The sequence below is a fragment of the uncultured Anaerobiospirillum sp. genome (assembly GCF_902485895.1).
Classification (GTDB): domain Bacteria; phylum Pseudomonadota; class Gammaproteobacteria; order Enterobacterales; family Succinivibrionaceae; genus Anaerobiospirillum; species Anaerobiospirillum succiniciproducens.
The window spans coordinates 57,672-115,342 of record NZ_CABTML010000027.1 but is presented as its reverse complement, the minus strand read 5'-3'; the positions used below and the strand labels follow the sequence as shown (position 1 = coordinate 115,342).

The following is a 57,671-nucleotide window of genomic DNA, read 5'->3' as shown; positions in this document are numbered from 1 at the left end:
AATGCATCGACATCACCAACGTCGTTACCTGCTTTTTTTATATCTAAAACGATGTTGCGTGAGGAAAAACCACCACGTTCGTAGATAAAGTCTGCGCTGATCTCATAGCCATGTTCTCGGCAGACCTGTTGCCATGCGCTAATGTGATAAGGCATAGAATCAATTAAGGTTCCATCTAAGTCGAAGATGAATCCAGAGTACTTAGAAAAATCTACAAACATCCTTGCTCCTTGAGCACATCGAACAAACCTAGCCTAAGCAAGACAGTCTCAGGCTACTTCATAATAGCTATTTAATTATGAGTGCTGTAAACCGCTGTGACTCTATAAACCAAAGCTTAGGCTCCAAACCTTAAAATCCTAGCACAGTTAGATATTATCAAACGCGATTTGGATCCCCATTTAGAGCCACGTCGGTCTTACATCTGTGCCCCATTGCTATTTCAATTTGGCTCTCCATGGGTATCCACATTTGGGGCCCATTGCTCTTCTCATTTAGATCTAAAAAGTGGATATAGCCTTTATCTTATTTAGATGTGGTAATTGCCGCAGTTTATGCGGGTGGATGCGCGGCTTTTATCTTCACATGTGCAATGTAATTGGGGCAATTAGCTATAGTTTTGCGCTGTGCACTGTCTTTATCGCGATGAAATATGGCAAAATCTAAGCAATATTAGGGTCAATAACTAAGATGGAGCAGGGCATGGTAAGGCAGTATATGCTTATCCATGAGCTGAGTGATTATGAGCGAGATTGTTCTTGAGTGCGATACCGTTATCATCGGAGCGGGAACAGCAGGAATTGAAGCTTATAAAGCCGCAACAGAGGCGGGAGCTAACTGTATCTTAGTGGAGTCAGGTCCATTAGGAACATCATCACGTCGTACCGGCGATACCCCTGTGTCTTTCTTAATGGAAGCGGGTAAGAAGTGTCATGCGTTAATGGAGCTCGACACTTACGGTATATCTCCTAAATCTAAGGTCGATATTTCCTTAAATACTGACCATGTGCTCAATAACTTAAGAGCCGCACGCTCTAAAGAGACAGGCGATGTGCTGTCTTTTATCTACCGTATTCCAGAGACTAACCGACTCATTGGCAAGGCTCGTTTTGTCGATGAGCATACCATTATGGTCAATGAGAACTTCCAAGTGAGGTTCAAAAGTGCGGTCATTTCTACAGGTAGTGCTCCAGTAATTCCTTTTGAGTTATCGCGTTATGGTGCCGATAGCGGCGTGTACACCACTAACGACTTTTTTGATATGGACCATCTGCCAAATTCCATTGCGGTCTTTGGCTCTAATCGCGAAGGTTTGCAGATAGGTCAGGCTTTGTCTTATTTAGGTGTTAAGACTGTAGTCTTTGGCTCTAATCGTATTTGGGACTTAACTGATGAGTCAGTAATGCACACTACCATCGATGAGTTTAATGATCGCTTTGATCTCGTGCTAAATACTTACACTACCGCCATTGAAAAGACCTCACGTGGTTTTAGTATTTACTATCTTGACCACACGAACTATGAGAATCATCTGTCAGTTGAAACCATCCTCAGTGCGAGCATTCGTTGCCCAAAGCTTGAGGGCTTAAATATTCGCTCTTTAGGCATCAAGGTAGATCGTTTTGGCTGTATTGATATTAAGCAAAATACCTTGCAAACTTCAGTAGATCACATCTTTGCTGCAGGCGAGGTTACTGATCTTAATATGACGGTCGACTTTGCTCGTTATCAAGGTAAGCTTGCTGGTTTTAATGCTGCTAATTATCCAAATATGAGCACTGCTAAAAAGCCAATCAAGGTTAACATCATGAACACCGATCCTGAGGTGGCGATGGTGGGTATGAGCTATGAGGAAGTTGTTGCTCGCGCTAAGACCGGTCGTCATTTTATAGCTGGTGAAGTACGTGCCTCTGAGGGTATGTATCGTATTACTAAAAATGATGGTGGCATGATGCGCATTTACTGCGATGAGGAGACTAAGCAAATCCTTGGTGCCGAAATGTGTCTGCACAATGCAGGTCATATTGCCCATGAGCTTGCTATTGCCATGGCAGGTAATCTTACTATTGATGAGATCTCAAGATTGCCTCTGTTCAAGCCATCTTATGAAGAAATCATTCGCAGCGCCTGCCAGTCTGTATCACGTAACTTTATACGCAAAAATGCAGGCAGCTAAATACAGACGGAGCTACAAGTAAAGCCTTACCCGCACTTGCATAATAGCGCTGCAAGCTAAAGCCTATGTCTTAATTAACCTAAGCGCCAAGTGGATATGAGTCAATGTGCCAAGTGGATATGAGTCAATGAGCCGAGCAGGCATGAAGCCATACAGCATAAGGTCATGCAGCAGGCAGCAGATGACAAGTACAGACAAGATGGGGGTAGTCATTTGGCTATAGCTTTAGGCTATGGGGGTAGCAATGCCTTGGGGGCGATAGCATTGAGCACATCAACGCGATTTTATGCGTGCTAAAGTACGTACAAAGCTGATAAGTACAGTACAATATGAGATTCACTGACATAGAACTTGCCCACGAAAAACTACTTAGGTAACGATGTTACTTAGCTTTCGGTGCATTGGTATTGCTGTCTAATGTTTTAACTAAAAATGCAGAGCTCAGCTATGGTTACAGATATTGTTCTTTCCTCAAACAACATGGGAAAGGCCCGTGAATTTGGTGAAATGTTAAGCCCTATGGGTATCGTGCTCCATCTTCAAAAGGAGTTCAAAATTCCAGATGCTGATGAAACTGGTAAAAGCTTCATTGAAAACGCGCTGATTAAGGCTCGTCATGCTTCTGCTATTGCCAAGATGCCAGCCTTAGCCGATGACTCTGGTTTATGCGTAGATGCATTAGGCGGTGCTCCAGGTATTAACTCTGCTCGTTTTTGTGGTGAGCATGGTAACGACAAAGCCAATAACGATAAGTTACTTGAACTTATGAAGGATGTGCCAGTAGAGCAGCGTACTGCTCGCTTCTATGCGGCTTTAGCCTTTGTGATGAATGCTGATGATCCTGTACCAATTGTGGTAGGCGCAGCGTGGGAAGGTTCGATTGGCTTAAAGCCTATGGGTCAAAACGGCTTTGGTTACGATCCTCTCTTTGTGGTGACTGGTCGTAACGGTTGCACTGCAGCACAAATACCACCTCAAATTAAGCATGCCATCTCTCACCGTGCTCGTGCTGTAGCTTTATTGCTCGCTGAGATGCGTCGCAATCACTACATCAAGTAATTACTTTGTTACATAAGGCTTTAGCTAAGGTGAGCGCTCACTTTGCTAAGGTCTTAGTATCATGCATAGGCAAGCTTAAGCGCTTGCCTTTTGTATTTAGTGGCACTCCTTAATTATCTTGGCTTGAGAACTTCATATGTTTGCAACAGCAAATGAACTTTTAAACGAGCAGGGCACTACGCTTTTTAATCACTTAAAGGCTGCAGTGGAGCGCTCAAACAAAATTGCTTTGCCATTAGCAATGGACTATAAGCAAAGACAGGAGTTCTTGTTCTCAAGACATGATGTTTCTTTATATGTGCACTATCCATTTTGTGTACATAAGTGCCCATACTGTGACTTTGCCTCCATCACCTCTTGCAATGATGATGAGCGCGACCGTAAATACACCGACATGCTCATTAAGGAGTTTAAGAGCAAGGTGCATCTTCTAGGCGGACGTAAGCTTATCTCGCTGTATATCGGCGGCGGTACTCCAAGCTTGTGTGAGCCTAAAGACTTTGCTCGTTTACTTGAAGAGGTAGGGCCTTATTTACAAGATGGAGCGGAGATTTCTTTAGAGGCAAATCCAGGCACCATTGATCTTAAGCGTCTTTGTGATCTTAAAGCTGCTGGCTTTAATCGCATTAGCATTGGTGTACAAAGCTTTGATGAGGCTATGCTCAAGCGCCTTGGTCGTATTCATAACAAACAAGAGGCCATTGATGCGTGCAAGAATGCCATTAAGGCAGGTTTTGAAAACTACAATCTTGATTTAATGCATGGCTTGCCTAGGCAAGATGCAGCTCAATCTTTAGATGATCTTAAGATTGCTCTAGAGCTTGAGAGCACTCATTTATCTTGGTATGAGCTCACCATTGAAGAAGATACCGCCTTTGGTAAGAAGCCTCCAATCTTGCCTGATGAGGACGTGCTCTATGCAATTGAGCAAGAGGGCTTTGAGCTTTTAGATAAGGCTGGCTTTGAGCATTATGAGGTGTCAGGCTACAATCTTGGCGGCAAGTGGCGCTGCCTGCATAATCAAAACTATTGGCTCTATGGTGATTATTTAGGTATTGGTGCTGCAGCGCATCAAAAGATTACCGTGCTTAAAGATGAGTATGCTCAAGGTAAGTCACAAAGTGTATTTAGTTCAGTAAGTGAGCTTAGCAAAATAGTAACTGCACTTAACTGCAAGAATCTTAATTCCATTAATCCATACGAGATTAGACGATCTGCTAACTCAGAAAATTATCTTGAGTACTTTGATGCATGCGTCAAAGCAGATATGGGGCCTAATTTAGGCACTAACGAATACACGGTTGTATCTGATGAGGAAGTTCCTTTTGAGTTTATGCTCAATCGCTTAAGAATGTGCATTGAGCCTGTTAGTGCAGATGAGTATTTACTGCATACTGGGCAGTCTTTAACTACGCTTAGACCACAGCTTGAATCTATGGCTAAAAAGGGACTGATTAAGCTTGAATCTGACTTAAGTTTTGCCTTAACTGATGAAGGCAAGATCATGGTCAATGAAGCTATTGCAGAATTTCTATAAAAGTTTTTGCCTAAAGTAGCGCAAAAGCGGTGTGCGAGCGTGTTTTGGTGCTATGCTAAGAACTATCTCATTAGTGCTTGAGTGCGCTTGCATAACCAAGCACAGCCACTGTACTTTCTTGTGCTAAAAAGCCTTAGGTAGCAAGTTTATATTCTTAGTGTTTATCAGCGCATTAGTGCTTAACTTGACTTTATTCTAGTGAGCTTTTTGTTGCATATTTAGGTATCTACGATTGATCATGTGGTATGTTAGCTTAATAGGCTCTACTACACCAAGATACTTATTGGTGTGATGGTTTGAAGCAAAAACACGGTTTGACGACTGCATTTTCTGCTTTGCGAATTGAGGATAATCTTATGGCAAAAAACTACGGTAAAAGCGAGCTGCAAACTGCAGCAGCTGCAATTGCTCATGAAGTGAAGCGCCCGCAGGCAGTTCAAGTGTTTTCTGAGCTTTTAAACTTTGATCGTGCACCAAAGGGCGATATCAAGACTGATTTCAAAACTGCGCTTTACGTGTGCGCTGCGACCAAACATGGCCGTATTGAAGACTTTGTCTCTAACGGCAACCTCATCATGCTTGGTTTCTCGCTCTCTTCTGTAGGCTTTGAAGGCCCAACTCAGGATTTCACCGTTCAAGACTACATCGATACCTTACAAGAGCTCATTGATGAGGGTGCCCTTGAGTATGTAGGTGAGGGTGCAGGCTTTGTCTCAGCAGGCTTTAAGCGAGTAGCTGAGGGCATGGTTAGCTGCGCTCCTTCACAACAGCCATCCAACCTCACCACTAGCGAATTACGTTTCACCGATGAGGGCGGCGTTTACCCACTCTTTAGTAAGTTTGTGGTGATTCCAGGCGATAAAGTACGTGTTGTAATCAACACTTTCTTAAACACAGCCTACGTACAATCTATTGTTACCATGCGTAAGATGCTCATTGGCGAAGCATCTGAAAACAATATGATCTACTTTAGAGAGCGTGGTATCGCTAACGCCTATCATATTGATACAACTAAAGATGGCGTGCCATTTAGTATTGGTGACTTAGTAATTACTGAGATCGTGGCACGTAAGAGCCCAAATGTCTTAATAATTCGTCCACGCGAAGTCGTGCATGGAACTGGCTCTTTACATACTTTCATCTGCAAGGCTGTGCTTGACCACAATATTCCAAGCACTTGGCCAGATACCGTTAAGCACTCTATTAAGAATATTCCTGAGGTAGTGCAAAAGAACGATATCAAAGGTCGTGTTGATTTAAGAGATTTACCTTTAGTCACCATTGATAGTGAAGATGCTCGTGACTTTGATGATGCTGTGTACTGTAAGAAAGAGGGCGATAAGTTCCGCCTATACGTAGCTATTGCTGACGTGTCTTACTATGTACGTACCGGATCTGCTATCGATGCCGAGGCGTTAGAGCGTACTACTTCTGTCTATTTCCCATTCTATGTAATTCCAATGCTGCCTAAGGAGCTTTCCAATGGCATCTGTTCTTTAAATCCAAACGTTGACCGTCTGTGTATGGTGTGCGAAATGGTGGTTGATAAGGACGGTAAGATTGGTGATTACGAGTTCTATCCAGCGGTAATGAACTCTCATGCTCGACTGACTTATACCGAGGCTCATGCCATGATCACCGAAGATCGTGCCATTGATCCAGAGCACGAGAAGTGTATTCCATGGATTAAAGATCTTTATGAGCTGTATCAGGCCTTTGATAGGGCTCGTGATAAGCGCGGTGTATTCGAGTTTGAAAGCACTGAGGTGCATTTCCTGTTCAACGAGCGTTGGAAGGTTAAGGGCATAGAGCCTGATTATCGCAATGAAGCTCATAAGCTCATCGAAGAGTGCATGATCGCTGCTAATATCTGCGCAGCTAGCTTCGTTGGTAAGTATAAGTATGAGACCTTATACCGTATCCACGAGAAACCAACTCCAGAGAAGCTCGATAAGCTTAGAACTATTCTTTCTCGCTATGGTATTGATCTTCGTCATCAGTATGAGCCAACTCCATTAGACTTTAGAGATGTCTCTAATCAAGTGATGAAGTTATCTGATGGTATTCATCAGGTGATCTCGCTGCAGCTTCTGCGTGCTATGTCTAAGGCCAAGTACTCACCAGAAAACGTGGGTCACTTTGGTTTGGCATTAGAGAACTACGCTCACTTTACCTCTCCAATTCGTCGCTATCCTGATCTGCAGATCCACCGTGTAATTAAGTACATCTTAGAAAAGCAGCAGAAGCGCGAGTGGGGCAAGATTGGTTCACAACGTTACACTCACGATGCCTTAGTTAACTTAGGTATGCGTTGTTCAGAGCGCGAGATTGCATCTTCTGATGCTGAGTATGATGTAGATAACTCACTTAAGTGCGAGTACGTAAAGAACTTCATTGGTGAAGTTGTCGACGGTACCATATCTACAGTGATGAGCAATGGTGCATTTGTTACCTTAAATGACTTCTTCATTGACGGTATGCTCTCTTCTCGCAGCTTAATGAGAATCGATGCAAATACTCAGACCATCTTCGTTGATCAGAAATCTAAGTATTCTGTCGGTGATCAGATTAAGGTTCGCGTTGCTGAGGTTAACTCACTGTATCGCTTCATCACCTTAGTACCTGTTACTCAGATGCGTAAGAGTGATGCTCGTTTTGATCTTAAGGAGCAACAAGAACGTCTTAAGGCAACCGCCTCTAAGAAGCTTGAGATCAACAATGACTCTAAGGATGAACTCTTTGGTCGCCTTGGTGATATCTCTCGTGGTGTTCAAGCTAAAGAGGGTGATGGTGTAGTTCGTGAACACATCACTTATTCACTGGCAAATAACTTAGACTTAAGCAAGTCTGTAGAGGCGATCTTAGGTGAGGACACTCATCTTTTAGATGCAGCAGCAGAAGCAGCTGAAATTGCTGGTGAAGAGGAAAAGAAGGCACGTGCTGCTAAGGCAAAAGCTGCTCCTAAGGCAACAGCTAAAGCTAAGAGCAAAACTACTAAGAGTGAAGATGACTCCACCGCTGTTATCAAGGTAAAGCGCAAGAGCAAGAGCGCTCAATCTACTGAGGTGATTGAACTCGAGTCCAAGAGTGCATCTAAGGCCAAAAAGAAAGCTAAGGATGATATCGATGAGCTCTTAGTCGATACTGCCTCTCGTATTGATGCGGATATTGCTCCATCTCCAAAGACTGCAAAGTCTACCAAGAAGAGCACTAAGTCTACTGAGACCAAAGAAAGTGCCAAGACCACTAAGTCTACTGCTAGCAAGTCACGCTCTAATGCTAAGGCTAAAGAGGCTATCCCAGAGGCCGTCTTAGAACACGAGATCGAGGGTGAAACCAAGGTCACTGTTAAGGTTAAGACTCGCCCAAGTGCCAAGAAAGTCGACAAGGCTCTCCAGGAAATGGTTGATGCCGTCAAGCCTGAAAAGAAGCAGACAGTCTCAAAGTCCTCAGCTGCTAAAGCAACAGCTAAGGTAGAAGCAGCCAAGAGCAAGGCCACCGCCTCAAAGGCCAAGGCCACCACTGCAACTAAGGCAACTACAACCAAGGCCACAGCAGCAAAGACCACCGCCACAAAGGCAAAAGTTACTACTGCAACCAAGGCAACTGCAGCTAAGAGCACCGCCTCAAAGGCAAAGGCTACTACTGCAAGCAAGGCTACTGCAGCTAAGAGCACCGCTACTAAGGCAAAGGCTACTACTGCAACCAAGGCCACAGCAGCAAAGACCACCGCTACTAAGGCAAAGGCTACTACTGCAACCAAGGCCACTGCAGCTAAGAGCACCGCCACTAAGGCAAAGGCTACTACTGCAAATAAGGCAACTGCATCAAAGACCACCGCTACTAAGGCAAAGGCTACTACTGCAAATAAGGCAACTGCAGCTAAGAGCACCGCTACTAAGGCAAAGGCTACTACTGCAACTAAGGCAACTGCAGCAAAGACCACTGCCACTAAGGCAAAGGCTACTACTGCAACTAAGGCCAGTGCAGCAAAGACCACTGCCACCAAGGCAAAGGCTACTGCAAGCAAGGACACTGCAGCAAAGACCACTGCCACTAAGGCAAAGGCTACTGCAAGCAAGGCCACTGCAGCAAAGACCACTGCCACTAAGGCAAAGGCTACTGCAAGCAAGGCCACTGCAAGCAAAGCCACTGCAAGCAAGGCCACTGCAGCAAAGGCTAAGACCACAGCCGCTAAGACAAAGACTACTGCAAAAACCAAGAAGTAGTCTTGTAATAGAGCTTGAGCGGGCGATGGATTGATGCGCTGCCTTGAGCAAACTGTTTTTAAAAGGGGCTAAGTAGTGCTTGGCCCCTTCATGCGTTTTGTTAGGAATGTAATTAATGCAACTGCAAAAGAAGAGTCGCAATCGTGAGCTTGTTTATGGCATCAGCGCTGTAGAGCAGGCTATCGAAACCTCTCCAGATATGATCCTTTCTGCATGGGTAGTAAAGGGACGTGAAGATGACAAGCGTATTAGTAAGCTGATCCGCGATCTGTCCATCTATGGTATCGTGCCTCAGACTGCTATGCGCCACTTCATTGATGAGAAGGCCGAAGGCGGTGTGCATCAGGGCATCATCATTGAGATGAAGGCTACTCCTCCTAAGAATGAGCAAGATCTTTTAGATTACTTAGATGAGCTTGAGCAAAAGCAAGAAGTTCCATTCTTCGTGATCTTAGATGGCGTTACTGATCCTAGAAACTTAGGTGCCGTAATGCGTTCTGCTTGGGCTGGTGGTTGCCATGGTGTTATCGTGCCAAAGGACAAGTCAGCAAGCTTAAACCCTGCTGCACGTAAGGCTGCTGCAGGTGCTGCTAGTGCTGTACCTTTCTTTGCTATCACCAACTTAGCTCGCGTAATGGACGATCTTGAAGAGCGCTCAATCCGCTGCATTGGTATGGATGGTAGCGCTGAGCAGACTATTTATGAGACCGACTTTAACGGTGGCCTTGCTATAGTTATGGGCTCAGAAGATAGCGGCATGCGTCGTTTAACTCGTGAAAAGTGCGCCGCTTTAACCAAGATTCCTATGGCAGATGGTGTAGATTCACTCAACGTATCTGTAGCAGCTGGTATTGCTGTCTTTGAGGCAGTACGTCAGCGTTCTGCTAAATAATTAAATCAAGCTAAACTAAGGTCACTATGCCTGTATTAGGCGAGGTGTAAGTTTAGATTGTTATTTGCTTAAGCCGTCTTAGTCACATAAGGCGGCTTTGTCATTTTTAGGTACTGTTTTTGTGGAAGGCTTAGAGTTAAATCCTGTCAAACGAGGTCGGAGCAATTAACAGATTTAAGATCTTATGATCTTGTAAGCCCTTTGGACTTGCCTACAGCTGTTAGCTTGCGGTGATCTTGGTGAGTTTTTAAGATCTTTTTGGGGTAAGTGCCAAGATCTTGTGGCGATCTTAAGGCTGTGATCTTTTTTTTAAATGGCTTGTATATGATGGTTTTTGCGCATCGGGGCTGTTGTAGGCTGAAACTTGCTAAAAAATGTGATTTATATCTTGCATTACGGCCAAATTCAGGTAGAATACAACGCACTTCAGTCATGTAAGCATACCCATGAAGGGATGCTACATCAGCTTCCTTGTCTAAAATACGACTGAAAATTTTAGACTTTTACCGTAAGGGGCATTTCATGCGTCACTACGAAATCATTTTCTTGGTTCACCCAGATCAGTCAGATCAGGTACCAGGCATGATCGAGCGTTACAAGGGCGAGATCGAGAAGACTGGCGGCAAGATTCACCGTCTTGAGGATTGGGGCCGTCGTCAGCTTGCTTACCCTATCTTAAAGCTTCACAAGGCACACTACGTTTTAATGAACGTAGAGGCTGAGCAAGAGGCTATTGACAGCATTGAGAACAACTTCCGTTTCAACGACGCTGTAATCCGTAACTTAGTCATCCGCACTTCAGGCCCAGTTACCGAGCCATCTCCAATGATGAAGGCTCGCGAGGACCGTCGTGCAGCTCGTGAGGACAACGACACCCGTCGCCGTGGCGACCGTGACGAGTCTTCTGATGCTGAAGTTTCAGCTGTAGAAGCTTAATTTGGAGGACTAGTAAATGGCCCGTTATTTCCATCGTCGTAAGTTCTGCCGTTTCACCGCTGAGGGTGTTTCTGAGATCGATTACAAGGACGTAGCTTTATTACGTAACTACGTAACCGAGTCTGGCAAGATCGTTCCAAGCCGCATTACTGGCACCAGCGCCAAGTACCAGCGTCAGCTTGCTACTGCTATCAAGCGTGCTCGCTTCTTAGCTCTGTTACCTTACACCGATCTTCACAGCCGTTAATTCACTCTTTGTTTTAATTGGCTTCAAAGATTAAAAGGAATTTTCTAAATGGAAGTTATTCTGCTCGATAAGATCGCCCACTTAGGCGGTCTCGGTGACAAGGTTAAGGTACGCAACGGTTACGCTCGTAACTTCCTGTTACCACAAAAGAAGGCTGTTTTAGCTAACGAAGAGAACTTAAAGAAGTTCGAAGAGGATCGCGTTAAGTACGCTGCTAAGATCGCTGAAGAGTTAGCTGCAGCTCAGGCTCGTGCTACTAAGCTCGAAGAGCTCGGTTCTGTTACCATCGGTTCTAACGCTGGTGACGAGGGCAAGTTATTCGGTTCTATCGGTACTCGTGACATCGCTGAGGCATTAACTGCTGCTGGCGTTGAGGCTCACAAGTCTGAGATCCGTATGCCAGAGGGCGTTATCCGCTCAATCGGCGAGTACGAGATTGCTGTACAGTTCCACGCTGACGTTAAGACTGTTGTTAAGGTTAACATCGTTCCTGCTAAGTAATAGCTCTTACGTAAAAGCGAACTAAAGAATTATAGATAAGGCAGAACCTGCAAAGGCTCTGCCTTATTTTTTGCCTGCAATAAATAGTGTAATGATAGTTGTGTAATCTTTATTTATGATTGCATCGCTATGCTGGTTTTGAAAATACAGCTTATAAAGACTCTACTTTGTCATGCATTTATGGAGAGTCGCAAAACATGCTTTAGTTAATTTTGTGGAGGGTAGTTTTTTGTGAAGCTAATTTTGCAAAGTGTGACAAACATTCAAGTTTTAGGCTATTATTATTGAGCCTTGGGGCAGGATCATTTCCAGCCTTATCAGGTTTAGAGCACTTTGTGCATGATTATTTATTTTGAAGCTGAAACCTATGTCATTAGAACACCTTGATAGCAAGACTCAAGAAGAGCTCGAAACTAAGTACATGACAGTTGAGGTTAGTGAAGAGGCTAAGAACTCTGACATGACCTTACCAAACCTCGAGACTATGCCGCCTGTAAAGCTGGTTGCTTTAGATATGGACGGCACTACCTTAAGAGAGGATAAGACTTTCTCTGAGCGTCTCATTAAGGTTGTTCATAAGATTCAAGAAATGGGTGTTACTGTAGCCATTTGTACTGGTCGTGCACCTGAAAGTATTCAAGGCTTTGCTAAAACCTTGGGTCTTGATAAAGGTCATGGCTACTGTGTCTGCTTTAATGGCGGTTCCTTAATTAATCTTGATGACATCAATCAAGATCTCGAAGTTAGCTATCTTGCAGCTCAGGACATTATTGATCTTGAAGCTGCTGCTCGCCGCGCTGATTGCGTTATCCACGCATACTCTACTCGTCGCTACCTCTTAACCGAGAGCAATATCATCTTTACCGAGATGGAGATTGCCTCCTCCATGCAACCTTTTGAGTTCATTGATTTCCCTGATGGCCTTAATAAGGAAGAAAAGGCTTACAAGGTCATTGCTGTAGGCGATGAGGATAAGCTTGATCGCATGAGAGAGTCACTCCCTGCAGACTTTGGAGAGCGTTTTACTATTGCCCGCACTCATCCAAACTTCCTCGAGTTTATGATCAAGGGCTGCAACAAGGGCACTACCTTAGCTAAGCTGTGTAAGATTCTTAATATCACCCTAGATAATGTAGCCGCCTTTGGTGATGCTGAGAATGATATTGAGATGGTGGCTGAGGCTGGTGTTGGTGTAGCAGTAAGTAACGCTATGCCTAAGCTTAAGGCAGTGGCTAAGTATCATACCTTCAACTACTTAGATGATGGTGTTGCTTGCTACTTAGAAAAGCTCTTTAAACTGCCACCACAGATTTAATCATAACGTTCGATTGGTTATTTAGGTGAGCCTTTCTCACCTTACATGCCGCGCCGTTGAGCGCGGCTTTTTTCTATGTCGTACTAAAAAACTGGGCATTTTGCCGTGTAGTGCGAAAGAACAGGGCATTTTGCTGTGTAGTGCGAAAGAACTGGGCATTCTGCTGTGTACTGCGAAAGAACTGGTTTTTTGAGGGCACATCTAAGGTGTAACTATCTTTGTTGTGGCACAATAGATTTCCTCAAACAGAACATATCCGTTTTTATGGACCATTCGCTGGTCTTGTAACCTTCTTAGTTGGAGAGAGTCTCGATGGGTGAGTCTCCTGAAAAGCTAGATTCAAAAGTAAGTGCTAGTGCCAATAGCGAAGCAAATACTGCAAGTGCTGCTCAAAAGAGCCAAGGCTATGGTACTGATAGTTTGCCACTGAAGATAACTTTAATAGCTTTCTGGCGTATGTTAGTGAGCTATTGGGGTTGCCGTGACTCTATGAAGTCATGGTTCTACTTAGTGTGTATCATTTCGCTCACAGGTGGCTCTGTCTATATCGCTACCTCTATCAACACTTGGTACAAAGACTTCTGGGATACCATTCAAAACTACGATATCGACGGCTTTAAGCAAAAGCTTGTAGTCTTTGCTACCTTGGCATCGATTCACGTGTTGGTTACAGTCTATAACGCTTATTTAAAGTCGTGTCTTTCGATCAATTGGCGTAAGTGGCTTACCGGTAAGACTATGGATCGTTGGCTGAGCAATGATAATTACTACAAGCTGCAGTTAACTGACAAAAAGACTGATAACCCTGATCAGCGTATCGCTGAAGATCTCAATCTCTTTGTTTCTTCAACTATTGGTTTGATCTTAGGTACTGCAACTGATTTAGCCATGATGGTTACTTTCGGTATTGTGCTGTGGAATTTATCCTCAGCTGTAGATATCACCGTCTTAGGCTATGAGCTCTCTTTGCCTGATGGCTATATGTGCTATTTAGCCTTGCTCTATGCCGTCATCGGTACTGCCTTAACCTTCTATTTAGGTAAGCCATTAGTTAAGCTCAACTTCAGACAACAGCGTTATGAAGCTGATTTCCGTTTCTCTTTGATTCGTGTACGTGAGAATAGCGAGTCTATCTCTATGTACAAGGGTGAAGAGGAAGAGAATAAGTACTTACGTCACAGCTTTGGTGATTTAGTTACTAACTATATCAAGCTGATTGTCTGCACCAAGCGCTTAGGCTTCTTAACCTTAGGTTATGCTCAGACTGCGGTGATCTTCCCAATGCTGATCTCTGCACCGCTCTACTTTGCCAAGATCATTACCATGGGTTCGATTATGCAGATTAGTTCTGCTTTTGGTCGGGTTCAGGATTCGCTATCTACCTTAGTTTCTAACTTCACTGCATGGGCCTCATGGAAGTCTGTTGTTGACCGTTTATCCTTGTTCTACATCTCTATTGAAGAGGCTGAAAAGCTTAAGTGCTTAAAGGTTGAGCGTGATAGCGACAAGATCGAGATTAAGAACTTAACCGTTAATAGCCCACGTCATGTGCTTCTGCTCGATAAGCTCAACTTAAGCTTAAGCTCAGGTGAGTCACTGTTAATTCGTGGTCCATCAGGCTGCGGTAAGTCCACATTATTAAAGGCTGTGGCTGGTATTTGGCCTTATGCTGATGGTGAAGTGCATTACATTAAAGACTCAAGTTGCTTATTCTTAAGCCAAAAGCCTTATTTACCTCAAGGCTCCTTGCGTCTTGCTGCGTCCTACCCAAGTGTTCCTGAGACAGAAGGTAAGACCGAAATGTACTTCAAGCTCTTAGGTTTAGAGCATCTGATTGCGCACTTAGATGAGGTGGATACATGGAATCATATCCTCTCTTTAGGCGAGCAGCAGCGAGTTGCTATCGTGCGTGCCTTGCTCAATAAGCCAGACATTCTTTTCTTAGATGAGGCAAGCTCGGCTATGGATGAAAAGAGTGAGTCACTTGTTTATGACGTCTTAAAGCAAGAGCTCAAAGATACAGTGATTGTGTCAGTAGGCCACCGCTCTACACTCATCGACAAGCACGATCGAGTTTTAACCTACACTAAAAACTCATCGTTTGAGCTCCAAAACAGCTCTGAGGCTGTAGCCCAATCCTTCTAGGCGCAAGCTGCAAGGCAGCGCTAAGGCCGTAGCCGAGGCTTTCTCGTATAAAGCTCTAAAACAGCACCGATGCCGTAGCCTAGTTTTTCTAGGCTAAAGCTATAGAACAGCACCGATGCGGTGGCTCAGTCCTTCTAAGATAAAGCTCTAAAAGGCCGTCTGAGATCTTATGATCTGAGGCGGTCTTTTTGTTTTCAAAGCTATAATCTTAGCGATGCGCGTTTGCTGCGCTTGATATCAAACGTAGTGTTCTTGTATTCAAGCAAAATAGCCGTGATCTCACTAGCCTTATTAGATGTGGATAGATCGATGTAACGCTCAAGTGATGCCTTAGTTTTAATCTTGCCACGCTTAATGAACTCAATTAATAATGATCCTAAGTTTTTGGTAATACATTTAGAAATAAGAGAGGACATCACTGCTGGGGCTATTTCTAAACAGTCAAAGATCTCAAACAAAAGATCAGAGTGCTCAGTAAGTAAGTTAGTAAGAATACGCTCAGAGAGGCGAATCTTGGCATTATCCTCGCGTAAGTAGCCTACTAATTGAGAAAGGCCATTATTTTGGGTCTGTATGCTGTATTTGACGGCTTTTTCATAATCGTAATAAGGAAGATGCCCATCCACATAGCTGTAGAAATCAGTAAATACAGCTCCTTTAGTGCGCATGAAAGACGCGATCTTTTGCTCTCCTTCCATCAAGGCAAAGAAACACAGTATGCTTAGTTTTGCCTTATCGAGTATGAATCTTTGAATCAGCAGTTGTATACAGTCAATACGCTGCTCCTCGCTTAAAGGATGGCGATCTCTAAGCTCGTCCTTCTCTGTTACTGCGAGATCTTTAGACACGTCATATGAGCAAAAATGTGGATAGCCAGAGCAAAATAAATACAGCCTCGTATTGAGAAAATATTCGATGCTCGTAACCGGAGCTTCTTTGGTTTTAGCACTACAAAACTTCTGCGTATCAAGCAGGGCTTTTAGCTTATTGACGCCACCGTAACGACAGGCTACAGCTAAGATCTGTGCTCCGTTATAGTTTGCTCTGTGGCCATATTCCTTGTGTCGGCCCCAAAAGTCGTAATCTAAGGTATCAAGGGTAGTACGAACTTGCTCGTCAGTTCCATATATAACTGCATCGAACAGATATCTACATGCATCCTCTTCGCAACTTAATGGGCGGTCTTTTAAGAGCCATTTGTCCCATATGCTTTTGTATGCATCCACAACATTAGATAGCTTATGGCCAAGAGCGTATTTGTGCAGAAAAACCTCTTCTTCTGCTAAGACTTCTTGGCACTTGTGAGCTTGGACCTCATCAAAGAGTTGAGGCTCAAGGCAATAGCCTAAGGCTACTTGTCTTGAAACATAATTCTTAACCTCATCTAAGTTAAGCTTTGGCGCGATCAGTATGGCAGGAGGGGCGTCCTCATAGACTTCTTTTTCTCTAAGGTATTTATCGACGCGTGTGACATTAGGAAGATAAAGAGCCACAGTTTTGTTCTGAAGCTCCTTGGCGCAATAAACAGTTTTAGTAGAAAGAAAATCGCCATGAAACTCAGCTTTGATAACCTTAGTCTTAAGGTATTGAACTGCAGCGTAGCTGATATTGCATTCTGCATCTTCAAAAACAATATTGGCTGTACTCTTAGATGGAACGCCTAACAAGTAGCGCTTATCTTTAGAATACAAAAGTCCATCACGCACCGAGTAAACTACGTTATCCTCATGGACTTTGTAGCTTATAAGATAGGGCAATTGCATGTGGCACAGGTAGGCATAAAGATTATTATGCTGCGCACTTAGATCGGTTCGGCCTTCATCATAATATCTTTTTACGACCTTTTGCTCTTTTTCAGACCATTCAAAGACATAGCGATAATAATACGGACTGTAGTGATGGCCAATGAAGCTTTTAGGCAGAAAGATGCTCTTAATTCTAGTTTTGGAGCTAAAGACATCACGCTTAGCTAAAAACTTAACGCCCTCGGGGATTACAACATCACCACCTTTGCCATGATATTTGATGAGCTCACCTTCACTAGTAATTTCAAAATCCATGATGCCCTCCGCGATGCCTAACGCAAGATGTAGATAGCGCCCGAAAAGAACCTAATCGTTACCGTCCAAAAAAACAGAGTTACTGCCAAGCTAAAAGGTCAGGGTTGCTGTTGCAAAAGAACTAAACCACTGCAGCATACTTCCATACTATAGCTGCAGTTGCTTAACAAATGGTCTAGCTTCATTGTACAAATACAAAAGCCGCTATAAAAGCGGCTTTTGTATGCGCAGTGATTGCGCTTATGAATGAGAGAGTACTTAATTAGTCGTTGCGATCGTTCTTCTCTTCGATGTAGTCTTTTGACATAGCACGACGCATTACAGCCTGCAGGTTGGCAAAGCGGTTAGTGAGTACTTCAGATGGACCAAATAATGGACGTACACCCTTTAAGTACTTATCGTCGTAGTCAGAGACCGCACGAGTTACTAACTTATAAAGACCGATAACAGCCAGAATGTTAGGGATTACCATGAGGCCGTTAAACATGTCGGCAAGCTCCCACACTAAGTCTACTTCTAAGAATGAGCCCATTAATAAGAAGCACAGTACTAGAACTGAGAACATATTGAGGTTGCGATAGCCGAAGATGTATTTGAAGTTTTGGGCTGCAAAGAAGTACCATCCAATAATGGTGGTAAAGGCCGCAAAGAACAGACACACGGCCACAAAGCCTGCACCTGCCTCACCCATGCCTTTAATGAAGGCAGTCTGGGTTAACACGATACCAGTGGTAGTGCCATCAAGAGAGCCAGTAACTAAGATTACTAAGGCAGTAGCGTTGAGCACGATGAAGGTATCAATGGTAAGGCCGATAATAGCGGCTAAGCCCTGCTCAGCTGGGTGCTTTACACGAGCAACTGCGTGAGCGTGAGGGGTAGAACCCATACCAGCTTCGTTAGAGAACAGACCACGAGCTACACCATAGCGGATAGCTTCTTTAATCGAAGCACCGATAACACCACCAGTTGCTGCCTCAGGATTAAATGCACCAATGATAATGGCCTTAAATGCAGGCAGCACCATGTCATAGTTTATGAGCATGATGTAAACAGCGCCAAGAACGTATACACCTGCCATGAAAGGAACAATCTTCTCGGCAAAGGAAGCAATACGCTTAATACCGCCGATGAAGATAAAACCAGCAAGACAGATTAAGATCATGCCGGAGAACCAGTTTGGTACGTTAAATGCGCTAGAGAAAGCTGTAGTAATGGAGTTTGCCTGCACCATGTTGCCGATAAAGCCTAAAGCAACAATGATGAGGATGGCGAAGATGATGGATAAGGACTTTAAGCCTAAGCCTTTATAGATGTAGTAAGAAGGACCGCCGGTGATATGACCTTGACCGTCACGAGTACGGTAAACCTGTGCTAGTACAGCCTCAGCAAAGATAGTAGCCATACCAAAGAATGCAGCAACCCACATCCAGAAGATAGCGCCTGGGCCGCCCATCACCATAGCAGTAGCCACACCAGCTAGGTTACCAGTACCAACTTGTGCAGCAATAGAGGTAGCTAAAGACTGGAATGAGGTCATACCATGTTGACCGGCCTTCTCTCCACTAAAGGAGAAGTTGCCAAACACGTGTCTAAAGGCACGACCAAATTGTCTTACTTGAACAAAGCGGGTCTTAAAAGTAAAGAAGATACCGGTACCAACTAAGATAGGAATAAGGCACCAAGGTCCCCATAAGATAGAGTTAATATCACGGACTATTTCAGTAATCTGATCCATTGTCATAAGTAAGCTTTCCTAGATTTGTTAGGCGATCTTCTCTATTTCACAATTTTTAGGTAGTAAAAAGTCTATCGAGCAGGTGACATAAACAGTGCTACGTTTGGTTTAAACGTAACTTAATTCATGTACGCAAAGACTACGTATTGAAGAGAAACGTAGAAGGCTCTTTGATAGGAGTTTTTACAAAGATGAAGATACAACCATGTCACAAACAGGAACAAGACCTCATGCACTATCCATCGACTCGATGGCATTAGTGCCCCTTATGCTGCGCCTTTCACCCGCATCAGTTAAGTACTGATTGCAAAAGGTATGGGTAGTTCCGAAATTTAGCGAAGTTTAGACGCTTAAGGTAAACAAGATGCTTAACACTGATGCGTCTTAGAAGTTCTTACATAAGCCATCAAAGAGGCTTAAGAAGCGGGGCTAATGATACCACATGATCAAAAAGTATCACCAAGATGGTGCGGATTTGACTCGTAAATGCTAGCTCTTTTGTTTTGTGATCAAAAAAGGTGCTAATAGCCAAAATAAGCGAAAAGTTCGCTTGAGACCTGTTAAAGATAGTGTGTATGCGGCCTAGATGAAATTTGTAAACCTTAACGTTAATTGTTGAGTGCAGTTTGGGTGAAACGAGCTAAGCACTTCTGTGGCGCGAGATTAAGTGCTGCTGATGGCATTGGATTGGGCGTGAGATTAACAGCAGCCGATACCAATGGATAGGTATATGCGGCTGATGACAACGGATGTGGGCCTGAGATTAAGTGCTGCGGATGGCAAGGGATGGGGGCTTTTGATTTGTAGTTGAGGTAGATATGAAAAAGCCGGCATGAGCCGGCTTTTTCAATGTTCACGTTAGTGCGTAAACTTAGTTAGGCTTTTTGTTTAGCTGCACTTTCTTAGGAGTGCCAATTGAGGCAAAGTTCTTTTCTACTTTGTCTGCCTCTTTATGCTCAAGCTCGTCTTCAGCTGCAGCGCTTTTAGCTGCACTTTGTGTTGAAGTTGTAGAGTCTTGCTTGGCAGCTTGCTTAGCAGCCTCTTGTCCAGTGCACTCGCATAAAGACTCGCCTTTTACAATCTTTGCAGCCTGCTCACGGGTAATTGGAGTAGTAGGCTCGCAATTGCAGTTAGAGTCATCAGAAAACTTTGACATCTTAGAGTGGAAACGCTTCTTTAAGTAAATGATGAGAACTACAGCAAATACTAAGAAGAGAGCTGCATAGATCATAGTCTGTACGTCTTTTACGTACTGCATTAACAGATCTAAGTTATCAGCAAAGAAGTAACCAAGATAGACCCATACTGGTACAGAGATTATTGCGGCAAAGCCGTCAATTAATAGAAAGGTAAGATATGGGATACGGCGGCTCATACCGGCAACGAGGAAGATTGGGGATCTTAAGCCAGGTAAGAAACGGGCAATGAATAATAAGGAAAGGCCGTATTGTTTAAACTTTCTTTGAATATGGGAGAAGCGGCGTGGGGATAAGATCTTTCTAAAGGTGCGAATACGTTGGATACGATAACCAAACACTCGTCCGGCAATAAACATAGTGCTATCGCCAATTAACACACCGGCAAGACCAACAATCACCATGGTATGAGGATTTGCTAAATCCAGACCTGCAATAACACCACCAGATACTAAGGTAATATCTTCAGGGACAGGGAGACCAAAGCCACAAAGAATTAAGATGCCAAATACGGCCATGTAGCCATAGTCAGTAAAGAAGGAGATTAAAAAGTCTAACACTTCAGATCCCTTTGAGCGAAACAGTAATCTACCCAATAGCAGCATGTAAGAGCGGGTATCGCATGAGTGTGAACAAGCGATAGCAACTCTACTTACTGCACTGTATACCTAAGCTACATCAACAAACTATCAAGGCTAAGCTTGCGATAGGCATGATTAAAGTCATCATTAAAGCTGACCTTAATGAGCCGTGTGTTGAGTAAATGCTTAGCTTTATACAAAGCTAAACCTCGGATACAGCATGCAAGCGGTCATTAGCAAACGCAATGATCAGGTTGCCACTCTAGCTTTTGTACCAGTGCTTAAGTTTTAGAATTAAAACCACATTGGTATCTAACTAGTTTGAAAAAGCATATCAACCTTAATAGTTTAGCGCACATTTGCCTAAGCTGTTAAATATTTGATGCAAAGCTACAGCGCTTTGCAGCTAAAAGTTGATATACAAGCGCATAACGACTCTTAAGTAGATGCCGTGATTCGAAGATGCAAAACAAACATAGGCATTAAAGCAATCATTAGAGCAAGTTATCTAAATAAATGCTCTTTTCAAACTGTAGCTTGAAAATAAGCTTGCCTTACAAGAGGACTGCAGTTTGATGCTTAATGCAAGCACAGTGCAGCTATGAACATTAGAGCGTCAAAGCTTAGTGTTACGCAATTAATAAAAAGGTAACTTTCTGAGTTTATCAAGATTCGACACTAAAAACAGATTTTTCGTAAGTTTTTCATAAAAATCGACGTGTTCTAATGTGTTTTTACCAAAAATTTTTAAAAATTACACAACTTTTCATATTTCCATCAGGGCATGTAGCGTCATTTCTTTACTAAGAGTAAACATTCCTTTAACCACGCATCACTATATCTTGTGGGTAACTTTTGCCTTTAGCACTTGAAAGGCAAATTCATGTTTATTAAGCCATCAGAAAAGACTTATGAGCACGAAAGTTTAAGTAAGTTCACTACTGCTATCCGTGAGTGCAAATTGAGATGTGTAGGTTGCTTTCTACATGTAGTGTTACGGGCGTTGTTTATGTTGCAAGATTAAAAGCCATGTCGCTTGATAAGTGACTTTTTACATAATCTTGAAATTTGTTTGCAAAGTTGTGGGCGGATGCTGACTTTTACGGTGTCTTTGTTCTTTCTAAAGAGTCTAGGATGCCGTATACTTTTCAGTTTCAGAAAAAGCTTTAGGGCATTACTTTGCCTAAAGTTTTTTTTCATGGATTTTTGTTAAAAGGTTTAGGCATGCGTCTTATGCAATAAAGCGCATGCCTAAGCGTTTTGTATCTTAGTGGTGATGCCAAGTCTAAGAAATACAAGCTACTTTTCTGGCTCTAAAGTACAGTGCTTTTTAGTTGCAGCTTGTAAAGCTTAGATAACGGTATGACAAAGGTATCGGATAGGAGATTGAAGTATGGCTGCTTCACAAGGGGCGCATGAGAAGGGTGCTCAGCGTAGTCCACTACGCAAAGTGCTGTTCATGTTAAGTGTTGGACTGAGCTTATTATGTGTCTATTTCTGTTTAGACTTCCAAAGTGGCTCTTCTGCTCGTTTGAGTGGTGAGCTCATTGTAGGCAAGGTAGACACTGCAGGTTATGGCGATTCCGACTCCTCAGTAGCCAGCTTTTTCTTCGAGCATTTTGGCGCTCTTAGCTATCTGTTTTGTTTTGCTATTGTCTATGTGGGCTATTTCATTTTATTAAAGCCTGTAGACATATGGCGTGCTGATTTTTACAAAGCAGGTCTACGTATCTTAGGTTTTAACTGCGTGTTAATTGGCGCTGCAGGTATTCTCTCTCGCTTTGCCGATTTAGGCTCCACCGGTGCAGGTGGCTTGCTTGGCGACATGCTCAATATCTTCTTTGACCTCTTTGTTCCAAATATCCTCACTGTTTTAACTTTTGGTTTAGTGATGATAAGCGGTATTGCCTTTATGTCAGGTAGTACTCCGTTTGCTTTGTTTGAGCGCATTGGTGAGTTGTTCTTCAAGGTGGTGCCATCTGGCAGCGAAAAGACCAAGAAGCGTACTGAGATTACCGATACCGACAATGTTTCTTTAGATCCTGCCTTAACTGGTGCAGGTACTGTTGCAGCCCTTTCTGTAGGCGCAGCCATGGCAACAGATGCACATGCTAGCGACGAGTTATCCGATATTGTTGCTGACGGCGAGCTTGAGGATATTTATACCGATACCAACGAAGAGCAGCCTCTTACTGAGCAAGAGCTCATGGAGCAACCAAACGCCTTTACTAGCGAGTACGACTCAGATCCTGATGAGATTGATACCTCTAAGTATGACTTTAGCAACAGCATGCAAGAAGGTGCTCAGGGCGGCATTGAGCCAGTCTTTGGCGATGATATGGCAGCTCAAGGTGCACAGGGCGGCGCTCCTGACTTCTTTGCTGGTGTAATGTCTAGCATCAATAATGAGCAGACATCCGACGATACAATGGGCGATGGTGCCCTTCAAGCAGATGGTTCTTACCAGGCACAAGATGGTGAGTTCCACTCTGAGGACAATTACCTCGGTGATGATGCTGCTTACCAAGCTCAAGACAGCGCTTATCAGTCTGAGGACAATTACCCAGGTAATGATGCTGCTTACCCAGCTCAAAACTCTATGCCTTATCAGAATGATGCTCAGCAAGGATATGACCAAGAGGGCAATGCTCAAAGCGATGCTTACTATGAGGCACAAGCTAGTGACTCACAACAGTATGCTCAGGAGCAGGGAGCTCAGGGTTACGAGCAAGCTTTGCATGGTTACGAGCAGGGTGAGTCAGCTGCAGCTGATGAAAATGTAGGTAGCACTAGATCTAATCTGCGTTCACAAGATGATGCTTTTATGGAGCAGTCTTATGAGCAAGAAGATCTCGTACCTCCAATGCCAATTCCTGGTGAAACTGATAGTGAAGCCATGCTTGATCAGGGCAGTGAGGTTGCTGATGTAAATAATGAGGCCGCCCCTGCCGTTGATATTAGAAATAACATGTTATCTTCAGATGAGAGTGAGCAAGGTGCTGCTTTAGCTGCAGCTGTACGCTCTGTTGCATCTGATGAAGGCTCAGACCTCTCTGCTGCTGATGATATTGCAAGTTCAGTATCCCAAGTAGCTACTAGTGCTGCTTTAGCTTCTAGTGATGCTATTCCTGCAGCTGCCAGTGTTGGTGCTCCTGCCGCAGCAGCAGGCGCAGCTATTCCAGCTGCTGCAGCAGCCACTGGCGCAGCTTTAGCTGCTTCTTCTGCAGCTACTGCAGCTATTGATAATGCTATGAGCGGTTTAAGCTCTGCTCTTAAGGGTGCTTTAGCAGCTGGTAATCAGTCTGCAACAGCTCAGCTCAAAGCTGCCGATGGTAAGGCAGAAGCAGCTGATGAGCAGGAACTGAGCAATGAAGAGCGCGAGGCGATTAACGAGAATCTGCGTAAGGTAGTTTTAGCTGATGTATCCAAGGTAAAGTCATCTGGCGATCCATACGCAATTGCCCAAGAGCGCTTAAAAGCAAAAGACCAAGAGCAATCTCAAGAACAAGCTGCTTCACCAAAGAGCGAAGCTGACAAGGGCGATGCACAAGATAGCTCTGCTCAAAGTGACATTAGTGAAGACCGCCCATATGGTTATGGCACTTATGCCGCTAAGCACTTTGATGAGGATCCAGCTAAGGAAAGTGCTAAGTCTCAGGATGATAAAGAAGAGGCCAAGGATAACGCGGAGAAAGAAGAGGGTGTGGTTCATACCATCGTTCAGCGTACCGATCCTAAGGTCTTTGCTGCTCAATTAGAGGCTCAGAAGAAGGCTCGTGAAGAAAAAGAGCGTGCTGAGCGTGAAGAGGCTGAAGCAAAGGCTAAGGCTGAGCAAGAAGCGGCCGAGGCTCAGGCTGCTCAAGAGGCTAGTGCTGATCTTAAGAGTGAGGAAGATGACGGCCCTCACTATATTGGCACTTACGCCGATGGTATCGAGAAGGCTAAGGGCGAAGCTCCTAAGTACATCACTCCAGGTGTTGTTGATGAAGACAGCAAACCTGAGGAGAAAGATGATGAGGAGGATAAGGGCCCTGGCACTATCATTCGTGATACTCGTAAAGAATTTGCTGCAGCTCAGGCTGCACGTGCCGCAGCCAAGGCTGAGCAAGAGCGTTTAGAAAAAGAGCGTTTAGCTAAGCAGTCTCAAGAAGAAGAGGCCAAGGCTCAAGAGAAGCATGCCCAAGAAGAGATAGAGCAAGCAGCCGATTCAGACAAGAGTGTAGCTGAGGATAAGGCCGAAGATGAGCAGTCAAGCTCAAAAGATGAGGCCAAGGCTAAGGATGAGGATAAGAGTGAAGAAGATGATGGCCGTGTCTCCACTGTCATTACTCGTACTGTAATCACTCGTCAGATAGCTCCAGCTCCAGTTGAAGCCCCAAGCACCTCTAGCGACGAGGCTAATGCTGATGCAAATAAGGATGAAGGAGTAAGCGTTGATGCCGCTCCGGTTGCCGATAGCGCTGCTTCAAGTGCAGCTACCGCAGCCGTATCTTTAGATGCAAAGAGTGCCAATGATGCTGCTCTTGCTGCAAGTGCAGCCGCCGCTCCAGATAAGGCTGATGTATTAAAGGCTTTAAGTTCTTTAGCTAGCGAGATTGACAGCGCTGCTGCAGGTGTAAAGCTCGCTCATGAAAGTGATAGTGCTTTAGATTTAGATAAGCAAGAGAACTCTGATACCGATAGCTTTGAGCCAGAGCATGCTTATGACTTCTCTGATGGCCACAAGGCAGGTGCTGTTAATGTTGATTTAAGTCAGACTAGCGACTCTGATGAGGATGACTTTAGCGAGTTTGTCTCTGGTCATGTTCAAAAGAAGGCCAGCTCAAGCTTTGACTTTAGCCGCTTTAATAAGTCTGACAAGGGCTCATCTGATCACATCTTTAGTGAAGAGAGTAAGTTAGACGAACAGCCAACAGCTCCAGTCGATAACAGCGAGCACAATGACAACATTATCTCCTTTGATAATGTGAAGAGCTTTGAGGTTGGTGGTTTAAGCTCAGCCTTTATTCCAATGCCAGGCGAGGAAAGTGCCAAGGTACGTCACTCATTGCGTGATGATGATGCACAGCAAGCAGCTGCTAAGGCTGAACGCGAGGCTGCCGAACAAGCCGCACGCGAGGCAGCAGAGATGGCAGCACGTGAAGCAGCCGAGCAAGCCGAACGCGAGGCAGCAGAGCAGGCGGCACGCGAAGCTGCCGAACAAGCTGCACGTGAAGCAGCAGAGCAGGCAGAACGTGAGGCGGCTGAGATCGCCGCACGTGAAGCAGCTGAGATCGCCGCACGTGAAGCTGCAGCTCAGGCTGAGGCTCAACGATTAGCCCAAGAGCAAGCTGCTCGTGAGGCCGCTCTGCACAATGATTTACCAGCTTTTGGCCAAGAAGAGCCAATTGATGATCAAGCCTTTGGTGGCAGTGCAAACAATCATCGTGCCGACATTACTCGTGGCTTTAACTTCAGCCAGTTTGATAATGCTGAGGATGATGTTGAGATTGAAGACTCTTTTGGCAGCTCCGATAGCTCTAATGTCTTCAATAGCGCCCACGACGACTCTCTATTTGGCAAGTTCGATATTGATGATGAGTTTGGCTCCGATATTGTCTCAGGCAAGTCACAGCGTCAAGCTGGCTTTGGACCAAGAGAGCAACAAGAGTCAGACAATCATGTAGCTGCAGGCTTTGGCGCAAGTCAGTCAAATGGCAAGCAAGAGCTTGCTGACCTCAACTCATTTATTTCCTCAGAAGATGATGAGGATGTTTATGACAATGAGTCTGAGTCCGATGACAATAGCGCTGATGAGAGCTATGAGAACAATGCCACTTCTGTAAATGAGCAGCAACAGGCTGATAATAGCTCCATGACAAATATGATGGGTCAGGGCTATCAGGGTATGCCTAACATGCCAATGCAGCAGATGCAGGGTATGAATCAAAATGGTATGCCAATGCAATCCATGCCTGGTATGGCTCCAAACGGTCAAATCATGCAGCTGCCAAATGGTCAGTATGTACAGGTAATGCCAAATGGCATGATGTACCCTGCTAATGGCCAGGGCATGATGCCAAATATGGCTGCTATGGGCCAAATGGGTGTAGGCCCAATGGGTCAGTACATGCAGCTACCAAATGGTCAATTTGTCCCAATGATGCCTAATGGCATGCCGATGATGAATCAGATGGGCATGATGGCAAACAATGCTATGCAGCAAGGTATGCAGCAGGGCATGATGTATGGTAATAACATGGCTATGAACCCTCAAGCTAATGCTATGGCTCCATTTGCCCAGGGCGATGCTCAGGCAATGGATAACCATCAAGCTGAGGATGTAGCTCAAGAGAGTTATGACCAGCATAACTATGAGAGCGCTCAGGAGAATGCTTTAAATAACTATGAGCAGCCTCAGCAGTTTGCTAGCCAAGAGCATACACAGAGCGTAGATCATGCAGGCCATGAGCAGCATGCTGACAATGCCGGTCATTTAAATCAGAACGTTGGGGTAAATGGCTACCAGGGCAATAATATGTCCGAGGCTGGCAATGCCTTTATGGGTGCTCACAATAGCTCGAGCTCTAATCTGCCATCTTATATGGCAGGTGTAACCCAAGCTCCAGTTGCAAGCTTTGAAGATACAGGCTCTAAGGCTTTATGCACTGTGCCACGTCGTCGCTATGACTCTTGGCGTCCATCTTTAGATTTACTGGCTCGTTCTGGCAGCAAGGTAGAGATTCCACCTGAGGAACTTGAAAAGACTGCAGAGCGTATTAATGAGGTCTTAGCCTCTTACGGCGTTAAGGCACAAGTTGCTGACTACTTAACTGGCCCGGTTATTACTCGCTTTGATTTAGAGCTGTCACCAGGTGTTAAGAGTAGCGCCATTTCATCAATTGAAACTGAGCTGTGCCGTAATCTTTTAGTGCCTAATGTACGTGTGGTGCCAATTATTGATGGCTCTTCATACGTAGGTCTTGAGGTACCAAACCATCAAAGACAGTTTATTACCTTAGCTGATATGGCCTCTTCTCGTGAGTTTGAAGAGACAAAGGCAGTACTGCCAATGTGCTTAGGCGCATCGGTAGTGGGTAATCCTGTGGTTAAGGATATGGCTGAAAGCCCTCACTTACTCGTGGCTGGTACCACTGGCTCTGGTAAGTCAGCAGGTCTTAACACCATGCTCATTTCCATGTTGCTCAAGAGATCCCCAGCTGAGTTAAGACTCATATTAGTGGATCCTAAGCAGCTTGAGTTCTCCATTTACAAGGATCTGCCACACTTAATTACTCCTGTAATTACTGATGTAGCTGAGAAGACTCCAATTGCGCTGAATTGGTGTGTTGATGAAATGGAGCGCCGCTTCAAGTTAATGAGCTTATTAGGCGTAAGAAAGCTTGCTGAGTACAACGATCTGATTCGTGATGAGGCTGCCAAGGGTCGCTCCGTTCCTGATCCTTTATGGACTGCTGAAATGGGTGGTCACCCAACTGCTCTTGAGCCGCTGCCATGGATTGTAGTTGTGGTTGAAGAGTTTGCTGACCTGATGGCACAAAGCGGTCGCAAGAAGGATAAGGATGGTACTCCAGAAAGCCTGATTGCACGTTTAAGTGCCAAGTCTCGTGCTGCAGGTATTCACTTAGTACTCGTAACCCAGACTCCTCGCTCAGAGGTTGTTACCGGCATGATTAAGGCTAACTTCCCATCACGTGTGGCCTTTACCGTGCAAAACCGTATCGACTCAACTATTGTGCTCGATGAGAAGGGTGCTGAGTGTCTGCTTGGTAACGGCGATATGCTCTACAAGTTCACCGGCTCAAGTACTGCAACACGTGCTCACGGTGCCTTCACTAGCAACGACGACGTTAAGGCTGTGGTTGATGCTTGGCGCGAGTATGCTGGTGCTCCAGAGTATCTTGAGGATGTTATTGCAGTACCTGAAGAGCCTGTTGAGGAAAGCGCTGATGAGAAGCCTCAGAAGCTCGATGAGAAGTTTGATAAGGCTGTAGAGTTAGTCCGTGAGTTAGGTAAAGCTCCAACTGTTTCAGACTTACAAAGCTGTCTGTCAATTGGTTACCCACGCGCTAAGAAGCTCTTACGTCAATTAGTGCTTGAGGGCATTATCGACTAATTCAAGAGTGAACTAGCGCATTACATCAGTAGTGCTATTTTTTATAAAACCCGGATTAGAGGTGTACATCCTTGTCCGGGTTTTTTGTTATGAGGCTAAAGTGAATGTGCTAAGCTTTTGCTAGGTATATCTTGTGTACAATGGCATCTTAAGCACTTGGTGATTATCTTTTATGATGGGGTCTTAGCATATGAACGCTATGGACTACCCATGTGATAGCAAGTATTAGCTGCAAAAGACCAAAGCTAATAAAAACACTTAATTTTTCTTAAGCGAACTAAATGAGGTAGGCGCTGTCTGTCATATCAATGCTAGGACGTGCGCTAATTATGATTATGACATCGATTCGTACTATGGCTTTAGCCGCTGTTGTTGGTGCTGCAGTTTGTCTTGCAGCTCCTGTATCCATTCAAAACGCATATGCTGCCAAGGCAGCTGCCGCAGTAAATGCTGAGCAAGCTAAGCAAGATCTTAAAGATATGCTCTCAAAGTTAAGTGCATTTTCAGCCAAGTTTCGACAAGAGCTTAGCGATGGTAATGGTGGTTTAATTGCTGATGGTAGTGGTGAGCTGTACTTAAAACGCCCACATAGCTTCATCATGTACACCGACTCACCTGATGTCACCGTACTCTACACTAAGGATAAGGATATCTACTTTTACGATGAGGTCGTAAATCAGGTATCTATCTTCTCTACAACTGCCATTAGCTCCAATCCAATGATGCTCCTTTCTGGCAACGATGAGAGTGTTTGGAACGATTACAATGTCACCCGCGATGGCGATCGTTTTACCTTAACTCCTGTTTCAGGTAGTGATATTCAAAGTCTGACCATCTCTTTTGTTCCTGAGGCCAAAAGCAAAGGCTCAGTACAATTGCTTGAGTCTTTAACCTTACGCATGGATGATGGCAACACTAACTTCTATCTTTTCACCAAGCAGTCAGCAAATGCTGCCGATGAGAAGTTTGATTTCAAGCTGCCAAAAGACGTTGAGGTAGACGATCAGCGTTAAGATCCCGTCAAAACAAAGCAAGAGATACTCATCAATTGTCATCTTGCTGATGCGCGGGCGCTGCAATTGTTTATCCGAAGCGCTGCAATTGCTGATGCACGGGGCTGCAATTGTTTATGCCGATGCGCTGCAATTGCTGATGCACGGGGCTGCAATTGTTTATGCCGATGCGCTGTAATTGCTGATGCGCGGGCGCTGTAAGTACTCTAAGCTTCAACGCTCAAGAGCTAAGCTGCAGCACTTGAGTAAGTGATGTGGTAGTGCTGCTAGATTAGCCTATCCTTAATAGGCATGAGTCCCATGGTCAAAGCCATGGGCAGTGGTCATTTTTTTAGGATGAATAGGTTTCGCAATGGATTCTCTCAAGGACTCTTTTCTTGGTGCTCTAGATGATGACCTCAGAGAGTCAGATAGCAATAGCTCTGCATTTAAAGGCTCATCAACTAGTAGTGCTAAAGTCTCTATACCTGAGTTTACTGTGACTAATGGCAGTGGCGCTGGTATGAGCGAAATAGCGTCTGAAAAAGATAGCGCAGGTGCTGTTGCTACTAGTGCAATGGTGGATAAAGATGCAGCCTATGATCCTTTTGCCCCACTAGCAGCGCGTTTAAGACCACGAAATTTAGATGAGTACATTGGCCAAAGTCATTTAATTGGTCCTGGTAAGCCACTGCGTCGCGCTCTTGAGCGTGGACAGTGCTACTCCATGATCTTTTGGGGACCACCAGGTGTAGGTAAAACTACCTTGGCTCATATCATCGCTAATAGCTCTCATGCCGTACTAGAAGAAATCTCAGCTGTAGCTGCAGGTATCAAGGATATACGCGAGGCTGTAGAACGAGCTAAAGATCGCCGCCGCCGTGGTATACGTACCATGCTCTTTGTCGATGAGGTGCATCGTTTTAATAAAGCTCAGCAAGATGCTTTCTTGCCGCATATTGAGAATGGTACCGTCATATTTATTGGCGCTACTACTGAAAACCCATCATTCCAAGTTAACTCAGCGCTCTTGTCACGTGCTCGCGTGTATGTCCTCAAAAAGCTTAGTGAAAAAGAGCTTTCAGACCTTATTGATTTGGCATTAAGCTCAGAGCATGGTCTTAAAAAAGAGAACCTTACTTTTGATGATCGCGTACGTAATGCGCTCATTCAGCTATGTGATGGCGATGGACGTAACTTACTAACAACCTTAGAGATGCTTGCTGATGACGCCTCTCCATTACCTGATGGGCGTAATGTCATTACTTATGCCATGGTAGGAGCAGTCGCAGGTCGTCGCCTCATTAGTTACGATAAAGGCGGTGATGCCTACTACGATCTCATCTCTGCTTTCCATAAGTCAGTACGCGGTAGTGCCCCTGATGCTGCTTTGTATTGGTATTCACGTATCTTAGAGGCTGGCGGTGATCCTCTGTATGTAGCAAGACGGCTGCTTGCGATCGCTACTGAAGATATTGGGCTTGCGGATCCTCAAGCTATGCAAGTGGGACTTAACGCCTGGGATATCTTTACGCGCGTGGGTGAGGCCGAAGGCGAAAGAGCGATTGCTGAGGCAGCGGTCTATATGGCTATGGCTCCAAAGAGCAATCATCTGTATAACGCCTTTAATACGGCGCGTGCAGATGCTTCAACTCTGCCTTCATTTGATGTGCCGCTCTACATTCGTAATGCCCCAACCAAGCTCATGGAATCGCTTGGTTATCATGATGGCTATCGTTATGCCCATGACTATCCAAATGGCTATGCACCGGGAGAGTGTTTTATGCCTGAGGAGTTACATGGCCGTACTTACTACACTCCAACTAATCGCGGCTACGAGCAGTATTTACTGCAGCGTTTAGATTACTTACGTAAGCTTGATGAAGCTGCTCCAAATGAACAGCGTTTTACTCGTGAACATGCCAAACATATGCTCTCAGAGCTTAAGCGCCGCTACCCTGACCTTTTTGGTGATGACCATAGCAAGCCGGGCCACGACTAACTTAGTTAAATCGTATCCATGGCCACGACTAGCTTAGTTAAGTCGTATCCATGGCCACGACTAGCTTAGTTAAGTCGTATCCATGGCCACGACTAGTTTAGTTAAATCGTATCCATGGCCACTACTAGCTTAGTTAAGTCATATCCATGCTCAAGACTAGCCTTGTCCAATTGAAACAGGCTAAAAATGGTTGTGCTCAATTGGCTCTGTATTTCAGACAATTTTTGTTTAGTTTAGTTGTATGCCAATGGGGTACAAAAGATGGTGGCAAAAATTAATAGAGGGATGGGTACAAGCTGTCAAACGGCGTGTAGAGTAGCTTGGCAAGCAATTTTTAAAAGCATGAGCTAGTAATTTTGTTGCACCTTAGTTTGTTGAATAGGAACTCGGGCGGGCTTTAGAGTCTAATTCGTGATAAAATTCTAAGATTTTATACGACAGGATGATCATCGCTATACATTTGAGCAGTATATGCACATATACATGCTTAATTTGTATGGGTCTATTGCCTAACTTTCTATGTAAAGTTAGACCTTCTTTAGGCATCTAAAGTGAGCCTGTGCAAAAGTTCGTCAAGGATGCAAGTTAGCTTGTAGCTAGTTGCAATGCGAGTTTTTGCACAGGAGCACTTAAGATGGCTTCTTGTCTCAACCTAGAGTTTTGAATTTATTCAGCGAGCTTGTCATGCTTGATTCTAAATATATCCGCAACGATTTAGCCAAGACCAAAGAGATCCTGGCTACTCGTAATTTCAACCTTGATGTTGATAAGTTAAGTGCTCTTGAGGAGCAGCGTAAAGACCTGATGGTTCGTACTCAAGATCTGCAGGCAAAGCGCAACTCATTATCCAAGTCCATCGGTCAGGCAATCCGCGAGGGCAAGGACGTAAGTGCTATCAAGGCTGAAGTTAGTGCTATTGGTGATGAGCTTGATACCACCAAGAAGCAGCAGGATGCAGTTTTAGCTGAGATCGAGTCTATCGCTCTTACTATTCCTAACCTCCCTCACGAGTCTGTTCCTGTAGGTGCAGATGAGGAGGCCAACGTTGAAGTTCGTCGTTGGGGCACTCCACGTACCTTTGATTTTGAAATCAAGGATCACGTTGCTTTAGGTGAGGGCTTAGGCCAGCTCGACTTTGAAAACGCACGTAAGATTTCTGGTGCTCGTTTTGCTCTCATGAAGGGCCCAATCTGTGCCCTGCACCGTGCTTTAGTGCAGCTGATGATTGATCTGCACTGCAACAAGCAAGGCTACACTGAGGTTTATGTTCCATACTTAGTGAACATGGACTCTTTATATGGCACCGGCCAGATGCCAAAGTTTGGTGAGGACTTATTCTTAACCAAGTTATCTGGCAATGCTGATGGCGATGATGTAAATCGTCAGTTTGCTCTGATTCCAACTGCTGAAGTTCCACTTACTAACATGGTTCGTGGCGAAATCATCCCAGAAGATGAGCTTCCAATTAAGGTAACCGCTCACACCCCTTGCTTCCGTTCTGAGGCCGGTTCAGCTGGTCGTGATACTCGTGGTCTTATCCGTATGCACCAGTTCGACAAGGTTGAGATGGTTCAGATCGTTCGCCCAGAGGACTCTTATGAGGCCTTAGAGCAGCTGACCAATGACGCTGAGTCTGTACTGCAGGCTTTAGAGCTGCCTTATCGTGTCATCACCTTATCTACTGGTGACATGGGCTTCTCTGCTGCTATGACCCACGATCTTGAGGTTTGGTTACCAGCTCAGAACACCTATCGTGAGATTTCTTCTTGCTCTAACTGCACAGACTTCCAGGCTCGCCGTATGCAAGCCCGTCTGCGCCGTAAGGACGGCAAGATTGAGCTTGTACACACTCTTAATGGTTCTGGTCTTGCTGTTGGCCGTACTTTGGTTGCAGTTATGGAAAACTATCAGAATGCTGATGGCTCTATCACTGTGCCTAAGGCTCTGCGTCCATACCTGAATGGTCTCGAGGTTATTTCTAAGTAATGCTCACAATAGCCGATTGGCTAATCCTCGGTGTTGTACTGATTTCAGGCGGCCTCTCATTATTGAGAGGCTTTGTTAAAGAGGCAATTTCACTAGTTGCTTGGGTGAGTACCTTTATCGTGTCCAGCCGCTTCTATGAGGCGCTGGCACCTAAGCTTGAATTTATATCAGCCGACGATGTAGTCAGAAAATCAGTAGCCGCAGTGGTTCTGTTTATCGCCACCTTAATTGTGGTAGGTCTGTGCGGAGCCATTTTGCGTTCGATCATTGAAAAGGTCGGACTATCTGGAACCGATCGTCTTTTAGGCATGGTGTTTGGTATATTACGTGGCATTTTAGTTGTCTGCGTAATCTTGGCACTGATGCAGATCGGCTTCAAACTCCATATCTTAAGCTTTGTTGCTGATTCACCTTTCTACAGAGATTCTTTATTTATCCCTGAGCTGCAGAGAATCGTTAACTGGTTCTTTGCTAACGGACCGACTGCCTCTAACGGCATCGACTTCAATTTAGGAGCCTAATATGTGCGGAGTAGTGGGCATTGTCTCCAACTCACCAGTTAACCTGACAATCTATGATGCCTTAACCGTTTTACAGCACCGTGGTCAGGATGCAGCTGGCATTATTACTCTTGATGAGGGTAACTTTAGACAGCGTAAGGCTAATGGCTTAGTTAGTGATGTCTTCGAGCAGAAGCACATGAGACGCCTCAAGGGTAACACCGGTATTGGTCACGTTCGTTATCCAACTGCAGGCTGTTCATCAGCTGCAGAAGCTCAGCCTTTCTACGTTAACTCACCATTCGGTATCGCTTTAGCTCACAACGGTAATTTAACAAACAGCCGTGAGTTAAAGGAAAAGTGCAATGGCATCTTCCGTCATGTAAATACTACCTCTGACTCCGAGATGTTATTAAACATCTTTGCTTGGCACTTACAGAAGATTACCGACTGCCAGAGACTGCCAACTCCTGAAGACATCTTCAATGCTATTCGTGGCGTTGATAAGGAGATTTCAGGCGGTTACGCTGTGATTTCTTTAATCATCGGTGTAGGCGTAGTTGCTTTCCGTGATCCATTTGGTATTCGTCCATTAGTCTTAGGTCAGCGCAAAGGCGAGGATGGCTTTACTGAGTACATGGTTGCATCTGAGTCTTGCGCTCTTACTGTATGTGGCTTTGAATTAGTACGCGACATTGCTCCAGGTGAGGCTGTTGTAATCGAAGAGAACGGCACCTTACACAGCAGCATGTGTGCAGACAATGCTAAGCTGCAGCCTTGTATTTTCGAGTACGTATACTTTGCACGTCCAGATTCAGTTATGAACGGTGTTTCAGTATATGCAGCTCGTGTCAGCATGGGTACTTTCCTTGCTGAGAAGATCAAGCGTGAGTTTAGCCACCTCGATATCGACGTTGTTATCCCAATTCCAGAGACTTCATGCGATATCGCTGTGCAGATTGCTCGTATCTTAGGTCTGCCATACCGTCAGGGCTTTGTGAAGAACCGCTATATCGGCCGTACTTTCATTATGCCTGGTCAGAAGCAGCGTAAGAAGTCAGTACGCAATAAGCTCAACCCAATTCCAGCAGAGTTTAAGGGTAAGCGTGTACTGCTTGTTGACGACTCTATCGTGCGCGGTACTACCTCAGGTCAGATCGTTGATATGGCCAAGGAAGCAGGTGCTGAGAAGGTTTACTTCGCTTCAGCTGCTCCAGAGGTGCGTTATGCCAACGTTTATGGCATCGACATGCCTACCAAGAAAGAGCTGATTGCTCATGAGCGTACCAATGAAGAAATCGCTCAGATGATTCATGCTGATGCCCTCATTTACCAAGACTTAAAGGATCTTGAGGCTGCTGTACGTCAAGAGAATCCAGCACTTACCGTATTTGAAGAGTCTGTATTCACTGGTGAGTACATCACACCTGGTGTTGATGAAGAGTATTTTGAGTACCTTGATCGCCAGCGTTCAGATGACGCTAAGGCAGATAAGGCTTGGAAAGACTCCTCTGAAGATCTTGAGATCTACAACATCTAAGCTTTTAACAAGAGCTATGCATGACTTTCATCATGCATAAAGAAAAAAAGGCCACCCCAGAGCAATCTAGGTTGGCCTTTTTTCTTTGGCTCATTTCAAGAGCCAATTTACGTGTTGAGCTTCATTTCATGAGGCCAACAAAAAAGCCGCAACCAATATGGAAGCGGCCTTTTGCGCTAATGAATATTAGCACTGAGCATAGGGCTTAGATAAACCTAACCGATAGGTTTAGGTTAACCAAACCGATAGGTTTAGATTAACCCTTCTGGATACGATTGATCTGCTCGTTTAATAAGGTGATCTGCAGCTCGTTCATCTTGCTAAGCTCATCACGGATAGCGTTCTGATCCTCTGGAGCAGCCTCAGCTAAACGTGCCTTTGCATCTTCGATGTCCAGCTTGATCTGAGCTAAGCACTCGTCGATCTGAGCATCAGATAACATGTCTGGGGTAGCAACCTCAGTACCCTGAGAGGCAGCAGCGGTTGGGCTTAAGAGCATGTTAGCGAGGAGAACACCAGCACCAGCACCGGCTAATGAGGAGATGAATGAACCACCCATACCCATGCCGCCAGTTGGGGCAGCCTGTGGGGCATTAGGAGTGTTCTGCTGGCCTGGACGCTGAGCGGTAGCTGCGTTGTTCTGAGCTGGTGCCTTGGTGTCAGCTACTGGACGCTTTTGTGCAGTACGAGTTGAGCTTACACTTCTCTTAGGAGCGCTTGAACGTGAAAAAGAACGGCTACCACCGCGACGTGCGTCGAACTGAACGGTAGCTGCGTCCTTAACAAAGCCTGAAACTAAGTCGGTAATTGGGTTTGCCTGTACACCTTGTGAAGTAAGGGCAAAAACAGCAGTTACAGCAGAGGCAATAAGAGTCTTCTTGAACATTCGTTAACCTAAAAAGTAATCTGGACTAACTAGACGATGGTGTGAGCATATCACAAGTGAATTAGTGAAGAATTAGGACTAATTTTATGTGTCAGTATGCCCTGAACTAAGCCATGAAAAGCATTGCTGTAGTAGCAGCTACGGCTAATATGATCAAAGCAACAAACACAAAAGCGAAAAACTTAAGCATCTCAATCCTATTAGATAAGTTAGAGCCATAGAACTATGTCTAAATTTAGCTCCGTAATTCTGTAGTGTTGCATAAGCACAGCACACATATATATGTGCACTTGCTAGATGCTAATAAGATTAGTAAATCCTTAACATTATAAAGAGAGTTGCACTAAGTCTAGATGCATCGTTAGTCCAAAATAACAGATTAAAACTGCATAAACTTAGTAAGCATGGATGCTAAGGCTGCCTTGTGCTTCATCACACACACCTTGTCTTAATAGATGAGTATCTAGAATCACAAGCCATGATGCAAGATTTTGCGCTCAAACTTGCTGACACGATCAAAAAGACTCGATTAACATGCACAAACTAAAAGTAATGCAACGCCATACAGAGCCTAAGGATAGGAAATAGTGGATATGAAATAGGGCGATAGGAAATATGAAGATAGGATTTTTGGACACAAAAAAAACGGCACAGGCCCGCATCGAGGAATTTTGGGCACAAAAAAAACCGGCTGAAGCCGGCATCGAGGAATTTTGGGCACAAAAAAAAACCGGCTGAAGCCGGCATCGAGGAATTTTGGGCACAAAAAAACCGGCTGAAGCCGGCATCGAGGAATTTTGGGCACAAAAAAACCGGCTGAAGCCGGCTGCGTGGATGGTGCGCCTTAGTGGACTCGAACCACCGACCCCCACCATGTCAAGGTGATGCTCTAACCAAGCTGAGCTAAAGGCGCATGTTTTAGAACCTAAGTTCAATCAACAGGAGTGCATTATATAGATGAGCATGGTGAGGTGCAAGAGTTTTTTTAAACTTTTTGCAATTGGATGTTAAGGATACGTATGTCAATTGCTTTTCATTTGCTTTACTTTGGCTTGCCGTTGCTGTTTAAAGCGCATAAATCGCTCTATTGTTCTTACCTTATTGATGGCAATCTATGATGGTTTTAGAGCATTGATAAAGGCAGTAAGCTATTCGATTGAGCATTGTTAAAGGTTGCTCTGTCATGCAGTAGAGCGGGTATAAACGTGCGATCTGATGGCTTTCTAGCGTAGCTTATTTTATGGTCTTACTGTTAGTGGTGTCCTTGAGCATAGTGGATCGTTGTGGGTATTTGCATCCGTTTTTGAAATACGGTGATCTTATTGATTGTAAAACAGGAAAAAATCCACTTTGGTTAAGCGCAAAGGTCAATTGAGGCGTATACTGTACAGTCTGATAGTTCGCACGGGATGGCGCTAACGAGTTAGTTTGCGCATGGTTGCGTTCGATCGTTAATGTTTTTGTTTTTCTATTGAGGACCGTAAGGTGCATCGTTAGCACCGTCAGGTTGTTTAATATGCCAAAAATTACTCTTCCAAATGGCGCAGTCAAAGAGTTTGATAGCGCAGTCTCAATTGCTGACATTGCTGCCAGCATCGGCCCAGGTTTAGCTCGTAGCTGTGTTGCTGGTCGTATCGATGGCGTTTTACACGACGCTTGCGACTTAGTAACCGAAGATGCAAAAGTAGAGATTGTTACTCCAAAGGACAAGGATGGTCTTGAGATCATTCGTCACTCTTGCGCTCACTTATTAGGTCACGCCATCAAGCAGCTGTGGCCTGACACCAAGATGGCTATCGGCCCTGTAGTTGATAACGGCTTCTACTACGACGTAGATATCGACCGTAAGTTAACTACTGAGGATATGGAAGCTTTAGATGCACGTATGCACGAGCTTGCCAAGACTGACTACAAGGTCATCAAGGAAGTAGTTGATTGGCAACGCGCCCACGATGTTTTTGATGAGCGTTCCGAGCCTTACAAGAAGCTCATCTTAGAAGAGAACATCGAAAAGAGCGATCACCCAGCTTTATATCACCATGAAGAATACACCGACATGTGCCGTGGCCCTCACGTACCACACATGTCTTTCTGCCAGCACTTTAAGCTCACTCACTTTGCAGGTGCTTACTGGCGTGGTGATTCTAAGAACAAGATGCTCCAGCGTATCTACGGTACTGCTTGGGCTAGCAAGGAAGAACTTGCTGATTACATTAAGAAGCGTGAAGAGGCAGCTAAGCGCGATCACCGCGTATTAGGTAAGAAGCTTGATCTGTTCCACTTCCAACAGGAAGCTCCAGGCTTAGTATTCTGGCACAACGATGGTTGGACCATTTACCGCCTGATTGAGAACTACATGCGTACTCTCCTCCACAAGTACGGCTATATTGAGGTTAACACTCCTCAGATTATGGATCGTGTACTGTGGGAGCGTTCTGGTCACTGGGATAAGTATCAGGAGAACATGTTTACCACCTCTTCTGAGAACCGTGACTACGCTATTAAGCCAATGAACTGCCCAGGCGCAATTCAGATTTTCAATAGCCGTACTCGTTCTTATCGTGATCTGCCAATTCGTATGGCTGAGTTTGGTAAGGATCACCGTAATGAACCTTCAGGCTCTCTGCACGGTCTTCTGCGTGTACGTGGTTTCGAGCAGGATGACGCTCACGTATTTATTACTGAGGATCAAATTCTTCAGGAAGTTACTGAGTGCATTAAGTTCGTTTACGAAGTTTATGATAACTTCGGCTTCCACAAGGTTGACGTTAAGCTCTCTACCCGTCCTGAGAAGCGTATTGGCTCTGATGAGATTTGGGATAAGTCTGAAAAGGACTTAGCTGATGCATTAGTAGCAAACGGTCTTGAGTTTGAACTGCAGCCAGGTGAAGGTGCTTTCTACGGCCCTAAGATCGAGTTCACCTTACACGACTCTTTAGGTCGTGCATGGCAGTGCGGTACCATTCAGCTCGACTTCTCGCTGCCACAGCGTTTAGATGCCCACTACGTAGGTGAGGATAACAAGGATCACGTTCCTGTTATGATTCACCGTGCAATGTTAGGTTCTTTAGAGCGCTTCATCGGTATTCTTACCGAAGAATTTGCTGGTGCATTCCCTGTATGGCTCTCTCCTGTTCAGGCAGTGGTTATGAACATCACTTCTAATCAGGTTGAGTACGTTAAGGAAGTTACTCGCAAGCTTGATGAGGCTGGCATCCGTGTACGTTCAGACTTACGTAACGACAAGGTTGGCTTCAAGATTCGCGAGCATACCTTAATGCATACCCCTTACATGCTTGTCTGTGGTGACAGAGAGGCAGAGAACGGTCAAGTAGCTGTTCGTACAAGAAAGGGTGTTGATTTAGGTGCAATGTCGATTGATGATTTGATCGCAATGATTAAATCTGATATCATGTCGCGCAAACTTTTTTCCAAGGCCGATGAAAAGCCTGAGGAAAAGAAGTAGCAAATAGCTGCATCAAGTCGCGTAAACATGGCTTTGATGTAACAAAAGAGCACTGAAAGTAAATATCATTTTATGCTCTTTTGTTATGTGTCAGGCTCAACACATGTATGCAGCCTGATCAGTGATCTTTTTGGATAGTAGGAGTCTGCTATAAATAGCGCAAGAAAGACCGGTAGGCCACAGCCTAAGAACCGGGTAAATGGTGATATCAGATGCCGTGAAGTGCGTCTGCTTGGTCAGGATAACGAAGCAATTGGCGTTATGCCTACCGTAGAAGCTCTACGTTTAGCTCGTGAAGCTAATGTGGATCTTGTAGAAATCAGTCCTAATGCTGATCCGCCAGTTTGTCGCTTGATTGAGTATGGCAAGTACCTCTACGAAAAGAGCAAGGATCAGAAAAAGAAGAAGCAAAAGGTAGTTCAGATTAAGGAAATCAAATTCCGTCCTGCTACCGATGAAGGCGACTATCAGGTTAAACTACGCAACCTGGTCCGCTTCTTAGAAGAGGGCAACAAGGCTAAGGTGACCTTACGCTTCCGTGGACGCGAAATGGCTCACCAACACTTAGGTATTGAAGTCCTCAAGCGCGTAGAGCACGATCTATGCGAACAAATGGGTTTAGCTACAGTTGAAAGCGCCTCACGTGTTGAGGGTCGTCAGGCAACTATGGTTTTAGCCCCTAAAAAGAAATAAGGATTTTAAGGGACTACAAGCCTCACGTTCAGTTCCCTAAAGCAGCCACTGACTAGTTTAGTGGCAGCTACTGACATGAGCTCCTTACTATCTTCATCATAACAATGCGGAGTTATAAATAATGGCTGGAAAAGTCAAGGTCAAGATGAAGACCGACCGTGGCGTTGCAAAGCGCTTCAAGAAGACCGGCAGCGGTCACTTCAAGTGCCGTCACCAGAACTTACGTCACATCCTCACCAAGAAGAGCCGTAAGCGTAAGCGTTCATTACGTGCTATGAACATCGTTCATAATTCAAATGTACGCGCAATTATGCGTCAGTTACCTTACGCCTAATCTTTGGAGGATATCTAAATGGCAAGAGTTAAGCGCGGTGTTACCGCACGTGCCCGTCACAAGAAGGTTTTAAAGGCAGCTAAGGGTTACTACGGTGCACGTTCCCGTACCTACCGTGTTGCCGTCCAGGCCGTTACCAAGGCTGGTCAGTACGCATACCGCGATCGTCGTCAGAAGAAGCGTCAGTTCCGCGCTCTGTGGATCGTTCGTATCAATGCTGCTGCTCGTCAGTACGGCTTAAGCTACAGCAAGTTCATGAACGGTTTAAAGAAGGCCAACATCGAGATCGACCGTAAGGTTCTCTCCGAGCTCGCTATCAACGAGAAGGCCGCATTCGAGACCATCGCTAACCAGGCTCGTGCTGCTTTAGGTCTGTAATCAGATTTAAAACAGCCGCTTAGGTTGCAAAGAGGGGCCATAGCTTACGCTATGTCCCCTTTTTTATGCCCAAAATCTACAGCAGTTCACGCTGCAGCTGCAGCACACTCCCCTCAATCGGACAAAAGGCCAGCAACTTACCCACGTCCTTTTTAACCCCCTCATCAACTCATCCTCAATCAGTCATATCTTTTAAGCAGCCACTAGAGCTTTGCAATCTCATGCACCTATAAGCCTACATCTACTAAGGTTAATAATGTCTGCGCAGTGCATGCTGCTTCTAGAGCAAGAGCAAGAGCAAGAGCAAGAGCAAGAGCAAGAGCAATAGCTATGTTTATAGAGGCCCATATCGCATCGCAAGCCATAGAGGTAGTAGCTTGTTTTAGGTGCGGCGACTTATATGGTTCTTGAAGGGTGTATTCAAAATGCAAAAGCCCACGACTATGCGTGGGCTTTGATTAAACTAGTTGCACTGAAAGCTAGTTCAAGATGTTTTGCTAGATTAGGTAGCAAGTGGTTTGAGCTTGAGTTTAGCGCTCGTCCATGGCGATAACATGGCGCTCTGGAGCACCGATGTAAATCTGACGAGGACGACCGATACGGCTCTCTTCCATGTTCTGCATTTCGTTCCAGTGAGAAATCCAACCAATGGTACGTGACAGAGCAAAGATAACGGTAAACATAGAAACAGGAATACCGATAGCCTTGAGGATGATGCCTGAGTAGAAGTCAACGTTAGGGTAGAGGTTACGCTTAACGAAGTATTCATCACTCAGAGCAATCTGCTCAAGCTCTGTTGCAACCTTTAACAGTGGGTCATCAACAATCTTCAGCTCTTGTAAAACCTCATGGCAGGTCTCACGCATTACTAATGCACGTGGATCATAAGTCTTATAGACGCGGTGACCAAAGCCAGAGAGTCTGAATGGATCGTTCTTATCCTTAGCACGCTTAATGAACTCAGGAATACGCTCTACAGTACCGATCTGCTCAAGCATACGCAGACAGGCCTCGTTAGCACCACCGTGCGCTGGACCCCATAAGGAGGCAATACCTGCAGCGATACAGGCATAAGGGTTAGCACCAGATGAACCTGCTAAACGTACAGAAGAGGTAGAGGCGTTCTGCTCGTGATCGGCGTGCAGAGTAAAGATACGATCAAGTGCTCTTTCGATTACAGGGTTTATCTCGTACTTCTCACATGGAGTTGCAAACATCATGTGCAGGAAGTTACCAGCGTAACTTAAGTCGTTACGTGGGTAGATGAATGGGTGACCGATAGAGTACTTGTATGCCATGGCAGCTAAGGTTGGGATCTTAGCAATCAGGCGAATTGCGGTAGCTTCACGGTGCTCAGGATCGTAAATGTCGAGGTTACCATGATAGAAGGCAGACAGAGCGCCAGCGATACCACATAACACAGCCATTGGGTGAGAGTCACGACGGAAAGCCTTGAACAGGGAAGAAATCTGCTCATGGATTAAGGTATGGTGCTGAACTTTGTACTTCCAATCGTCGTATTCACGCTTGCTTGGCATCTCACCTTTGTACAGTAAGTGACAAACCTGAAGGAAGTCAGCCTTTCTAGCTAAGTCAGCAATTGGGTAACCACGATAGAGCAGTACACCTTTCTTACCGTCAATGAAAGTAATTCTGGAACTGCAAGCAGCAGTGGAGACAAAACCAGGGTCGTAAGTGAAGTAACCTTGCTTACCTAATTCGCGGATATCAATGCATTCGGGTCCTTCAGTGCCTCGTAACATAGGCAGCTGAATAGGATCATGTCCTGGGATATTTAAGATTGCTACTTTATCTAGGACGGTAATGTCTTGCATGACGTCGCTCATAGAATGCTCCTTTGCAAATAATTGCAGATTGACCAAAAAGAATATAACCGTTGATCAAACAAATGTGCTGTTTTTACTCAAAATGAACGTTTGTAGTGCAAGTGCTATATTCATCGCATTCTATGGTGCAATGGTGGGGCAAAAGTGCCCAAAAGTGCCGTAAACTTAGGTTTTATTTTGGTGCAGATATCGCTCCATAGCTCAAATATTTGTGTAAATTTGCCGACAAACTGATCCAAAAATGTGCATAATTAGCCTATGCAAACTAGCTTGTCACTACGTGTTTTGGTGATCTTTTGTCTTTTTTAGCTCCCTGTATTGTCATTAAAGGATGTATGAGGATGCTAATCAAAAGATAGAGCACACTCGACATTCAAGCTTATTGATTACTATACAGAGCTGAAAATATGCGATTTATCTACGTATGACCTAATGAAATGGATCACGATTGAGCAGCATATAGAAAATTTCCATCATGTATAAAAGCAGGCTCTGCTTTCTGGTAATATCAAAAGCTTAACATCAGATCTGATAGCTAAGTGGTGTCATTTTAGAGCCTGATCTTGCTATGAGCAGATAGCTCTTTTATCTACTTGCTGCCTATTAAGATCTAATTTGCATGTGCTTTTTCGCTTGGCTCTGTGGTAACAGCTAGGCGATTAAATAAGTACATTAATTCATGCTCACTCCTAGACATACGAACAGATAATCCTAATTAGTTGTAGCGCACACTTATATCCAATGGATCATTAAGTGTTCATTTTGTACATTAGGAATACTGTTAGGAGATGAGAATTGGGGATATGAACGATCCAGCGCTGGATTCCTGCAAGTCAGGTTCCGCAGGTATAGAAATGCAACAGAAGATTTTATTAACTGAGTGTACAGACGAAACTGGTTTGATTGCTAAGGTGTCAGCTACCTGTTTCGAGTTTGGCCTGAACATCATTCGTCAAGATGAGTTTGCCAGTGAAGACAATCGCTTCTTCATGCGTACTGTGCTTGAGGGTGACTTTAGCAAGAATCACGAGAGCAAGTTCTTACGTTGTGTTAGTGCAAAGCTGCCAGATGATGCTGTAGTTCGTTTAAAGGACAAGGGTACGCTCCCACGTATCGCTGTATTAGTTACTAAGGAAGCACACTGCCTTGGTGATCTGCTCATTAAAAGCTACTCAGGTTCTCTGCATGCTGAGATCGTGATGGTAGCTGGTAACTACCCAGACTTAGGTGACTTAGTTGCCAAGTTCAATATCCCTTATCACGTAGTTTCCCATGACGGTATTTCACGTGATGAGCAAGAAGAGCGCATGATGAAAGTTATTGATGAGTACGATGTTGACTACATCATCCTTGCTAAGTACATGCGTATCCTTTCACCTAAGATGGTTGCTCACTATCCTTTAGGTAAGCTCATCAACATTCACCACTCATTCTTACCTGCATTCATTGGTGCAAAACCTTACAAACAGGCCTACGATCGTGGCGTTAAGATCATCGGTGCTACCGCTCACTTTGTAACTGACAATCTCGATGAAGGCCCAATCATTCAGCAGGATGTTATTAAGGTTAACCACCGCTATAGTGCTGAGGACATGGCTAAGGCTGGTCGTGACGTTGAGCGTATCGTACTCGTACGTGCCTTAAATAAGGTTTTTGATAACAAGGTATTCATCCACGGCAATAAGACCATTGTGTTCTAATCGCTAATGATCTTTTGCTAAGTTTTACACCTTGTAAACACAACAAAGCCCCACTAACAGCAATGTTTGTGGGGCTTTGTCATTCTACAGATAGCGATCTTATCCTTGTGCCATGATCTTGTGAGAGCCTTTAATGGCTGTTCTAAACAGTCCCATGATCTTGCCTACACCATCGATGGCTGTTCTATATAGTGCCATGATCGAGCCTACACCATCGATGGCTGCTCTCGATAGTGCCGTGATCTTGCTAGGCACCATAGATGATTGTATTTAGCTTGGTGGCGTGATCTTGTTAGATGCCCTTAAGATTAGGTTTTTGATTGATGGCAGTGATGTGGAAAATAGGAAGCTCTGCTGCAGCACAGACCTTATCTAAACGGCGATCGCGGGCTTTGCGATCTGAGCGAAAATGGGTGGGATCATCAAGCTCAATGACGCATGCGATGCGATCGGTGCCTTTTTCAATGAGCATAAAGTCAAAGCTCATATTGTGGCACTTTTGCGCAAAGGTACGGCGATCTTGGAGCGAGAGACTTGAAACATCAGGGTTAACGCCAAGAGCCGAGCCTACACTTACTTGGCAGTAAATCTCATAGCGGTCACCAAACCACAAACGCAGCTTTTCAAGGTACTGATGCTCAAAATCAGTAACTAAGAAAGATTTCTTTTTTACCGCGCCTGCCTTAAGCATGACAGTAAAGATTTTATCGAGCTCATCGACGTCTTTTTCTTTGAGATTACTGGCAGGTCCTGCCTTACGTAGCTCTTTGTAGTAGTCAGTGACCTTGCCATGTTTAAACTTTGTTATGCACTCATCTTGAGAGCTTAAAAAGTCTAATTTTGAGCCAAGATTATTGCCGTTATCGCTACGGCTCTTATCCTCATAGCCATTGATACTACGCTTACGCATCTTAGAGGCAGATGCATTTTTATTACTCTTAAAAAAGCCAAAACGTCCTTGCTTAGAGCTTGATCGCTCTTTGCTGCTATAAGCCTTCTTATTGTTTTTAGAAAAGGAAGAAAACCTTGTCTTAGCTTTAGAAGTGTAACGGGATGTTTTTGAGGTGCTCTTTGCAGTAGTAGTCTTGCTACGCTTAGACGAGGTAAATAGTCCACGCGCTATACGTTTAAAGATCTCCGGTACTACTATAAGTAGCATAAGTACACCAACAGCTAAAGCTGCATATAAGACTAATATATGCAGTGGCTGTGACTTTAGATAATCGAAGATCTCATTCATGAAAGCGTATCTCAAACCTAATACAAGGCAGCCTGTGCTGCCTTAGGACGTATATGCTATCAGAATACTTTCTAATTGAATTGCTTGCTACTAGCGAAATTGCCTAGGATTCTGAAGATAATTCTTCTTTTAGGTTGTTTGTACGCTTGATAGCGTCTTAAGCTACAAGATAGATTGCTCAAGACGTGTAATCAATGATTTCTTGCCACTAAGGAGCAAGACGATGGGTAGTCCAAGTACCGTCTTCTTGCAGATCATAGATAAAGCGATCGTGGAGTCGGTTTTCACGGCCTTGCCAAAACTCTACTTGATGGAAAAAGACACGGTAGCCGCCCCAAAAAGATGGTAGAGGCACTTCACCGTTTTTAAATTTCTCTTTCATCTGAGCAAACTTGCTCTCAAGAATAGAACGAGCAGAGATGCGTGAGGACTGATGCGAGGCCCAGGCACCTAATTGGCTATCACGTGGACGTGAATGGAAGTACTTTAAGACCTCAGGTAAGCTTAGCTTTTGTGCAGTGCCGACAAACATTACTTGTCTTTCAAGGTAGTACCATGGAAAGAGCATGCAGATCTTATTGTTCTGCTCGAGATGTTGAGCTTTACGAGAGCCTAAGTTAGTAAAGAACACTAAAGATTTTTCATCATAGTTCTTTAAAAGAACCATGCGGGAGTACGGTTGGCCAGTTGGATCGACGGTACTTACCACCACGCCGTTAGGATCGTAGAGCTTGGCATCAAGCATATCTTTAAGCCAGCGTTCAAATAATGGAATAGGTGTTTCAGTCAGATCCTTCTCATCTAATCCATTCATAGTATAGCTACGACGTAGAGGGCCAACATCAATCATCACTAACTCCTTGCTAATAGCGAGAAAAATCGTGTCCACAAACAAGCAGATGCATAAGCAGATACACATGCAGAAACACAAGCGGATCTCATGAGCACACAACTCACACCTTGCCGGAGTGATAAGTTTAGCGCTATTTGACCTCAAAGGCTTAGCTAATTGCGCTGCTGCCTATCCTTAATGCAAGTTTGCGCTTTGCAAGTGCAGACATGGCTCTTAATCAGCGCGTATTGCTAGCAGTCTACGACCTTGTGGCGTACATAACTTAATGCTTGATTTGGTCAAATGTTATCAGCTTGCATCATCAAAACTTATACATAGCTATTTACTTGGCTGCATTGTGGGCGCAAATACGATAAATAAAGGCTTTTGTACTTAGGTTGTCATTGTCATGCTGTGTTAATGGCAAAAGATGTAAGTGGTCAGTTGTGCTGATGGCGGGCGGGATATTTGTCGGATTATTTGAGCTCTTGTAAGCCGTGGTGTATATCTTATTAATAAGCAAAACTTATGATTGTATTGTATAAAAATGGCATTTAATTTGACCGATGGCGTAGATACCGTATTTGCAAGATAAAGTTTGTGATAAAAATTTTTTGTGATTTAATATAGTGACTTATTAAATAGGGTTTAAGATAGATCATCTCATCAAAAAGTAGCGATCTGACTAGTAATAGTGCGGATATATCACTTTCTTGGCACAAGCAATGTGTTTTTCATTTGCCTGAATTGTGACAAGTGCATGATTTTAGCAAGGGAGTGCTATAAAACACCGATGCTATAATGAACGAATTAGCACCGCTTTTAAATCGTTGTTTAAGCCACTTTTCTGGTCTTCAATGATGAGCCTTAGGCTTTAATTAAGAGCGTTTAATTACCAAGCTTATGATCTTTTGCTCAAAGCTTTGGTATGAGCTTTCAGAATTCAGTCTCAATCTAGCGCTTTAATATGGTGCAAGATTAAAGACACCAAATTTATGAGTGGTTCTCTTATGAGAGCCATGATCTTTTTAAGTACAGCTATGCCACGCATCGTGACAAGTTTGGGTTTTGTTTAGTCATCTGGGTCTTTTATGTCTAACTGCGTTTCAAAGAGTGTATTAGTAATCAACTGCGGTAGCTCCTCAGTTAAGTTTGCCATTATGAATCCTGAGGATGGTCAGGTTTACTTAAGCGGTATTGCTGAGGCAATGAACCTGCCTGAGGCTTTCATCTCATGGCGTTTTGGTGATAGCGACAAGCAGAAGGCTGAGATCTCAGGTTACAACCACGAGCAGGCTTTATCCTACTTAGTTGACAACATCTTAAGCACCGATAAGCAGCTCCTCGAGTCTATCGTTGCTTGCGGCCACCGTATCGTTCACGGCGGCGAGTACTACAGCGCACCAACCTTAATTGATGACGAAGTTTTAAAGAACATCGAGAAGGTTATTCCTTTTGCTCCACTGCACAACCCAGCTCACATCCTGGGCATTAACGCAGCTCGTGCTTCTTTCCCTAACATTCCTCACGTTGCTGTATTCGACACCGCTTTCCACCAGACCATGCCTCCAGTAGCATACCGTTTTGCTATCCCAGAGGAGTACTACACCAAGGGTGGTATCCGTCGTTACGGCGCTCACGGTACCTCTCACATGTACTTAGCTCAGGAAGCTGCTCGTTTACTCGGCAAGAAGCCTGAGGATACCAACGTAATTACCTGCCACTTAGGCGGCGGTGCTTCTGTTTGTGCTGTTAAGGGCGGCAAGTGCATGGATACCTCCATGGGCTTAACTCCACTTGATGGCCTCATCATGGGTACTCGTACTGGTGAGATCGATCCTTCAGTTGTATTCTTCTTATGCGATCCAAAGAATGACGGTCTGACTGTAGAAGAAGTTAAGGATATCTTCAACAAGAAGTCTGGCTTATTAGGTCTTTCTGGTATCTCTTCTGACATGCGTCCTATCTGTGAGGGCTACGAGAAGGGTGAAGAGAAGTGCACATTAGCTTTAGAGGCTTTCTCATACCGTTTAGCTAAGTTCATCGCTTCTTACTTTGTTCCAGTTGGTCGCGTTGACGCTATCGTATTCTCTGGCGGTATCGGTGAGAACTGCTGGGAAGCTCGTAAGCTGACCATCGACTACTTAAAGGATTGCTTCGGTATCGAGCTTGATAACGACGTAAACCTCAAGGCTTTAGGTCGTTTAGGCTTTGAAGGTGGCTTAATCTCCACTCCAGAGTCTAAGATCCCAGTTATGATGATCCCAACTAACGAAGAGTTAGTTATCGCTCAGTCAGCTGTTAAGTTCACCAAGTAATAACAGCTACTAGTTACCTCGCCTAGCTGCTTATGCAGCAGGTTAAAAAAAGCAGCCAAGTTAATCGCTTGAGCTGCTTTTTTTATGCCCCAATAAACCACCCATACACGGATAAAGTGCCCATAAGCGGCTAAATAGCTCATAACCCGGATAAAGTGCCCATAAGCGTCTAAAGTGCTCATAATACGGCTAAATAGCCCATAAGCGTCTAAAGATCTCATAACTTTGTTAAAGTGACAAAACAGGGATGACGCGCAGATGCGTTTAACACCAATAGAGCGTTCAACAGCAATAGGCGGTCAAGATCAGCATCCAATTACAGATGGTCAATATGGTTGATGAGCTGTAGCGCGTGCACATGGGGTTGAGCGTGCTAAGCGAATGGTTATAGCCTTGATAGGCGGCTGTTGGCAGAGCGCCTAAGAATGTTGGATAAGTGAGGATGGGATTATTGCAGGGATATGATTGGCAGGAGCAGTTAACAGCTGAACACTCCTGCCAGCAAGTAGAGCGTAAGAGCCGGTGCGCTTAGCTTTTAGCTATCAGCTCTTAGCTCTTCGCTTTTGATGATTAGTTGCTACTTTTCTTTGTCCTGTGAGGACTCGTTAGAGTCAGTAGACGCGGTATTAGCTTGAGGGTCAGACTCATTGTCGCTGGTAGAATCAGCTCTCTTAGCATCATCTCTCTTAGCATCAGCCATCTTAGCGTCGGTAGCCTTGGTATCTTGTGCTGATGTCTTGGTAGCCTCTTCTCTTGCATTAGCCTTAACGCTGTTGACTGGGGCTAGCTTGATGGAGCGTCTAATTGGGTGGAACATCAGTGAGATGACAGCAAAGAATACTGGCACCATGATAAGACCAAGGGTAGTTGCTGCAACGGTACCACCAAATACACCAGTACCAATGGATTGCTGTGAGGCTGAGCCTGCACCATCAGCATTTAAGAGCGGTAGCACGCCTAATAAGAACGCAACTGAGGTCATCACAATAGGACGGAAACGTAATGCTGCAGCTTCTTGAGCAGCACGCAGTAAAGTACGTCCTTGCTGTCTGAACTGATGGGCGTATTCAACAATCAAGATAGCATTCTTAGCCGACAATCCACCCGTCGTGAGCAGACCCACCTGTAGATAGATGTCGTTCTCCATGCCTCTAAAGTACACAAAGAGCAGTGCACCAAAGATACCAATAGGCACAATGAGAATAACTGCCATTGGGATAGACCATGACTCATACAGAGCAGCAAGACACAAGAATACCACTACAGCAGAAATTAAGAAGAGCATGCCTTGGTTTGAGCCGCTAAGCTTTTCTTGATAAGACAAGCCGCTCCAAGCATAACCATAGTTACCAGGGTGCTGTTCAATGATACGCGCGATTTCATCCATAGCCTCACCCGAGCTGACGCCTGGGGCCGGATCGCCTGAGAGTGAAATCGATGAGATACCATTAAAGCGCTCTAATTGCTGTGGACCATAAGTCCATTCGACCTTACCAAAGGTATCGAATGAAACCATCTTGCCCTCAGCGTTCTTAAAGTACAGTTTGTTAAGATCAGATGGCAGAGATCTAAACTGAGCATCAGATTGGACATAGACCTTCTTAACGCGACCACGGTCGATGAAGTCGTTAACGTAGGTACCACCCCAAGCAATTTGTAAGTTCTCATTGATGACCTGAGGATCGAGCAAGAATTGACCAGCTCTCTTATCATCAATGCGAATGTTCAGCTGCAATGCATCAGCCTGAGCATTAGAGCGTACGTTGTACAGACGTGGGTTTTCGCGAGCAATACGAACGATATCAGCGACATCTTTCATAAATTGATCGTGCGATGAACCCATGATGTTTTGTACATAGACGCTAAAGCCCGACGAGCCACCCATACCTGAAATTGAGGCTGGCAGATACATACGCACTTCGGCATCTGCGTAATTATCAAAATACTTCTTGGCGCGGGCGAGAATAGCTTGAGCGCTATTTTCTTGGCCTACACGCTGCTCCCATGGAATCAGACGGATGCTAGCGTTAGCAGTGGCTTGACCTTTAGAGCTACCGCCAGAACCTAACGAGAGCAACATGCCTTGAATATTATTGACCTCATGCTCGAGGAAATAGTTTTCCACATCACGGCCTACCTTAGCTGTTTGGGCCATGGTTGATGAGGATGGCAAGATGATACGAACGGAAATTAAGCCTTGATCTTCTACAGGTAAGAAAGAGCTTGGGATCTTAGCAAAGAGCCAACCAGTAGCACCGCAAATAGCAAAGAAGAACACCATCATAAGCATCTTTTGATGCAAACAGAAAGCGTTGATCTTGACGTAGCCGCGATAGAGCACATTGAAGAACATATCAAACCAAGATAGCGGGCCTGAATGGACACGCTTGTGTGGATTGACCTTCTTAACCACCAAAATCGAGGCACATAAGGATGGGGTAATGATTACCGCAGTCACAATGGACATCAGCATTGAAGCAACAATAGTTACTGAGAACTGACGATAGATGTTGCCTGTAGCGCCTGAGAAGAAAGCCATTGGAGTAAATACAGCAGCGATTACCAAGCCAACGCCAAAGAGCGCTGAGGTAATTTCCTGCATGGACTTAACCGATGCCTCATAAGGGCTTAGACCCTCTGAGTACATAATACGGCTAACGTTCTCTACCACCACAATAGCGTCGTCTACTAACAGACCAATGGCCAAGACCATGGCAAACATGGTGAGCGTATTAATCGAGTAGCCAAAGGCAAATAAGATTACTACAGTAGCAGCGAGCACAATTGGGATAGTCAGCGACACAATTAATGTGGAGCGGATATCTCGTAAGAAGAGCAAGATAACTAAAGACACCAAGATAAGAGCTTCAATTAAGGTTTTACCCACCTCATACAAGGAGGCCTTAACAAAAGGCACGGTGTCATAAGGAATAGCGTACTCAAGATTTTTTGGAAAGAGCGGGCGCAGTCTTTCAAGCTCTTCGCTGACTAATTTAGCTACTTCTACAGCATTGGCACCATCTGCAAGGCTAACTTGCAAAGAGGCCATTGGGCTTTTGTTGTAGTTACCAAAGTAGTTATAAGAGCTACGGCCCATTTCAATACGGGCAATATCTCTAAGGTAGACAGCAGCGCCTTCTGCTGTAACCTTAACCAAGATATTTTCAAAATCACCGATGTCTTTTAACAGCTCTCGAGACTTAACCGTTACGTTAATGGTTTGATCGGCAATGGCAGGAAGCGAGCCTAACTGACCTACAGAGATTTGTTTGTTTTGATTCTTAATCGACTGCACAACCTCAGATGGGTTGAGCTTGTATTGATTGAGTTTGTTTTGGTCAAGCCAGATACGCAGCGCATAGCCTGCGCCAAAGATGGAGGCATCACCAACACCATTAATGCGCGAGATTGGATCCTGAATTGCGGTAACTAAGAAATCTGCAATGTCTTCTTGAGACATGGAGTCGTTTGTAGTGTAAAAGGCAATGGTCTGCAGTACGTCATCAGAGACCTTACGAACTCTTACACCCGAGCGTTGCACAGGATCAGGCAGGCGCGAGAGCACGCCACTTAAACGGTTTTGCACCTGCATTTGTGCAATATCTACATCAATGCCAGTTTCAAATGAAAGTCTAAAGCGAGCATTACCATCAGAGGTGGTAGAGGTAGAAAAGTAGATAAGGCCATCAAGACCCGTCATCTCTTGCTCAATGACTTGAGCTACCGAGTTCTCAACGGTTTGAGCAGATGCGCCAGAGTAGGAGGTGCTTACAGAAATAGTCGGAGGAGCGATTTCAGGAAAGCGAGCAATCTTCATGCGTGGCAGGCATAAGCAGCCTGCAATCACAATCATAATTGCGATCACCCATGCAGCTACTGGTCGGTCAATGAAAAACTTACTGATCATCTGCTGTCTTGTTCCTTGGCAGAAGGATAATCTTAATTACGCTAGTAACAAACTCATCTTTGTAAAAAGTCTACTTGTGCTGTTTAAGCGATGAAGTTCGGCACAATAAGCATCAAAGCTCAAAAGAGTAAGCACCTCATCTGTGATACTGCTTATCCATGCATCTAAATGTGCAGGTTCTCGAATCTAGTGCTTGCTACAAGTTGCTACTGACAGTACTAACGTTTTCTTGGCTGATAATTAACTTTATCGTGAGCTTGGGGCGTTGGCTGAGCTTTGCTCAAGACCTGATGCGGTAGTAGTAGGATTTACTACTGCTTGTACGGCAGCATCAGTATTCTTTTCCTGTTCGCCCATTTGCGCAGAAGTAGGATTGAGGTTGACGCCATCACGTGAGACTACCTTGATCTTGGAGCCGTGACGTAATGAGGCAGAGCCTGAGATAACCACTTCATAAGAGCTATCTAAGCCATCTAAAATTTGCCAACCATCCATAAAGAGCTCGCCTAAACGTACTGGAGTAGATAACACACGATCTTCTTGTACGGTATATACAAAGGCATTGCCCTTAGGATCGCGCATCACTGCTTTAGCAGGCAGAGTCATGATGTTCTGTTTAACACCGCCGTTGACCTTACATACTACAGCCATACCAGGTAGTAAGAGGTGGTCAGGATTATCAAATATGGCGCGTAAGGATAAAGAGCCGGAGCCTTCATCAACTAATACTTCAGTTAAGCTCAGTACGCCTAGGTTGGAGTATAAGGTGCCGTCCTCGAAGTACAAAGATACATCGTAGGCGCGGTCATTAAGATAGATTGAGCCATCTAAAAGGCCTTCACGTAAACGTCGCCACTCAAGAGAGCTTTGCTCCATATCAACATAAACCTTATCAAGATCAATGATGGTAGCTAGAGGAGTGGTTTGGTTTGCGTTTACTAAAGCGCCACGAGTGATCTTAGAGGTGCCGATGATACCTTTAATTGGAGCTCTTACAGTGGTGTAGTTAAGTGCAATTTGAGCTTGCTCAAGTGCAGCTAAGTAGAGCTTTTCATCAGCTTTAGCTAAGTCGTAAGCCAAGAGCGCATCATCACGTTCTTTTTCAGATGCACTACGACGCTTATATAAGGCTGCAAAACGCTCATAGTCCTTATATGCCATCTTACGTTGCACAACGGCACGCTCATAAGAGGCCTTAGCATGTTCAAGTTTGGCAAGGAAAGGAGCAGGGTCAATAGTGTACAGTGGGGTGCCCTCTTCGACCTCAGCACCTTCTTCATAAAGACGGTCGAGCACAATGCCATCAACTTGTGGTCTAACATCAGCACGGGTAAATGCACCTACACGACCAGACAGGCTATAAGAGCGCTCACGATTTTTAAATTCAGGATGGATGGTGCTGACCTCATAAACAGCTTCGGCAGCCGAAATTGTTTTAACGGTAGCAGTATCCTTTTGGCATGCAGTAACGAACAAGAGCGTCATTATGGCTATTAATGCGCTCATAGGTCTTAGGAGAACAGAGTTGTATGTTCTGTGCCTATGTTTTGAGGTATGCATAGCTCTAATCCCCTTGCCACATGTACTGACCAAAAGCATCTCAGTAGATTTGAGTACGGATAACTCGCAATGTTTAGTTTAGCTAGGTTCTGTTAAGACTCACAACAGACACTGCAAACAAAGCAAGCTTATGAAATATAGCGTAATTAGACGATAGGCCGCAATACAAAGCCCGATAAAGTTGAGAAATGATCACGACAGTGCAATTTACGACGCAAAAAATGCGTTAAAACTGAGTAAAACTGGTAAAAACTCAGCAAAACTTATCAATAGTAACGTCAAAGCACGAAACTTTAGCAAACCAACACATTGAGCCTTAAGCGCAGCTAAATAGCTCTTATTAACAAACAGCCCTGCCATAACATCTAGTTACAGGCTTGCAGCCATCTTAATAGCAATTAACAGCAAAAACCGCAAAGGCCGATAATGCATTCATCTGGGCATATGCTTAAGAGTCGACAAGCTGTGCGCAGCTATATAACTGCAGAGTAAAGCACAGCTATTAGAAGCTACAAGTACAATGCTAGAAGCTAGTGAAGTTACTGTTCATTAAAAGCATGAAGTTAGCTAAAGCATATGCAATTTGCTTGTGCTGAAGCTAAAAGCATAGTGAGTTCTATCAATAAGATAGCGCCTATGGAAAAGCATTCATAGTTCTATCAATAAGATAGCGCCTAAGAAAAAGCGTTGTGAGTACCATCATATGATGGCACCGATATTAGACAAGTTTGGTAAGCACCACAGTTCAAGTAAGTGAACTTAAGACATAAAAAAGGCCTTGTCATTACTGACAAAGCCGTTTTGATCTGAATATGCGCTTACGTTCTTTAACTATCGGAACGTGTATACAGAATATCCACAAAAACTTAGCAGTCACTTAGGAAACGACTAAAAATGCAAACTTTTTTTAATCATTATCCTCAAAGATAGACAATATCGGTGTTTTTGTCAGTCCATCAAGACCATGTTTTTTGATGCAGCTAGCCTTGTCTAGTGTGGTGGCTGCAGCTTATTAAGTTTGTTGTGAATAGTTTATGTATAGTGCGCTTAGCTTAAGCGTTCTAAGGTAGCCTTTAAGATGTCATAGACCTGCTCGGTGTGCTTAACAGAGCAGCACTCATCTGGAGAGTGGGCGCAGCGTACGGTAGGGCCTAATGAAATCATCTTGAGCTTTGGATTGGCCTTAGCAAAGTAGCCAGTCTCTAAGCCAGCATGGATAGAAGTAATCTTTACATCAATACCACACTGCTTTTTGTACTCATCCTTGAGGATGTCAATGAGATCACTCTCAGTTGGGGATGTCCAGCCAAAGCTACGGCCTTGGAAACCAACCTCAACATTGTCGAGTAAGGAGCAGATGCTATCAATCTTGTCGATAACATCGTCTAAGCCATGGTCACGTAAAGAACGTGGTAACAGGGCAATAGTAATAGCATCACTCTTAGTGCGTACAGTTGAAAGGTTGCAAGAGGTCTCAACCACGCCCTTGTACTCACTAGACATACGCATTACGCCATTAGGCAGAGCACGCAGCAGTGAGATGAGGTTTTGTGATGAAGTGTAAGACAGTGCATTAGCTTGCAGCTGGCATGAGCCTAAGATAAGGTGCATCTCAGGGTCGCTATCTGAATAGAGGTCTTGATAGCGAACCATAGCAGCACGAGCAGCATCCTTAAAGCTTGCAATGGTATTAGTTGGAACAGCTAACTCTACATAAGCAGAGGAGGCAATAGAGTTACGGATTTCACCGCCGTGGAACTTCTGAATAAAGAAGTCATTAGAGTCAGAAACCTCAGCTAAGATACCGCAAATGATATCGATAGCATTACCACGACCTAAGTGAATGTCACAGCCTGAGTGACCGCCACGTAGACCTGTGAGATTTAAGGTGATTGGAGTGCAATCCACAACCTTAACGAGCTCAGGGATGAAGGTTACATTAGCATTGATGCTGCCAGCACAACCAACAAAAAGCTCGCCATGATCTTCTGAGTCTAAGTTTAAGAGGTAGTCACCTTGCAGGTACTCAGGATCTAACTCAATAGCACCCTTCATAGAGCTTTCTTCTTCAACAGTGAAGATAGCAGTGATAGGGCCATGGCTCAGCTCTTTATCCTCTAACAGGGCGAGCATCAGGCACACGCCTAAACCATCGTCAGCACCTAAGGTGGTATTAGTAGCGGTGATATATGGACCCTCGCAGATCTCAAGCATCTTCTTGTTTACATCTGCAGTATTCTCATCCATATAACGAGGGACGATAGGATCTACTTTAAAGTTGTGCTCAAAGCCGTTGCGAGCAACAGGAACCATATCGATATGGCCCTGTAAAATAAGAGATGGGCTATTCTCACGACCAGCTGAGGCCTTTTTCTTGAGAATTACGTTACCGCACTCTTCAAGCTCACACTCAAGACCATGTTGCTGAGCAAAGTTAATAAGATACTTAGCAACACCACGCTCATTGCCTGATGGATGTGGAATATTGCATAGGTTTTGGAAGTGTGTGAAGACAGCCTGAGGGGCCAGATCTTTAATTTCCATACTTGAGATCCTAAAGAGACGGTGATCTAAGCAACAGCACATAGATGCCGTTCGTTAAACACATCGTGTTCTCAAAACATAAAGAGCACAAAGAGAACGGTATGATAGAGTTTAAGCAAGTCTTTGACAAGCAAAAACGTGTCTATTTTTCCCCTTGGCTACCAATGGTTCGGGCCATTATACCGCCGCTAGATATCAAATGATCCCAATAGCGCAACCAA

General features: G+C 44.5%; 33 protein-coding genes and 1 tRNA gene (1 of these 34 only partly in view). 22 read left to right on the top strand and 12 right to left on the bottom strand.

Going from position 1 to position 57,671, the window contains the following annotated elements:
- Nucleotides 1–221, bottom strand: partial view of an HAD family phosphatase gene (locus RDO37_RS02525; RefSeq protein WP_308497998.1) — the 5' end (the start) only. The gene continues 382 nt to the left of window position 1, outside the view; 221 of the gene's 603 nt are visible here — the first part of the coding sequence; the start codon lies at nt 219–221; the stop codon falls past the left edge of the window.
- 521 nt (nt 222–742) lie between these two features.
- On the opposite strand from RDO37_RS02525, the gene RDO37_RS02520 reads away from it, so the two are divergent.
- The 10 genes from RDO37_RS02520 to RDO37_RS02475 all read left to right on the top strand — a co-directional run bounded on the left by RDO37_RS02520 (nt 743) and on the right by RDO37_RS02475 (nt 15,037).
- Nucleotides 743–2,176 carry an FAD-dependent oxidoreductase gene (locus RDO37_RS02520; protein ID WP_308497997.1) on the top strand — a complete coding sequence of 478 codons (1,434 nt, stop codon included), beginning with the start codon at nt 743–745 and terminating at the stop codon, nt 2,174–2,176.
- 447 nt (nt 2,177–2,623) lie between these two features.
- Nucleotides 2,624–3,235, top strand: coding sequence for an RdgB/HAM1 family non-canonical purine NTP pyrophosphatase (rdgB, locus tag RDO37_RS02515; protein ID WP_308497996.1), 612 nt, complete (start codon nt 2,624–2,626; stop codon nt 3,233–3,235).
- Nucleotides 3,236–3,371: 136 nt separating this feature from the next.
- The gene (gene hemW / locus RDO37_RS02510) at nt 3,372–4,772 is read left to right on the top strand and encodes a radical SAM family heme chaperone HemW (protein ID WP_308497995.1); all 1,401 of its coding nucleotides are present in this window, start codon (nt 3,372–3,374) and stop codon (nt 4,770–4,772) included.
- Nucleotides 4,773–5,128: 356 nt separating this feature from the next.
- Nucleotides 5,129–9,001 carry a VacB/RNase II family 3'-5' exoribonuclease gene (locus RDO37_RS02505; protein ID WP_308497994.1) on the top strand — a complete coding sequence of 1,291 codons (3,873 nt, stop codon included), beginning with the start codon at nt 5,129–5,131 and terminating at the stop codon, nt 8,999–9,001.
- A 115-nt stretch (nt 9,002–9,116) separates the two neighbouring features.
- The gene (gene rlmB, locus RDO37_RS02500; RefSeq protein ID WP_273323967.1) at nt 9,117–9,893 is read left to right on the top strand and encodes a 23S rRNA (guanosine(2251)-2'-O)-methyltransferase RlmB; all 777 of its coding nucleotides are present in this window, start codon (nt 9,117–9,119) and stop codon (nt 9,891–9,893) included.
- A 522-nt stretch (nt 9,894–10,415) separates the two neighbouring features.
- A complete protein-coding gene (gene rpsF, locus RDO37_RS02495; protein ID WP_027938952.1) occupies nt 10,416–10,829 on the top strand; it encodes a 30S ribosomal protein S6 in 414 nt (137 codons plus the stop codon).
- Between the two features lie 16 nt (nt 10,830–10,845).
- Nucleotides 10,846–11,076 (top strand): 30S ribosomal protein S18, encoded by a 231-nt coding sequence (rpsR, locus tag RDO37_RS02490; protein ID WP_027938953.1) that lies wholly within the window; start codon nt 10,846–10,848, stop codon nt 11,074–11,076.
- Nucleotides 11,077–11,124: 48 nt separating this feature from the next.
- Nucleotides 11,125–11,577, top strand: a complete 453-nt coding sequence (rplI, locus tag RDO37_RS02485; RefSeq protein ID WP_027938954.1) for a 50S ribosomal protein L9 — start codon at nt 11,125–11,127, stop codon at nt 11,575–11,577.
- Between the two features lie 367 nt (nt 11,578–11,944).
- The gene (locus RDO37_RS02480) at nt 11,945–12,892 is read left to right on the top strand and encodes a Cof-type HAD-IIB family hydrolase (protein ID WP_308497993.1); all 948 of its coding nucleotides are present in this window, start codon (nt 11,945–11,947) and stop codon (nt 12,890–12,892) included.
- Between the two features lie 312 nt (nt 12,893–13,204).
- Complete coding sequence (locus RDO37_RS02475; RefSeq protein ID WP_308497992.1) at nt 13,205–15,037, top strand: ABC transporter ATP-binding protein/permease; 1,833 nt, start codon at nt 13,205–13,207, stop codon at nt 15,035–15,037.
- A 200-nt stretch (nt 15,038–15,237) separates the two neighbouring features.
- Here the strand turns inward: RDO37_RS02475 and RDO37_RS02470 are convergent, their stop codons facing one another.
- The 3 genes from RDO37_RS02470 to RDO37_RS02460 all read right to left on the bottom strand — a co-directional run bounded on the left by RDO37_RS02470 (nt 15,238) and on the right by RDO37_RS02460 (nt 20,588).
- Entirely contained in the window at nt 15,238–17,097 is a 1,860-nt protein-coding gene (locus RDO37_RS02470) for a hypothetical protein (RefSeq protein WP_308497991.1), read from the bottom strand.
- A gap of 262 nt (nt 17,098–17,359) precedes the next feature.
- Entirely contained in the window at nt 17,360–18,838 is a 1,479-nt protein-coding gene (locus RDO37_RS02465; protein ID WP_308497990.1) for a sodium:alanine symporter family protein, read from the bottom strand.
- An 865-nt stretch (nt 18,839–19,703) separates the two neighbouring features.
- Nucleotides 19,704–20,588, bottom strand: a complete 885-nt coding sequence (locus tag RDO37_RS02460; protein WP_308497989.1) for a DedA family protein — start codon at nt 20,586–20,588, stop codon at nt 19,704–19,706.
- Nucleotides 20,589–22,002: 1,414 nt separating this feature from the next.
- Here RDO37_RS02460 and RDO37_RS02455 point away from each other — a divergent pair.
- The 6 genes from RDO37_RS02455 (at nt 22,003) to purF (ending at nt 35,745) form a co-directional block, all read left to right on the top strand.
- Nucleotides 22,003–28,725 carry a DNA translocase FtsK 4TM domain-containing protein gene (locus RDO37_RS02455; RefSeq protein WP_308497988.1) on the top strand — a complete coding sequence of 2,241 codons (6,723 nt, stop codon included), beginning with the start codon at nt 22,003–22,005 and terminating at the stop codon, nt 28,723–28,725.
- Nucleotides 28,726–29,054: 329 nt separating this feature from the next.
- Nucleotides 29,055–29,738, top strand: a complete 684-nt coding sequence (lolA, locus tag RDO37_RS02450) for an outer membrane lipoprotein chaperone LolA (RefSeq protein ID WP_281710658.1) — start codon at nt 29,055–29,057, stop codon at nt 29,736–29,738.
- A 556-nt stretch (nt 29,739–30,294) separates the two neighbouring features.
- Entirely contained in the window at nt 30,295–31,719 is a 1,425-nt protein-coding gene (locus RDO37_RS02445) for a replication-associated recombination protein A (protein ID WP_308497999.1), read from the top strand.
- Between the two features lie 684 nt (nt 31,720–32,403).
- A complete protein-coding gene (gene serS, locus RDO37_RS02440; protein ID WP_027938959.1) occupies nt 32,404–33,705 on the top strand; it encodes a serine--tRNA ligase in 1,302 nt (433 codons plus the stop codon).
- The gene (locus tag RDO37_RS02435) at nt 33,705–34,226 is read left to right on the top strand and encodes a CvpA family protein (protein ID WP_308497987.1); all 522 of its coding nucleotides are present in this window, start codon (nt 33,705–33,707) and stop codon (nt 34,224–34,226) included. Before serS ends, RDO37_RS02435 begins: the two co-directional genes overlap by 1 nt.
- A 1-nt stretch (nt 34,227) precedes the next feature.
- Nucleotides 34,228–35,745: an amidophosphoribosyltransferase gene (gene purF, locus RDO37_RS02430; RefSeq protein WP_308497986.1), complete on the top strand. Its 1,518-nt coding sequence runs from the start codon at nt 34,228–34,230 to the stop codon at nt 35,743–35,745.
- A gap of 256 nt (nt 35,746–36,001) precedes the next feature.
- Here the strand turns inward: purF and RDO37_RS02425 are convergent, their stop codons facing one another.
- Both RDO37_RS02425 and RDO37_RS02420 read right to left on the bottom strand, forming a co-directional pair.
- Nucleotides 36,002–36,631 carry a hypothetical protein gene (locus tag RDO37_RS02425; RefSeq protein WP_027938961.1) on the bottom strand — a complete coding sequence of 210 codons (630 nt, stop codon included), beginning with the start codon at nt 36,629–36,631 and terminating at the stop codon, nt 36,002–36,004.
- Nucleotides 36,632–37,466: 835 nt separating this feature from the next.
- Nucleotides 37,467–37,544, bottom strand: a tRNA-Val gene (locus tag RDO37_RS02420).
- Nucleotides 37,545–38,147: 603 nt separating this feature from the next.
- Between RDO37_RS02420 and thrS the strand changes: the two genes are divergently transcribed.
- From thrS to rplT, 4 genes are all read left to right on the top strand, one after another.
- Nucleotides 38,148–40,097 (top strand): threonine--tRNA ligase, encoded by a 1,950-nt coding sequence (gene thrS / locus RDO37_RS02415; protein ID WP_027938962.1) that lies wholly within the window; start codon nt 38,148–38,150, stop codon nt 40,095–40,097.
- A 150-nt stretch (nt 40,098–40,247) separates the two neighbouring features.
- Complete coding sequence (gene infC / locus RDO37_RS02410; protein ID WP_084281588.1) at nt 40,248–40,790, top strand: translation initiation factor IF-3; 543 nt, start codon at nt 40,248–40,250, stop codon at nt 40,788–40,790.
- Between the two features lie 121 nt (nt 40,791–40,911).
- On the top strand, nt 40,912–41,124 hold the full coding sequence (gene rpmI, locus RDO37_RS02405; protein WP_027938964.1) for a 50S ribosomal protein L35: 213 nt from the start codon (nt 40,912–40,914) through the stop codon (nt 41,122–41,124).
- A gap of 18 nt (nt 41,125–41,142) precedes the next feature.
- Nucleotides 41,143–41,502, top strand: a complete 360-nt coding sequence (gene rplT / locus RDO37_RS02400) for a 50S ribosomal protein L20 (protein WP_027938965.1) — start codon at nt 41,143–41,145, stop codon at nt 41,500–41,502.
- Nucleotides 41,503–42,032: 530 nt separating this feature from the next.
- Here rplT and RDO37_RS02395 read toward each other — a convergent pair.
- Complete coding sequence (locus RDO37_RS02395; protein ID WP_084281589.1) at nt 42,033–43,349, bottom strand: citrate synthase; 1,317 nt, start codon at nt 43,347–43,349, stop codon at nt 42,033–42,035.
- 854 nt (nt 43,350–44,203) lie between these two features.
- Between RDO37_RS02395 and purU the strand changes: the two genes are divergently transcribed.
- Nucleotides 44,204–45,049, top strand: a complete 846-nt coding sequence (gene purU, locus RDO37_RS02390) for a formyltetrahydrofolate deformylase (protein WP_027938967.1) — start codon at nt 44,204–44,206, stop codon at nt 45,047–45,049.
- 292 nt (nt 45,050–45,341) lie between these two features.
- Here purU and RDO37_RS02385 read toward each other — a convergent pair whose 3' ends face one another.
- Both RDO37_RS02385 and pdxH read right to left on the bottom strand, forming a co-directional pair.
- Nucleotides 45,342–46,289, bottom strand: a complete 948-nt coding sequence (locus tag RDO37_RS02385; protein WP_308497985.1) for a DUF2726 domain-containing protein — start codon at nt 46,287–46,289, stop codon at nt 45,342–45,344.
- A 208-nt stretch (nt 46,290–46,497) separates the two neighbouring features.
- On the bottom strand, nt 46,498–47,139 hold the full coding sequence (gene pdxH / locus RDO37_RS02380; protein ID WP_308497984.1) for a pyridoxamine 5'-phosphate oxidase: 642 nt from the start codon (nt 47,137–47,139) through the stop codon (nt 46,498–46,500).
- A 1,073-nt stretch (nt 47,140–48,212) separates the two neighbouring features.
- Here pdxH and RDO37_RS02375 point away from each other — a divergent pair.
- On the top strand, nt 48,213–49,439 hold the full coding sequence (locus RDO37_RS02375) for an acetate kinase (protein ID WP_273326511.1): 1,227 nt from the start codon (nt 48,213–48,215) through the stop codon (nt 49,437–49,439).
- A gap of 577 nt (nt 49,440–50,016) precedes the next feature.
- Here RDO37_RS02375 and RDO37_RS02370 read toward each other — a convergent pair.
- The 3 genes from RDO37_RS02370 to pepD all read right to left on the bottom strand — a co-directional run bounded on the left by RDO37_RS02370 (nt 50,017) and on the right by pepD (nt 57,450).
- On the bottom strand, nt 50,017–53,346 hold the full coding sequence (locus RDO37_RS02370) for an efflux RND transporter permease subunit (protein WP_308497983.1): 3,330 nt from the start codon (nt 53,344–53,346) through the stop codon (nt 50,017–50,019).
- Nucleotides 53,347–53,592: 246 nt separating this feature from the next.
- Nucleotides 53,593–54,831 (bottom strand): efflux RND transporter periplasmic adaptor subunit, encoded by a 1,239-nt coding sequence (locus RDO37_RS02365; RefSeq protein ID WP_308497982.1) that lies wholly within the window; start codon nt 54,829–54,831, stop codon nt 53,593–53,595.
- A gap of 1,122 nt (nt 54,832–55,953) precedes the next feature.
- The gene (gene pepD / locus RDO37_RS02360; RefSeq protein ID WP_308497981.1) at nt 55,954–57,450 is read right to left on the bottom strand and encodes a beta-Ala-His dipeptidase; all 1,497 of its coding nucleotides are present in this window, start codon (nt 57,448–57,450) and stop codon (nt 55,954–55,956) included.
- Nucleotides 57,451–57,671 lie beyond the last annotated feature (221 nt).

Excerpts from the sequence above, each read along its gene's own strand:
- RDO37_RS02520 (WP_308497997.1), top strand. The coding sequence starts at position 743 with ATGAGCGAGATTGTTCTTGAGTGCGATACCGTTATCATCGGAGCGGGA.
- rdgB (WP_308497996.1), top strand. The coding sequence starts at position 2,624 with ATGGTTACAGATATTGTTCTTTCCTCAAACAACATGGGAAAGGCCCGT.
- hemW (WP_308497995.1), top strand. The coding sequence starts at position 3,372 with ATGTTTGCAACAGCAAATGAACTTTTAAACGAGCAGGGCACTACGCTT.
- RDO37_RS02505 (WP_308497994.1), top strand. The coding sequence starts at position 5,129 with ATGGCAAAAAACTACGGTAAAAGCGAGCTGCAAACTGCAGCAGCTGCA.
- rlmB (WP_273323967.1), top strand. The coding sequence starts at position 9,117 with ATGCAACTGCAAAAGAAGAGTCGCAATCGTGAGCTTGTTTATGGCATC.
- rpsF (WP_027938952.1), top strand. The coding sequence starts at position 10,416 with ATGCGTCACTACGAAATCATTTTCTTGGTTCACCCAGATCAGTCAGAT.
- rpsR (WP_027938953.1), top strand. The coding sequence starts at position 10,846 with ATGGCCCGTTATTTCCATCGTCGTAAGTTCTGCCGTTTCACCGCTGAG.
- rplI (WP_027938954.1), top strand. The coding sequence starts at position 11,125 with ATGGAAGTTATTCTGCTCGATAAGATCGCCCACTTAGGCGGTCTCGGT.
- RDO37_RS02480 (WP_308497993.1), top strand. The coding sequence starts at position 11,945 with ATGTCATTAGAACACCTTGATAGCAAGACTCAAGAAGAGCTCGAAACT.
- RDO37_RS02475 (WP_308497992.1), top strand. The coding sequence starts at position 13,205 with ATGGGTGAGTCTCCTGAAAAGCTAGATTCAAAAGTAAGTGCTAGTGCC.
- RDO37_RS02470 (WP_308497991.1), bottom strand. The coding sequence starts at position 17,097 with ATGGATTTTGAAATTACTAGTGAAGGTGAGCTCATCAAATATCATGGC.
- RDO37_RS02465 (WP_308497990.1), bottom strand. The coding sequence starts at position 18,838 with ATGACAATGGATCAGATTACTGAAATAGTCCGTGATATTAACTCTATC.
- RDO37_RS02455 (WP_308497988.1), top strand. The coding sequence starts at position 22,003 with ATGGCTGCTTCACAAGGGGCGCATGAGAAGGGTGCTCAGCGTAGTCCA.
- lolA (WP_281710658.1), top strand. The coding sequence starts at position 29,055 with ATGATTATGACATCGATTCGTACTATGGCTTTAGCCGCTGTTGTTGGT.
- RDO37_RS02445 (WP_308497999.1), top strand. The coding sequence starts at position 30,295 with ATGGTGGATAAAGATGCAGCCTATGATCCTTTTGCCCCACTAGCAGCG.
- serS (WP_027938959.1), top strand. The coding sequence starts at position 32,404 with ATGCTTGATTCTAAATATATCCGCAACGATTTAGCCAAGACCAAAGAG.
- RDO37_RS02435 (WP_308497987.1), top strand. The coding sequence starts at position 33,705 with ATGCTCACAATAGCCGATTGGCTAATCCTCGGTGTTGTACTGATTTCA.
- purF (WP_308497986.1), top strand. The coding sequence starts at position 34,228 with ATGTGCGGAGTAGTGGGCATTGTCTCCAACTCACCAGTTAACCTGACA.
- RDO37_RS02425 (WP_027938961.1), bottom strand. The coding sequence starts at position 36,631 with ATGTTCAAGAAGACTCTTATTGCCTCTGCTGTAACTGCTGTTTTTGCC.
- thrS (WP_027938962.1), top strand. The coding sequence starts at position 38,148 with ATGCCAAAAATTACTCTTCCAAATGGCGCAGTCAAAGAGTTTGATAGC.
- rpmI (WP_027938964.1), top strand. The coding sequence starts at position 40,912 with ATGGCTGGAAAAGTCAAGGTCAAGATGAAGACCGACCGTGGCGTTGCA.
- rplT (WP_027938965.1), top strand. The coding sequence starts at position 41,143 with ATGGCAAGAGTTAAGCGCGGTGTTACCGCACGTGCCCGTCACAAGAAG.
- RDO37_RS02395 (WP_084281589.1), bottom strand. The coding sequence starts at position 43,349 with ATGAGCGACGTCATGCAAGACATTACCGTCCTAGATAAAGTAGCAATC.
- purU (WP_027938967.1), top strand. The coding sequence starts at position 44,204 with ATGCAACAGAAGATTTTATTAACTGAGTGTACAGACGAAACTGGTTTG.
- RDO37_RS02385 (WP_308497985.1), bottom strand. The coding sequence starts at position 46,289 with ATGAATGAGATCTTCGATTATCTAAAGTCACAGCCACTGCATATATTA.
- pdxH (WP_308497984.1), bottom strand. The coding sequence starts at position 47,139 with ATGATTGATGTTGGCCCTCTACGTCGTAGCTATACTATGAATGGATTA.
- RDO37_RS02375 (WP_273326511.1), top strand. The coding sequence starts at position 48,213 with ATGTCTAACTGCGTTTCAAAGAGTGTATTAGTAATCAACTGCGGTAGC.
- RDO37_RS02370 (WP_308497983.1), bottom strand. The coding sequence starts at position 53,346 with ATGATCAGTAAGTTTTTCATTGACCGACCAGTAGCTGCATGGGTGATC.
- RDO37_RS02365 (WP_308497982.1), bottom strand. The coding sequence starts at position 54,831 with ATGACGCTCTTGTTCGTTACTGCATGCCAAAAGGATACTGCTACCGTT.
- pepD (WP_308497981.1), bottom strand. The coding sequence starts at position 57,450 with ATGGAAATTAAAGATCTGGCCCCTCAGGCTGTCTTCACACACTTCCAA.